The sequence below is a fragment of the Polyangium jinanense genome, from assembly GCF_028435365.1.
The window spans coordinates 57,672-100,320 of the sequence record NZ_JAGTJJ010000041.1 but is presented as its reverse complement, the minus strand read 5'-3'; the positions used below and the strand labels follow the sequence as shown (position 1 = coordinate 100,320).

The following is a 42,649-nucleotide window of genomic DNA, read 5'->3' as shown; positions in this document are numbered from 1 at the left end:
TCGGCGACTCGTACTCCACGTGCGCAGCCGCGATCGTCACCGTCTTGGTCTCGTCGCGAACGGTGCCGCCCTTGGCGATGTCGGCGTACTTGATCTCTTTCGCAAGCTTCTGCTTGGACTGGACCTTAACGATGGCCGCCGTGAGCGTCGTCTTACCGTGATCGATGTGACCGATCGTGCCGACGTTCACGTGGGGCTTGGTTCGACTGAATTTCTCCTTGGCCATCGTTCTGTCTCCTGACGGTTGCCGACCGGAACGGTCGCGCGCGCTGTCCTTTCCTTACGGTTGCTGGAGCCCACCATCGGGATTGAACCGACGACCTCGTCCTTACCAAGGACGTGCTCTACCAACTGAGCTAGGTGGGCATGGAGCCGGTCCGGCGGAGCGGGCGACCGGGTTCGAACCGGCGACGTTCAGCTTGGAAGGCTGACGCTCTACCAACTGAGCTACGCCCGCAGATAAAGGTCGGGAGGTGATCCCCCCGATCTCGTCTACGAACCGACTTTCCGGCTCCGCGGGTCGAGACGCCTCATCGGCGTCTCGGTGGAGGGTGATGGATTCGAACCATCGAAGGCAATTGCCGGCAGATTTACAGTCTGCTCCCTTTGGCCACTCGGGCAACCCTCCAGATTGTCAACGTCTCGCGAGATCCAAGGGCTCGCGGGTCCCCTCTCTACTCTGTTTCGGTCGGTTCGTCTCCTGAGATTTTACTCTCGTTCGTCCGAGCCTTCCGCCCCTGACAGTCCGGTGGAGCTGACGAGGGGACTTGAACCCCTAACCCCCTGCTTACAAGGCAGGTGCTCTACCGGTTGAGCTACGCCAGCGAGTTCCTCCCTCGAAGACAGACGTGTCCCGTCAAAGGGGAGCAGGCTCTTAGCCCCTTGCTTTTGACATGTCAAGCCGGATGGAAGGTTTTGTGTTTGGAGCGGGCCGGACGCCGCGCTCCGAAGGCCGGAATCTCCGGCATCCCCGGCAGGGGCCCCTCCCCCGGCAGGCTGGATCGCGAACCCGCATGTGAGAAGACAGGCCGGGCACGATCCTCGCGAGGAGTCCTTCCGCAACTTCTTGCACCACCCGCGCGCCTCTTGCGATGCTCCGCGCCGCATCATGGAGTGTCCCGCCTGTCACCACGCGAATGTCGATGGAGCTCGCTTCTGCGCCAAGTGCGGAGCGCCGCTGCCGTCGGCGCCTTCCGAAGAAGACCCGTTGATCGGCTCGATCGTGGGCGGTCGTTACCGCATCACGGGCGTGCTCGGCGAAGGCGGCATGGGCCGCGTCTACACCGCCGAGCAGCAGATGGGCACGACGGTCCGAAAGGCCGCAGTCAAGACGCTCCTCGCGCAGTACGCGAAGGATCCGCAAGTGCTCGCGCGCTTCAACCGCGAGTGCGGCACCGTCGCCGAGCTCAAGCACCCGAACACGATCCAGGTCTGGGACTTCGGGCAAACGAATACCGGCGAGCTCTACATCGCGATGGAGCTGCTCGAAGGAAGTCCGCTCGAGGACGAGCTCGTGCAGCGAGGGCCGATGCCGCCCGAGCGCGTCGACAAGATCATCGGGCAGGCCGCAGGCTCGCTCCAGGAGGCGCACAGCAAGGGGATCGTGCATCGCGATCTCAAGCCCGCGAACCTCTTCCTCACGAAGATCGACGGTGACGACTTCGTGAAGGTGCTCGACTTCGGCATCGCCAAACGCGGCGAGCGGCCCGACTCGAAGGAGCAGAAGCTCACGCAGCAAGGCACGGTGCTCGGAACGCCGCCGTACATGAGCCCCGAGCAGTTCCGCGGGCAGGAGCTCGACTCGCGCAGCGACGTCTACTCGCTCGCGATCGTCGCCTACGAGATGCTCACCGGACGCTTGCCGTTCGAGGCAGACACGCCGTGGGCCTGGGCCACGCAGCACCTCACCGCGCAGCCCTCGCCCTTCGAGGTGACGCAGCTCGGCGCGCAGGTGCCGCCGAAGATGAAGGCCGCGATCATGCGCGCGCTCGAGAAGGACAAGAACAAGCGCCAGTCGTCCGTGCGCGAGTTCTACGAGGAGCTCTCGATCGGAGCCGGGCGCGCGTCGATCGTTGGTGGTGCGACGGGTCAGCAACAGATCGCTGGCACCGCGGCGATGCCAGGCCTGCCGAGCGGGCAATACGGGATGCCGAGCGGGCAATACGGGATGCCGAGCGGGCAGATGCAAGGCATGCCGAGCGGGCCGATGCCCGCACGTCCCGGCGGGACGCAGATCGGCGAGCCGCTCTTCACGCAGGGAGCGCCGAGCGCGCCGGGCGGGCGAACGATGGTCGACACGGGGCCGAGCGCGGCCGCGATGACGCCCGGCCCGATGCCCATCGTGCCGATGCCCCCGCAGCACGGCCACGCGCCCGTGCCGATGGGCGGACCGGCCTACCCCGCGCCGCCGCCTCCGCCGATGGGCGGCAGGCAGCAGCAGAAGAGCAGCCCGATGCCGATCATCGCGGGCATCGGCGTGCTCGTCGTGCTCGGGATCGTCATCGCGATCTTCGCGACCCGAGGCGGCAAGAGCGGCGGCGACGGCGAGGTCATCCTCATGCCGTCCGCGGCTCCGACGACCGTCGTGGTCGCCTCCGATCCGACGGCCACGCCGGCCGACAGCGCGGGCACCGCGGGGACGGCCTCGTCGGCAGGCGGCTCGACGCAGTCCGGACAAACCGCGGGCACGAACACCGGATCGGGCTCCGGGTCGGCGGCCACGACGGCCTCGGGCTCGGGCGGCGGCGGTACGAAGGTCGACGCCGCGGGCGACAAGGCCTGCGACGCGGCGATCACGTATGCGTACGGCGGCAACACGACGATGGCGATCAGCCAGTACCGCTCGTGCACCGGGCCGAAGCGCAGCAAGGCGCTCTCGGCGATCGACGCCTCGGCCGCGCGCGAGGTGAAGTCGAAGGGCTGCGCGGGCAAGCCCATCGCCGACGCGGCTGCGGCGATCGGCGCCAGCAGCGGAAAGGCCGCGCTCCCTCCGCGTTGCAAGTAGCGCGGCGCGTCTTGCGCGGCCCCCTCGACATGCACGAGCGACGGCCCTAGATGGGAATTCGCTCGTGTGTCACCGCGTTTTGACGCGCTTGACGCCCGTTCGACGCGGGTGCTAGATGGACCTTGCGAGCGATGACGCTCGGTCGCAGAAGCCTCTGCTCGACGGTACGGCGCAGCGTGTCAAAGGTCACGAGCTGCACTTCGCAGCCCACGTCGGCGCCGATGCCAGAGGTGCAGAGGAGAAGGTCGTTCACGGGCAATGGGCAGTAGACGCCGCGAAGCCATGCGGATGACGTGGCTCGATATGTGCCGCTCCGACGAGTATCGGGGGCGGTGGGTCGCACTGGACAACATCGATTACGAGGACGGCTCGTCCCAACCCCAGCAGGCGGATGTCGTCGACAGCGACGAGGACCTCGGGGAGTTATGCAGCCGGATGCGCGAGTCCGACAGGACGGCATGCGCGATCCTGTACTGCGAGGATGACTCGTTCGCGCCGCCCGTCGCCAGGCGGGCCGCGATGCCGACGCGAGGTGCCGTGCACCGCTAGCAAGCTCGGCGCCGTTCCCGCCTCGATTCCCCCTCTTTCTTCCCCACGAAATCAGCCGCCACGAAGGACGCGACCGAAGCCGCGCCTCGGGCCGATGCTTTGAGCTCCTAGCGAAGGATCGGCTTGAGCGTGGGTTTGCCGTCCTTCATCACCACGTTGTAATCGACCGATTTTTGCGGGTGAGAGGCCTTGAGCTTCTCGGCCTGCTGGCGGAGCTGCTTGGCGAGCGCCTCGTACGTGACGCCCGCGGTCGACTCCTTCGCGGCGCGCTTGGCCTCGACGTACTGCGCGTAAATCTGGCGGATTCGCGCGTCGGAAAGGTCCTCGGACGAACCTTGTGACGGGCGAGGTCGCGCGGGTTGCAGGCGTGGCTCGGGCTGCGGGCGCGGCTCGGGGGAGGCCGCAGCGTCCGTGTCCGGAGGCGACGGCGCCTCGGTCGGAGGATCGGGCGGCGGCGTCGGTGTGACGACCGCGCGCATGTTTCGGCTGCTCTTTCGTCGCGAGGGCGGCGCAGGCACGCTCGGCGCGGGTTCGTCGGACACGTTCGGGACGTGGACGGCCCGCGTGCGTGTGCTCGAAGGCCTGCGTCGCGAGGGCGGCGCTTGCTTCGCGTCGAGGTCGAGGTCGAGGTCCAGCGGGCGCGCCGAGGCCGGGCCGCTCGGGCCGGTTTTGCCTTGTTTCGCCTGGGCTGCGAGCTCGGCGACGCGGCGCTTGCCGAGGTCGGGCGAGGAAGCCTGCGGGCGTTGCGCAGCCGGCGCTTCCTCCCGCGGAAAAACCTCGGCGGGCTTCGTTTCGGCGGGTTTTGGGTCCGCGGGCTTCGCAACCGAGGCCTCGACCGGCCGGCGCATCATCATCATCAGCGGCACGGGTTCCGGCTTCTTGGCGGGCTCCGGCTTGGCAGGCGGCGGCGCGGGCTCGGCCGATTTTGCTGCAGGCGCAGGCTCGGGCGGAAGCGCGGACGAACGATCGATCGGCGTCGAAGGGAGCGGCGGGCGCGGCGGCGGCGGCGGGGCCTTCGCGGCGAGCGGAGGCGGCGGCGCAGCGGGTTTGCCCGCGGGAGGCGGAGGCGGCGCGGCGGGTTTGCCCGCGGGAGGCGGAGGCGGAGGTGCGGCCGGTTTCGTGGCCGCAGGCGGCGGAGGCGGCGCCGTGGGTTTGCCCGCGGGCGGCGGCGGAGGCGCTGGCGGTTTTCCGATCGCCGGCGGCGGCGGAGGCAGCGCGGAGATCCGTCCTGGATTCGAAGGCGCCGGCGGAGGCGGCGCAGCCGGCTTCGTGGCCGCGGGCGGCGGCGGCGGGGCCGCGGGCTTCGGGGGCGGCGGCGGCGGGGGCGCGGCCTTGGCCGGCGGCGGCTCTGCGGTCGTGAATTCGAGCGCGTCGTCGGCGAGCTCCTCGTCGGCGAAATCCTCGACGTCGTCGGCGAGGAGATCCTCGTCGGCGAGCGTCTCTTCGTCGATCGTCAGCGCTTGTTTGCGGATGCGGGCGCGGCGCTCTTCCTGCGCGGCGGCGAGCTTCGCGTACTTCTCTTTTTGCTTCTTGCCGACGATCGTCAGCGCGTCCTTCGCGCCGAAACGCGCGGCCGCGCGGAGCACGTCGCGCTGGTAGGTGCCGTTCTCGATCTCGCGCGCGACCCGGCCCCAGTACTGCTGGAACGTGTTGTAGCGCTGGATCAGCGTCTGAAACTTGAAGCGCAGCGCCGTGTTCCGGATCTGCTCGCGGCGCAGGAGCATGATGCGCCGCTCGAGCTCCTTGCGCGGCACCAGCGGCTCGAGCCTTTCGATGCCGAGGAAGTACTGCTCGTAGAGCGCCCGCAGCCGTTCGATTCGGCTGTCGAGATCCTCCAGGGCGCGTTCGACCTCGGCGTGTTCCATGCGGTCAGAGCGGCGTGACCTTCAGGTTGTCGAAGCAAACCGGGACTTCCCAATCGTTGAAGCCGAAGTGCTCGTGCCCAGGACCCGCGAGTGGATCGGGGTCGGTGAGCGTGAAGTACTCGACCCCGTTGATGGACCAAACGATCGTCTTTCCGTCCGCGCGCTCGATGCGGAATCGATAGGCCTGACCCACGGAGACGGGGCGCTCGCGCTCGTCGTCGCTCTTCGGATCGACGTCGATCTCCAGCCGATCGTCGCCGTGCTCGTCGAGGCGCGCGAGGACGTGCTTGGAGTTGCGCCAGCCGCCGAAGATCGCGATGTAGCTCGTGGCGTTCGTGTAGGACGTGCTCGTGGCGCCGCTCTGCCCGTCGCCCCAGAGCTCGACCTTGAGGTCGCCGATCGCGTTCTCGGCATAAGCGTCGAACTCGATGCGCGCGTTCACGGGGAGCCGGCGGCGCAGCCAGACGCCGCGGTTTCGCGCGTTCTTGCCGCAGAGGCGGCCGTTTTCGATGCGCCAGCCGGGCGAGAGCGCGTTCCAGTCCTCGCCGAGAACGGCGCGGTCGAAGGTGTCCTCGAAGGGCGCGAGGATCGGGGGGCCGGGCGGGACCAGGGGGGCGGTCGGGGCCGTGGTTTGTGGGCGCGGGGCCGCCGGGCGGGCGGGCTGCGCGGGGCCGGCGTCTGCCGTGGGCGGTCCCTCGGGCACACACGAAACGAGCGTGAGCGAGAGGAGGGCGCACGCGCCGATCGTGGTCGCTCGTCTGAGCACGCCCGCATCGTAGCAGCAGGTGCCCCTCGACCAAAAGGGCCGCGATCAGCGGCGACGCTTGCCCGGCCCTTGGGGCAAGCGTAAGGAAGGGCGGCCATGCATCCGATCCTGTTCCGCGTGCCGCTCCCGCGCACGACGCTGCCGCTGCTCTGGGTCCTCTGCGCGCTCGCAGGGATCGCGGCGATCGTCGCGATCTACCAGTTCGTGACGAAGAACAGGTCGTTTGCGATCGGCGCCGCCGTCGCCACAGCGGCCCTCGGCGCCGCGGCGTTCGTGTTCCGCGCGAGCACGGTGCCCGTCGGCCCGCTGCCCATCTACAGCTACGGCGTGATGCTCGGCCTGTCGCTCGTCGTGGGCTGGTATCTGACGCTCGGGCTCGCGGAGCGTGATGGCCTGCCGAAGGAGCTGATGGCGAACAACTACGTGGTCACGGCCGTGGCCGCGGTGGTGGGCTCGCGCATCCTGTACATCGTTACGAACCTGAACGAGTTCGAGTCGTTCGGCGCGATGCTCGACGTGCGCAAGGGCGGGCTCGTGGCGTACGGCGGCTTCCTCGGCGGGTTCGTCGGCTCGCTGGTGTTCCTGCGGCGGCACGGGATCCCGCTCCTTCCGTGGGCGGACGTGGCGGTGCCGAGCCTGGCCTCGGGCCTGATGATCACGCGCGTCGGCTGCTACCTCTTCGGCTGTGATTTCGGCCAGCCGCTCGAGAAGACGGCGCCCGCGTGGCTGCAGAAGCTCGGCACGTTCCCGCGTTGGGATCCCTCGCTGATCGAGACGCCGAGCGGCGCGCCGGGCGGCTCGCCGGCGTGGATCCAGCACGTGAAGAAGCACCTCATCGAGGACGACGCGACGGCGTCGCTCCCGGTGCACCCGACGCAGATCTACGAATCGCTCGTGGGCGTGACGCTGCTCGTGATCCTGCTCGTCTCGCGGCGGTACCAGAAGTTTCGTGGTCAAATCTTTTTGATCTTCACGTTCGCCTACGGCGTCGGCCGCTTCCTGCTGGAGATGCTGCGCGCGGACGACGAGCGCGGCTGGATCCCGCCGTCGCTGCCCGAGCACATTCTCCTGCCGCTCGCGCTCGTGCTCTTCGGGGTCGGTTACGTGGTCGGCATCTCGAAGATGGTCGAGAACCCCACGATGCGGCGCCTGTCGCAAATCCTCGCGTTCGTCCCGGCCGTGGTGCTGTTCCTCGCGCTCCGGCCCGAGTCGTTCGGGACCTCGGCGACGATCCAGCTCTCGACGTCGCAAGCGGTGGCGCTCAGCACGGGCGTCGCGGCGGCGTTCGCGTTCTCCGTGTATCACCACGCCGCGCTCGCTCATCCCGAAGCGGCGATGGCGATCCCGCTGCCGACCCTGGTCGACGACGAAGCGGAGGAGAAGAAGGCCGAGAGCAACGTCGCCGACGAGGACGAGGACGAGGACAGCGAGCCCGCCGCGGCGAAGAAGGATGCAGCGGCGGAGGCGGACGAGGACGAGGACGAAGCGCCGCGCGAGGTGAAGAAGAAGCCCGCGAAGAAGGCGCAGAAGGCCGTCGCAGCGAAGAAGACCAAGAAGCCAGTAGAGGAAAAGCGGACGAGCGAGCCGCCTCCGTCCGAGGAGAGCTGACGCGTGGAGCTCGCCTGGGGCGAGGCGGGGCTCTTGCCCGCGATCGTGCAGGACAGGCTGACGGGTCAGGTGCGCATGCTCGCGTACATGAACCGCGCGTCGCTGGAACGAACGATCGAGACGGGGCGAGCAACGTTCTTCAGCCGATCCCGAGGCGCGCTCTGGGAGAAGGGCGAGACGAGCGGAAACACGCTCGCCGTCGCAGCGATCGTCGCGGATTGCGACGCCGATGCGTTGCTGTTGCTCGTCGATCCGGTCGGGCCGACGTGCCACACGGGCAAACCCGCGTGTTTCTTCCGTCGCGTGGACGAGACCGGGATCGCCGCGGACTCCGGCGTGGATGCGGCCGCGTTCCTCGAGGTGCTCGAGCGCGAGATCGAGGTGCGGCGCACGTCGAGCGCGGAGAAGAGTTACACGCGGTCGCTGCTCGACGGAGGTCCGGCGAAGATCGGCGCGAAGATCCGCGAGGAAGCGGACGAGCTCGTCCGTGCGATCGAAGGCGAAGACGATTCGCGCGTCGCCAGCGAGGCCGCGGATCTCGTGTACCACGTGCTCGTGGGGCTCGCGTCGCGCGGCGTGCCCCTGCGCGAGGTGGTGCGTGTGCTCGCCGCGCGCGCAGGAACGAGCGGGCACGAGGAAAAAGCGAAACGAGGCGGGCCTCGCTGACACACGCGCCGAGCGGATCGGGCGCGTTCCGGAAGAGGCCGATGCTCTGGTAGTGTCGGTCGACGATGACCGGCGTTCGGCGCGCGGGGGCGCCGCAATCCCCCTTCCGCGAACCTCCGAAGCTGGAGCTCGGTCCGCTGTCGGTCGGGCTGCATCAGGCCGCGTCACGCGCGATGAAGCGTCTGCCGAGCGGGGGGCGCCTCGTGCGGCAAGGGCCGACGCGGCGCATCGCGCACACCCAAGGCGCGCTCGGCTGCACGGGGCTCGTGCTCGCCGCGAGCGCGGCGTTCGTCGCCCTGACGACGGGGTGGGTGCCTCGATCCCACGCCGAGGTCGCGATGGTGATGGTCACGGTCGTCGTAGCCGGCGCGTGCCTCGCGGCCGTGCTGCTCGCGTTCGATTACGCGAGGCCTCTGCCCACGTGCGACGCGGAGCCCGTGGGGCACGCGGCGCGGATCGTGGCGCAAAGGCTCTCGCGGCTCGCGACGTGCGCGGCTGAGGACGCGGCGCGCTTCGGCACGAGGCGGATCAATGCGCTGCGGCGCGCGCTCTCGGCGGCCGCGGATCCCGCGCTCGCGACGTGGATTCCGGACGATGTACGCGGTCGCGCCGAGCTCTTGCTGGCGCGGGCGATCGTGGCGCAAGCGCGTCCCGGATGGACGCGTGACGCGGCCGTGCGCGCCGAGGTGCGGCGGCTGCTCGTGCGGGCGGCGGAGCACCTCGACGAGCCCGCCGTGGCCGAGGCGGATCTCGTGCGGCTCGACGCGGCGCCGCTCCCGCCGGCGGAGGAATCGGCCGGCGCGCGTGGCCGGGAGCCGCTCCGGAGGCGGCTCAGGCAACGATTCGCGCGTGATCCGCACGCCGCTGCGGACGAGCACGCGGCCGAAGAAGAGGCCCAGAGCGAAGAGATGCACCCCCGAGCGAGGCGACGGAGGGAACGGCGGGCCGACGTGTTACCCTGAGCCGGCGTTTTCGCGTCGCCTTCCTTCTGCCGGCAAAGGTGCACGATGAAGCAGAACCGCTTGCGCTCGTTCGGCCTCGGGCTCTCGTTCCTCACAGCTGCCGCGGTCCTTCCGCTGGCCTGCTCGCCCGACTCCGGGATCAAGCCCGGCGGATGGAACGTGAGCGGAAGCGGCGGCGGCATGTCGTCCTCCGGCGCTGCGGGCGCAGGCGGCGACGGAGGCTCGCTCTTCATCGACTCCGGCGGGACCTGCGGCGACCCGACGGACAAGGACAAGGACCTCATCGCCGACTTCCTCGAGCTCGGCCCGGACAAGGACACGGACGGCGACGGCACACCCGACGCGCTCGACAACGACAGCGACGGCGACGGCGTACTCGACGCGGACGAAGCCGCGAACCCGTTTCTGTTGAACGATGAACCGGGACAAACGCGCGACGATGCCTGCGATTTGCTCGCGGATTCGGACGGCGACGGAGATCCCGACGTGCGGGATCTCGACAGCGACAACGACGGCGTGTCGGACACGCAGGAGACGACGTACGACGCGAACGGCGCGAAGGGCTGCCGCGTGCGTGTCGACTGCGACGAGGACGGCGTCATCGATCTCGTCGAGCTCGCGGCCGGCTCGAACCCGACCGACAAGGGCTCGGTGCCCGCGGACGCAGGGCTCTACTTCGTCCTGCCGTACCAGGGCGGCGAGCAAACGAAAGATTTTACGTTTTCCACCGGTGTCGCGAAGGCGGACATCTACTTCCTGATCGACACGACCGCGTCGATGCAGCCCGCGATCGACAACCTGAAGGCGTCGATCGACACGGAGATCATCCCGACGATCCTGAACGGCGATCCCGCGGCGAGCCCGCCCATCCCGGCGATCGGCGACGCGTGGATCGGCGTGGGCGAAGTGCGCGACGTGCCCTGGCTGCCGTACGGGCAGGATGGAGACGCACTCTATCGGTATCGCTTCCAGGTTGGTGCTCAAACGATCTCCGGGGATCTCGCGCCGCCGGTGTTCGATGGGCAGAAGTACACGGCGCCCGTCGCGACGAAGCAGATCCTCGGCACGCTCACGGCGGGAGGCGGCGGCGACGCGCCCGAGGGGACGTCGCAGGCGCTCTGGCTCGCCGCGACGAACCCGAACAACTACGCGCTCACGATCGGCGGGATCTGGAACTATCCGCAGCACGCCTGTCCGCTCGCCGGCAGCATCGGCGCGCCGTGCTTCCGGCCCGAGTCGCTGCCGATCTTCGTGCTCATCACGGACGCCGCGTTCCACAACGGGCCGAACGTCACGCACCAGTACGACGGGGCCAAGGTCGGCGGGTCGGTGAAGACGTATGCCGACGCAGTGACGGCGCTGAACAACATCAACGCGAAGGTCGTCGGCGTGCCCGTTGCGACGGGCAGCCCGGGCGCGGCGCGCGCGGATCTCACGGATCTCGCCACGCAGACGGGCAGCCTCTACCACGACCCAGCGTTTGGCGGGAAAGACTACCCGCTCGTCCCGAAGACGGACGTCGGCAGCGGTTCGGTGTCGAAGGAGGTCGTGCGATTGCTCGGCCTGCTCGCGGGATCGGGCCTGCACGACGTGACCACCGCGCACGAGAACTACGCGTGCGACGGCGGCATCGACTGCACGGGCGACGGCGTGCCGGACCTCGCGTACCAGAACCCGCCGGTCGATCAGGGGATGATGCCGTTCGACGCGAGCACGCTCATCACGAAGATCGAGACGCTCGAGAGCCCGGCAACTCCCCTGCCCTACGCGAGCCGCACGGAGACCACGTTCTACGGCCTGCAGGGCGACGCGCCCGTGACCTTCCGCGTGCACGCCGTAAACAACACGATCAAGCCCGCGACGCTGCTCGTGATGCGCGCCTTGATCCGCGTGCGTACACCCGACGGGCAGGTCCTCGGCGGCAAGAACGGGATCAAGCTCGTGTACTTCGTCCTCCCGCAATACATCCCCAAGGTGAAGTGAGCGCACGCCGAGCGATGTCGCGGGGCAGCGGACGAAACACGTGATCGGCGCGCGCTCGCTCGTCTGGCTCTCCGCCCTCGCCGCCCTGGCGATGCCGGCCGTCGCTTCGGCCGCCGATCCGCCGTCGGCGAGCACGACCGCGCCGCCGGAGGCACCGCAGCGGGCCCGCATTCGCTACACGCTCGAAGGAATCGAGCTGCGCGGCAACGTCCGCACCGCGGGGCGCGTGGTGCTCCGTTACGTGAAGTTTCGCGCGGGGGATCTGCTCGACGTCGACGACCCGGAGCTCGAGCTCACGCGCTACCGGCTCCTCGGAACGGGATTTTTCGCGCAGGTGGATCTCAGCCTGCGTAAGGGTTCGCGGCGCGGCGCGGCCGTGCTCATCATCGAGGTCGTCGAGCGCAACACGCTCGTCGTGCAGAACCTCTGGGCCGGCGTCGCCGCGGACGAAGACACGGCCGGGAACGCTCGTCCGCTCTCGGCCTTCCTCGGCGTGCAGGTGGCCGAGACGAACCTCGCGGGCACGGGCATCACGCTCGGCGCGGGCATCGCGCTCGCCGCGGATCAGTACGCGCTGCGCACGAGCTTCGTCGATCCCTCGTTCGTCGGGACGGGCTGGTCGGCCGCGCTGACCGTGCTCTACAACGACGCGCGCGACTTCTTCGGCAACCGCGACGTCCTCTTCGAGGCGCCGCTCATCGCGCAGCGCGAGGTGACGGACTACGCGGTCGTCGCCTATCGCCGCTTCGGCGCCACGATTGGAACAGGCCACGATCTCGGCGTCTCGTCGTCCTTCGCGCTCGACTACCACCTCGAACAGATCGACGCGACCGTGCCCGTCGCGGCCTCGCACATGCGCGGGCTCTCGCGCGAGCCGATCGATTTCTCGATCCGGCCGGGCCGCAGCGTGCTCTCGACCGTGCGCGGCGCGCTCACGTACGACACGCGCGATGCGCCGTTCCTGACCGCGCGCGGCACGCTCGCGCAGGCGTCCGTGACGATCGGGATCCCGGGCAGCGATTACAGCTTCCAGAAGTTCGAGGCGACGCTCAGGCGCTGGTGGCGCCTGCCCTGGCGGCACGTCGTGCGGTTCGATGCGTACGCAGGCGCGATCGCGGGCGACGCGCCCTTCTTCGAGCAGTTCTACGTCGGAGATTTCACCGACCTCTTGCCCGATCGTCTGCTCGCGCTCGCGCCGGATCGGAGGCAGCCACCGAACCTGCTCGGCACCGACATCATCGAGGTTCGATACGGCGATTTCGCCGCGAAGATCGAGGGCGAGTACCGCATCCCGCTCTACACGGGGCGCGAGTCGGTTTACGGCGTGGATCTCTTCGCGTCGGCGGGCTTCTACTCGGTGGCGACGCGCCGCGAGTTCACGGATCCGCCGACGGGATACGGGGGTTGGTCGCGTCTTCCGGTCGACGTCACCGGCAACATCGGCTTGCGCCTCGACACGAAGCTCGGCGGCGTGACGCTCGCGTTCTCGAACATGTTCGGGCTCGTCGCCGCGCGCAACGGTGAACGCAAATGACCCCGCGGGCGGCGCTCTTCGCGCTGGCCCTCGCCGCCCTGTCCGCCCCGGCAATGACCGCGCGCGCGGAGCCGCCGAAAACCCCGGCGGCGCTGCCGACGAGGAACGCAGCCGTCGCGCTGGACGGCAAGCAGGCCGTGATCAGCGTGCCGTTTCGCGACGTGGTCGACGCCGAGATCGAGAAGAAGCTCTCGAGCGGTTTGCCCACGGTGATCGTGCTCCGCGCGTGGGTGTTCCGCGAAGGCGGCACCGAGCCCGTCGCGCTCACGGCGAAGACGTGCCGCGTCGTCTACGATCTCTGGGACGAGGTGTTCCGGCTCCAGATCACGCAGCCGGGCGGGCTCGTCGACACGGTCGCCGTCAACATCGAGGGCGTGCTGCGCCAGTGCGCCGAGGCCCGAAAACTCCGCTTGATCGAGCGATCGCAGCTCGACGACAACGTGCGGTACTTCGTCGCCGCGCTCGTCGAGGTGAACCCGATCAGCCAGGAGACGCAGGATCGCATCAAGCGCTGGGTGACGCGTCCGAGCGGCTCGGCCGCGATCGGACCGGGCGACTCGCTCTTCGGATCGTTCGTGGGTCTGTTCGTCGCGCGGATCGGGGATGCGGATCGGAAGCTCGCGTTCCGGACGCAGGTGTTTGCCCCGCCGAACCCGCCGCCGCCCGAGAAGAAGCCTTGAAGGGCGCTCAGGCGCAGAGCGCTTCGATCTCGGGCTCGGGTTGCATGGTAGGAGGCGGGACCTCGGCGACCTCGCCGCCTTCACGCACCACGGCCTCGAACGCGCTGCGGAGCTTCGACTTCGTGCGCGCTTCGAGCTGTCGCACGCGCTCGCGCGAGACGCCGAGGCGGCGGCCGAGATCCGCGAGGCTCACCTCGTCATCCCTGGAGAGCAGCCGCTCCTCCACGATGAGCCGCTCGCGCGGATCGAGCGCCTTCCACACGCGGCCCACCACGCCGCGAACGAATGCGTCGCGCTCCGCGCTCGCTGTGAGGTGCTCCGGATCCGACGACGGATCACGCAGCGTCTCGAGCAGCGTTGGCCCGTCTTCGTGGTACGCCCGCACGTCGAGGGACGTGTCGCGCGACGCGACCCGCAGCGACATCGAGCGGATCGCGTCCTCGGTCGTCTGGAACCGGGTCGCAAGCAGCGTGTCGATCGAGGCGTCGCCCTCGCCGAGCTGCATCTCGAGCTTCGCCCGCTCGCGCCGAAGCCGGAAGAACGTACGCGACACGAGGGGCCCCGTCCCGCCGCCGACGATGCTCCACTCGCGGAGCAGGTGGTCCACGATATACGCGCGGATCCAGTAGATCGCGTACGTCTTGAAGCGGAGGTTGCGTGACGGCTCGAAGCGGCGAACCGCTTCGAGCAGGCCCAGGTTCCCCTCCTCCACGAGGTCGGCGAGCTGCATGCCGTAGCCTCGGTACTGCGAGGCCACCTTCACCACGAATTGCAGGTGGCTCTCGACGAGGGCGTTCGCGGCCGCGTGATCCCCCTCGCGCCGGTAACGCCAGGCGAGCTCGAGCTCGGTCGCGCGATCGAGCGCCTGGTAGCGCTGGATCGCCGCGCGGTAGGCCCCGAACGGCGACTGCGAAAGGCTCGCGCCGAGGCTCTCCGGGCGCGGCTTGCGCGGCGCCGCTTCAGGGCTCGACGCTTTTGGGGCGAGGCGGCTCCGCGGGCTCGTCTCGGCATCGGCAGGTGGATCCACGGAGGGTGGAGGCTCGGTCGAGCGATCGCGCGGCGCGCCGAAGACGTGTTCCGTGGGCACGCGCGTGGGCGCGGCGCCGTCGAGGTGGAGCAGGGCGCGGTAGATGAAGCCTCGCGTCTTTTTCTTGTGACCACCAAGGATCGGCTGGATCGTGTTCGGGCTCGTCGCGTAGCCGAGCGCCTCGACCTCTCGCGAGAGCTGGATCGCGAGCTTGCGCATCGTCATGCCGGGGTTGTCGGCCACGTGCTTGCGGGCGAGCTCGGCGATAGGCGCGGCCTTCACCCAGGCGAGATCGAGCTCGGCGCCGGAGGGCTGTCCGTCCTTCACGACGGGCGCTTCGATCGCGGCGCTTGAGGCGTCTCCGCGCAGGATCGACTCGATCGCCTTCGCCATCGCGTGTCGCACGCGGCGCGCGCGCCCGTCGACGAGCTTCTGCACGTGCGGCAGCCCGATCGCGATGCCTCGCTCGGCGAGCCGCTGCTTGAGCAGGATCGCGAGCCTGCGTGACGAAGGCTCCTTGTGCTCGATCTTCCAGGCCTTCGCGAGCTCGTGGATCGTCCGCGCGCTCTCGAAGGCCCGGCCCTCCTGCGCGCCGCGGATCTCGCGGGACATCGCCTCGATGCGCGCCTCGGCGTCGGCCGCCGAGGTCACGCCGGCGTGGCGGAGGAGCGCGAAGAGCGCGTCCTGGATCTCGCGCCGCACGAGCCGCTGCTTGCCGGCGAGGATGCTCTGGAGCGAGTCGACGTTGAGGCGGATGCCGACCCGCTCGAGCTCCTCGCGCAGGCGGAAAGCCAGCGCGCGCTTCGATCGCTCGGGGTGCAGGTAAAGCCAGAGCTGTGCGAGCGGCAGCATGCGCTCGCAGGCGATGTACGTGGGCGTCGTGGCCGCGGACTCGCCCGAAAGGCCCGCTTCGACGAGCGCCTGCTCGATCGCCGCGATCGCGTCCGCGCCTCCCGCGTCGGCGATCACGTCGCGCAGCGCGTGTTCGACCTCGGGCGGCACCGTCGCGACCGCGCCCGAGAGCTGCCGCTTCAGCGTGCGCAGGTGATAGCCGATGCCGCGCCGCGCAAGCCGCTCGCGCAGCTCCCGCGCCAGTGACTCGCGCGAGAGGTGCGGATTTCTTTGAAGGTGAAGGGTTGCCGCAGCTCGGAACGCGGCGCCCGGGATCCGTTCGGGCGTCTCTGCCATCGCCGCCGCCGGCATCGTCACGCTCATTTCCACGACCGACCTCCCTGCTCTCGCCGCGCCAACGCAACGATCGTTGCCGCGCATAACACTAGACAAACATCATCATGTTACGACAACGTTGTACAAAGGCTGATGAATTTTGGGGGTGGATGTCAAGGCAGAATTTGTAGAACATTACCAAACGTTGTACAAACAATTGACATCAGAAGACCTGTGGTACACGGAATTCGTGCGGTACTTGCCGATCGAGCTGGATGTGCAGGGTCGCGAGGCCCTCGTGGTCGGGGCGAGCGCGGAGGTCGTGGCCAAGGTGGAACGGCTGCTCGCGGCGGGGGCGCGGGTCGTGGTCGTCGCGCCGGGGGAGGTCGATCCGGTGATCGAGGCGATGGCTGCCGACGGGCGGCTTGCCCTCGCGCGGAGGGAGCCATTGGCGGGCGACGTCGACGGCAAGGCGATCGTCTTCGTGGCGACCACGGAAGAAGGCCGCGCCGCGGCGTTTCACGCCCGCGGGCTCGCGGAAGGGCGGCTCGTGTGCACGCTCGATAGGCCCGAGCTGTCGACCTTCGTGAACCCGGCTGTCGCGCGGGCCGCGGGCCTTTCGATGACGTTCGCGACCGGCGGCACGAGCCCGGGGGCGGTGCGGCGGATCCGCGAGGACCTCGAGGCGCTGTTCGGCGATCCGCGGTTCGCGCGGTTCCTGGAGGGGCTCGCCGGCCTCCGGGCCCGGCTGCCGCGGGGAGAACGCGCGGTCCGGATGGCCGAGGCCGTGAAGGGGTTTGCCGTGGAGGCGAGGCTTCGTTTCCCCGCGTGGGTCGAGCGGGGCGAGGAGCCCTGACGTCCGCGGGTGGGGGAGCACGCGGAAGCGCGCTGCTCAAACCTCTTGTGTCGCGCGCGCCGCGCGAGTTAATTCAGCGAAACTCAGAGAGTCGAGCAGAGACGAGTGAGGAGGGCTTAGATATGCGATCGAGTTCGGGCCGGCTGACGTCGTTGCACACGGCAGCAGTGCTCACGAGTCTGTTGGCGCTCACGGCGTCTCCGGCGGCGTACGCGCAGGCGAAGGCCCCTGCCGCCGCGCCCGCCGCCCCCGCCGCGGACAAGAAGCCTGCGGCGGCGCCGGCCAAGAAGGACGAGAAGGCCGCAGCGCCCGCAGCGCCCGCGGCGCCCGCGAAGAAGGACGAGAAGGCCGCCGCTGCACCTGCGAAGAAGGACGAGAAGGCCGCCGCTGCACCTGCGAAGAAGGACGAGAAGGTCGCCGCGAAGGACGACAAGAAGCCGGCGAAGCCTCTCACCGACAAGCAGAAGAAGGATCTCGCGACGAAGTCCATGAAGGACGGCGACACCGCCTTCGAGAAGGGCGAGTACCAGGTCGCCCTCGACGCATACAAGCTCGCCGACGAGACGCTCCCGGGCCTCAACGCGAAGTTCAAGGTCGCGGTCACGTACGAGAAGCTCAACAAGGCGCAGGAGGCCGTCGCGGCCTACCAGGGCTTCCTCGCGGCGATCGACGAGCAGGCCGCCGACAAGAAGAAGAAGTTCGATCCCAAGAAGTGGGAGGATCGCGTCAACGAGGCGAAGGCCAAGATCGAGGCGCTGAAGAAGACGCCCGCGACGGTCAAGATCGCCTCGACGCCGGAGACGGCCCCGGGCCTCCTCGTCGCGGTCGACGGCAAGGAGCCCGCGCCCGCCGGCGAGCTGAAGCTCGAGCCCGGCAAGCACACGCTCGTGTATTCGGCGAAGGGCTTCATCACCTCGCAGCCGCAAGAGGTCGAGGTTGCCTTCGGCGAGACGAAGGAGCTGTCGGCGCCGAAGCTCGAAGCCGAGCCGCCGCCTCCGCCGCCTCCGCCGCCCCCGCCGCCCCCGCCGCCTCCGCCGCCTCCGCCGGCTCCGGCAGAGCCGCCGCCCGCGCCGAAGTCGTACGTCCCCGCGTACGTGACGCTCGGCCTCGCAGGCGTGGGCGCCGTCGTCGGCACGATCTTCGGTGTCTCGGCCCTCAGCGCGAAGAGCGACTTCGAGGCGAACCCGACGGTCGACAACGCCGACCGCACCGATCGCAACGCGCTCATCGCGGACATGTCGTTCGCCGTGGCGCTCACGTTCGGCGTGACGGGCGCGGTGCTGCTCTTCGGCGGTGACGACAAGCCCGCGCAGCAGCAGGCGGCGAAGACGAAGCTCTACAAGCCGGTTGTCGCGCCCTTCGTGGGCCCGACGGGCGGCGGCGGCGTCGTGTCGTTCAAGTTCTGATCGGAAGAGCGATGAAGGCACGGAGCACTCGAAGCTGGGCAGCGCTCGTGATCTGCACGGGCGTTGCCCTCTCCGTCGGCGCGGGCTGCGAGCTCGTCGCGTCGGTCGATCGGGATGCGATCCCGATCGGCAACGGCGGATCGGGCGGTACCGGCGGCCAAGGCGGCCAAGGTGGCGCTGGCGGCCAAGGCGGTCAGGGCGGCCAAGGTGGCCAAGGTGGCCAAGGTGGCGCGGGTGGAGTCGGTGGCGCGGGCGGCCAAGGTGGCCAAGGCGGCGCGGGTGGAGTCGGTGGCAGCGCCGGCAACTGCGTCGATCCTGCGACCGACTGCCCTGCGGCGTCGGGCCCGTGCGTCAACGCGATCTGCGACGCGAACAAGAACTGCGGCGAAGAGCCGAAGGCGCAAGGCACGCCGTCCTCGAACGAGGTGGCGGGCGATTGCAAGCAGCACACGTGCGACGCCGCAGGCGCCGAGCAGGTGACGGACGACGTCGCGGGAACGGCGTGCGGAGACGCGACGGCGAGCTGCACGAACGGCGTCGCGAACCAGCCCGACACCTGCGACGGCGCCGGCACGTGCCAGGCGAACGACAACGTCGCGTGCGCGCCGTACATCTGCGGCGCGACGGCCTGCGCCACGACGTGCGCGCAGGACGCGGACTGCGCCGCGGGCAACTACTGCAACGGCACCACGTGCGTGCCGAAGGTCGCGAACGGCGCGGTGTGCGCGTCGTCGAACGCGTGCCAGAGCGGCTTCTGCACGGACGGCGTCTGCTGCAACAGCGCGTGCAACGGGACCTGCCTCGCCTGCAACAACGCAGGCTCGGTGGGCACGTGCACGCCGGTCGTGGCGGGCACGGCCGATCCCGCGTGCGGCGCGGGTGAGGCATGCAGCGACGCGGCGACTTGCCTCAAGGTCGCCGGCACGCCCTGCGGTCTGCCGGACGAGTGCATCTCCAACGTGTGCACGAACGGCGAATGCGCGCCGTGATCTGACGAACGCGCGGGGCCCGCTCCGATGAAGCGGATCCCCGCGCGTTTTTCCTTTCAAACCCGAAGCGTCGTCCGCCGATACCGCTTGCCCGCCGTGAGCTCGGCGAGCGTCGTGAGCTCCGGCTCGGCCGACGCGTCCGCGGCGTCGCCTTCGCTCGCCTGCTCCGACGCTTCGTCCTCGTCCACGTCGTAGGCCGGCACCGTCCTCGCCTGCTCCCAGCGATCCTTCAGCCGATCGGCGATCGTCGCGAGAAGCGCGCGTGTCGTCTCGCGGTTCGTCGCGGACACGAGCACGGCGTTCTTGTTGCCGAAGAGCAGCCTTCGCGCTTCGGCCTTGTCGACGAGGTCGACCTTGTTGAAGACCAGGATCCGCGGGATCGACGAGAGCCCGAGCTCGCCGAGCAGCTCCTCGGTCGTCGCGATGTGCTGGTCGTGGGCCGGGTCGCTCGCGTCGACCACGTGCAGGATGAGGTCCGCGTCCGCGGCCTCCTCGAACGTGGCGCGGAACGCGGCGAACAGATCCTTCGGCAGCTCGCGGATGAAGCCGACGGTGTCCGTGATGATCACCTCGCGCTCCTCGGGAAAACGGATCCGACGCGAGCGCGTGTCGAGCGTGGCGAACAGCTTGTTCTCCGCGATCGTGTCCGAGCCCGTGAGCGTGTTGAGGAGCGTGCTCTTCCCTGCGTTCGTGTAGCCGACGATGCTCACGATCGGCACGTCCTTGCGCGCGCGCTTGCGGCGCCGCTGCTCACGTTGACGCGAGAGCTTCTTGAGCTGCGCTTCGAGGAACGAGACGCGCTCCTTGGCGCGGCGGCGTCCGATCTCGAGCTTCGTTTCGCCGGGGCCACGTCCGCCGATGCCGCCGGTGAGGCGCGAGAGCGAGTCGTCCTTCATCGCGAGGCGCGGCAGGGCGTACTTGAGCTGCGCGAGCTCGACCTGGAGCTTGCCGTCCGCGGACTCGGCGCGTTGCGCGAAGATGTCGAGGATGAGCTGGGTCCGATCGATCACCTTGAGATCTGCGTGCTTGGAGATCGCCGACGCCTGCGAGGGCGTGAGGTTGCGATCGAAGACCAGCGTCGCTGCGTCGAGCTCGGCCGCTCGCAGCACGATGTCGTCGAGTTTGCCCTTCCCGACGATGAGGCGCGGGTCGATCTTGTCGCGGAGCTGAATGACGGTGTCGACGACCTCGACGCCCGCGGTGCGCGAGAGCTCGGCGAGCTCGCGCAGGCTGTCCTCGGCCTCCGCGTACGCGCCTTGCTTCGACTTCTCCGCGACGTGCACGAGGATGGCCCGGCCATCCTTCGCGTGCGTGAAGATACGCGACCGACGGGCGAACTCGTCTTCGAGCGCGGTGATGAGCTCGCCGAAATGGATGTCGATGCGGCCGACGGGTAGCGGTCCCACGCGCCGATAGGGCAAACCATTTCGCGGGTCCTCCCCTTCCGCGACGGGCGACGGCGGCGTGTTGTACGCGAGATCCATCGACTTCGCCTCGCCTTCGGGCGAGAGCTGGATCGCGGCCACGAGGTCGAGGCGCAGGCGTACGAGGTCGACGATGTCGTCGCGCGTGAGCTGCTCGTTGTAGAGGTGCGTGTGGACGAGGCGGAGCGCGCGGAAGCGGCCCTCGGCGGCGCGCAGGCGGCCGATGTCGGGGAGCATGAGCTTCGTCGCGTCACCGACGATCACGTAGTCGATCTCGCCCGATCGATGCACGAGCGCGCCGACCTGGCGGCCCGTCACGTGCGAGGCCTCGGCGAGAGATTTGACGAGCTCCGGCGTGGCCACGTGATCGAGGGGCACCTTGCGCCGGTAGATACGCTCCAGAAGTCGAACCGCGTGCGGGCTGAGGCCCGTGGTGTTTCCGTAGATCTGTTGCATTCGGACGGTGGTTTGAGGGCCAAGCTCCGCTCGCCGGAGCGCCTCCCCCAAGCATGGATTCGTGCCTCCCTTTCATAACGCACGGATCCCCGGGGCGCGAGAGGCGGCGCCTTGGTACCGTGCAGCCGGACATGGGCATCTTCACGGCACTCTCGATCGACGAAGCTCGGGCGCTCGGCGCGCGCTTCGGCCTCGTGATCACGGGCGCGCACGGTCTCGACGCGGGCAGCGTGAACACGAGCTACGAGCTCACGATCGAAGGCGGAAGCCGGGTCTTTTTGCGGATTTACGAGGGCGCGGATGCGGCCTCGGCCGAGCGGGAGGCGCGCCTGCTCGCGCACCTCGCCGCGCGCGGCGTACCTACCCCGAAGCCGCTTCCACTCGCCTCGGGAGGCGGCTCGTTCGTGGCCGAGCACGCGGGCAAACCCGCGGTCGTGTTCCCGTGGATCGAAGGCGAGGTCGTCTGTCAGCGCGGCGTGACCGAGGCGCACGCGCGCGCCGTGGGGGAAGGGCTCGCGCGGGTGCACCTCGCGGGCGCGTCATTCGGCGAGCCGCTCGTGACGCGGTTCGGCCCTGAGGATCTCGCGGCGCGGCTCGCGCATCTTCGCGAGCGGACGAACGTCCCGGAGCACATTCGAAACCTCCTGCCCGAGCTCGAACGGCAGCTCGACCGTCTCTCGCGGGTGAGCCTCGGCCCGACGCTCCCGGTGATCCATGCGGATCTCTTTCGGGACAACGTCCTGTTCAGGGACGGCGCGCTCACCGCGCTCCTCGATTTCGAGAGCTCGTCGAGCGGCTCGGCCGCGTTCGATCTCATGGTCACGGTGCTCGCGTGGTGCTTCGGAGACGGCCTCGATCGAGGCCTCGCGCGGGCCCTCGCGGGCGGATATTCCGCGGTCCGCGCCCTCGCGGACGACGAGCGAGCGGCACTCCACGACGCGGCGCTCTTCGCGACGCTCCGCTTCACGATCACGCGCGTCACGGACTATGAATTGCGTCCACGCGGCGTGGTCGCCTTCAAGGATTACCGGCGCTTCGTGGCGCGCACGGCGGCGCTCGAAGCGCTCTCCGCGCGTGGTCTCGTCGAAATGCTCGGCGTGTGAAGGCCGCGTGAAGGAGTTTTGATTTTCGTGGTGGATCCTGGGCCGACGGTTGCGCCGTGGGGGGCACACCGTTACCTTCGAGGACCATGGCACAAGTCGGGACGCTCGATTTCAAAGGCTTCATCGAGAACCGCAAAGAACAGCGCGCAGGCGGCGTGGACGGGGGTGGACACGCGTATGCGTACGTCTCCGATCGGACGACGCGCGCCGCGTTCGACAAGATGAAGCCGGTCGAGCTGGCCGTCGCCGCCTCCGTCCGGTTCTTCAAGGCCGTCGGCAAAAGTGACCTGCTCGGCCACGCGGTGAAGGTCGGGACGAACCAGTTCCCGCGCGTGCACGGCATCGCCGCTGAGTGCGCGCAGACGCTCGGCATCGCCACGCCCACCGTCTACATCCTCAACAACCCGCAGATGAACGCGGCGACGTACGGGACGAACGACGATTCGTTCATCATGGTCCACTCCGCGCTCGTCGATCACTTCTCCGACGAGGAGCTGCGCAACGTCATCGGCCACGAGTGCGGCCACATCCACAACAGCCACGTCGTCTACCTGACGGCGATGCACTACCTCAAGGTCATGGCGTCTCGGTGGCTCGGCCCGCTGGTCGAGCCGGCGATGATCGCGCTCTCGAGCTGGTCGCGCCGCGCCGAGGTGACGTGTGATCGCGCGGGCCTGCTCTGCTGCAAGAGCCTCGACGTCTCGCAGCGGACGTTCGCCAAGCTCGCGCTCGGATCGGCCAAGCTCTACGCCGAGCTCAACATGGAGGCGTTCCTCGCGCAGTACGAGGAGGGCCGGGAAGGCGTGGGCCGCTACCGCGAGCTGCTCGCGAGCCACCCCTACCTGCCGAAGCGCGTGATGGCCCTGCGCACGTTCGCCGAGAGCGAGCTCTACAAGAAGCACATCGGCCACGATGGCCCCGGCCTCTCGATGGAAGAGGTCGACGAGAAGGTGCACGACATCATCAAGGTGGTCGGCTAGGAGCGCACGCACGATGCTCGAGACATTCCGCACGAGACAGGTCGAAGTCACCACGGCGCTACGCGAGCTGCTCTCGATCGCCGGCCGCGTCGGCGCGAAATCGCTGACGCGCCGCATCGGCAGCGACGTCGTCGACAAACTCGCGGCCGACCGCTTCCATCTCGTCGTCGTCGGCGAGTTCAACCACGGCAAGACGACGTTCGTGAACGCGCTGCTCGGCGCCGAGGTCCTGCCCGTCGGCGTGACCCCGACGACGGCCGTCATTCATCACCTCGAATACGCGCCCGAGCCCCGCGCGGAGCTCGTGCGCGCCTCGGGCGAGCGCACGACGATGCCGTTCGAGGAGGTGCGCAAGTTCGCCGTCGGCCAGGAAAAAGGCTCCGAGAGCGCGACGAGCGAGGTGAAGCACCTCGAGGTCTTCTACCCGGCGGAGCTGCTCCGCGAGCGCATCGTGCTCGTCGACACGCCAGGCGTGAACGACCTCTCGCTCCAGCGCGCGGACATCACCTACAGCTACATCCCGCGCTCCGACGCCGTGCTCTTCCTCATCGACGCGGGCCAGCCGCTCAAGGAGAGCGAGCGCGTCTTCCTCAACGAGAAGCTGCTCGGCCAGTCGCGCGACAAGATCATCTTCGTCGTCACCAAGAAGGACATCTGGAGCGACGACGAAGAGGAAGAGGCGCTCGCGTACATCCGCACCGAGCTCGCGAAGCTCATCCGCACGCCCGTGGTCTTCCCCGTGAGCGCGAAGCGCGCGGCCGAAGGTCACCCCGAGGAGAGCGGCATGCCCGAGCTGCTTTCGCACATGACGAAGTTCCTCGCCGAGGAGCGAGGCCGCATCCTGCTCGACAACGCGCTCGGCGAGGGCCTCGAAGCCGCGCGCATGCTCGTGAAGGGCATCGACGCGCGCAGGCGCGCCGCGCAGATGTCGAGCGAGGAGCTCACGCGTCGCATCGACCTCCTGGAGAAGGATCTCGCGGGCCAGTCGCGCACGATCGAGGAGCGTCGCGCGGGCATTCGCGAGGAGGTCGCCGCGATCCGCGCCTGGGTGCAGCGAGATCTCGCTCACTTCGTCGACGACGTGACCCGGCAGATCCCGGACCTCGTCGACAACCACTCGGCCGACGACATCAAGGTGTGGCTCGGCCCCTTCCTCGAGAAGACGTTCGCCGACTGGGCGCAAGCCGAGACGAAGGAGATCGCGAACGCGCTCGAAGCGCTGGCCGAGAAGACGATCGCGCTCGTCCGCGAGGACGCGCACGACGTGGCCAAGCGCGTCGGGCAAGCGCTCGGTTCGGACGTCCGCTCGCCCAGCGTGGAGGTCGACACGCTCGGCTACGACGTGGGCGTCTTCGCGCTCTTCACGCTCGGGCTCGGCGTGATGTTCACGAACGTCCTGCTCGGCGGCCTGCTTCTGCTCGCCTCCCCGGTCCTCGCCGTCTACGTGAAGGACAAGGTCGAGGCCGAGACGAAGAAGCGCGCCAAGGAGCTCGCGCCGAACGCGCTGCGTGAGGCCGGCGCGCGCGTGGGGCCCAAGCTCGACGAGATGATCCAGGAGTTCGCGCAGCGGCTCGACCAGTGGGTCGTGACCGCAGGCGAGGAACTTCACCGCGAGGTCATCGAGGTGCTGGAAGCCGCGCGCTCCGAGCGAGCGGGCAAGGCGCCGGGCGTGGAGGCCGCGACGCAGGCTTGCGACGCGGAAGCGAAGGAGCTCACGGGCGTGGTGGAGCGTCTCGAATCCATGCGCCGCTCGCTCTGGACCACGGACGCGGCCGCGAAGTGACGATCCCGGGGGACGTGCGCCCTCGGCCCATGCGATAGTGCAAGCGTGCAGCTCGATTTCGCATCACGCGAGATCTCGATCAAGCTCGTCTATTACGGTCCTGCGCTGAGCGGAAAGACCACGAACCTGGTCGCTCTGCACGGCCGCGCCGGCGCCGACGCGCGCGGGCGGCTCATGACGCTCGAGACGCAAGACGACCGCACGCTCTTCTTCGATCTCCTGCCGCTCACGTTCCGCTCGAAAGACGGCGACGTCTCGCTCCGCATCAAGCTCTTCACCGTCCCCGGCCAGCCGATCCACGCCGCGACGCGCAGGCTCGTCTTGCAAGGCGCCGACGGCGTCGCGCTCATCGCCGACTCGCGCGTCTCCGAGACACAACGCAACGCCGACGCGTTCCTCGATCTGCGCCAGAACCTGCGCGACAACGGGATCGAGATCTCGAAGATGCCGCTCGTGATCCAGTTCAACAAACGGGATCTGCCGGACATCCGCAGCGACGAGGAGCTCGCGCGGCTCGCGGCGCGCGGCAAGGAGCCGGTGTTCCGCGCGGTCGCGACGCGCGGGATCGGTGTCGTCGAGACGTTCGTCTGCCTGCTCTGGCTCACGTGGCGGTCGCTCGATCAGAGCCATCAGCTCGCGCGCAAGCTCTCGATCGACGGCGACGACCTCGTCTCGACCGCGGCGCAGCAGCTCGGCGTGACCACGCCGTTCCGCGAGCTCATCGCCGCGCGGATGGGCGGCCGGGCGGCCGGCGCTGCGCCCGGAGGCGCTCCTTGAGCGACGAGCGCTCGACCGACGTCGACGCGCTCGGCCTCGGACTCGGACCTCTCAGGCTCGAGGACCTCGTCGACCGCGAGGCGATGCGCGGCATGGTCGGCTCGATCGAGCAGGTCTTCGGCATGCCCGTGCGTATCGTCTCGAACTCGGGCGTGAGCCTGGCGAGCTCGTCACGCGAGGCCCCGCTCTGCGCGATGATCAACGAGGAGCCCGCGGGCCGCCGCGCCTGCGGCGCCATCGTCTCCGAGGTCAAACGCCTCCGCGTCACGTCGAGCGAAGGCGCCACGCACGGCTGCTTCACCGGCGCGCGTTACCGCGTCGTCCCGATCGAATACGAGGGCGGCACCATCGGCCGCGCGATCCTCGGCCCCTACCTCCCGCCTTCGGTCGAGAGCGTGCCCGACACGCTGCTCGCGATCGAAGGCATCGATCCGGCGCGCGCGGCGGAGCTTTTGCCGCACATGGCGCGCGCGACCGAGGCGACGGCCGAGATCGTCTCGAAGCATCTCGTCGCCGTGCTCGACGTGATCCTCTGGAGCGGGCACAAGGCCCTGCTCACGTCGAAGATGCACATCGCGTCGATCCGCGAGAGCTACCGCGAGCTCTCCGAAAAGAACGCGGCGCTCGAGCAGGCTTACGAGCGGCAGCAGGAGCTCGACAAGCTGAAGTCGAACTTCCTCGCGACGATCTCGCACGAGCTCCGGACGCCGCTCACCTCGATCCTCGGCTACAGCGAGATGCTCGTGGGCGGCATCGCCGGCGAGCTGACGGGGCCGCAGCTCGACTTCGTGCAGATCATCCAGGCGAAGAGTGATCAGCTCCTGAAGCTCATCATGAGCCTGCTCGACCTGTCGAAGCTCGAGAGCGGCACCGTGATGATGCGCCGGAGCGACGTGGCGATCGGCGTGGTGCTCGCAGAAGCAGCCTCGACAGTCGCGCCCGTGGCCACGAAAAAGGGCGTCACGCTCACCGTGGACGCGCCGGGAGATCTGCCGCTCGTGCTCGGTGATCCGGAGCGCCTCAGGCAGGTGTTCGTGAACCTCGGCGAGAACGCCATCAAGTTCACACCGCCGGGCGGCACGGTGCAGATGGTCGCGCGGCAGATGGCGACCGAGGCGGACGTTAGCGACGAGCCCGGCATGGTGCTGCTCGCGCCGCTTCGGCAGATGGTCGAGGTGCGCGTGGCCGACACGGGCATCGGCATCCCGGAGGCCGAGCGCGACAAGGTCTTTGATCCGTTTTACCAGGTGGATCAGTCGTCGACGCGCGAGCACGGCGGCACGGGGCTCGGCCTCTCGATCGTGAAGCGGCTCGTCGAAGCGCACCACGGCACCGTGCACATCGAGGGCCACGAGCCGACAGGCGCCGTCTTCGTCGTGCGTTTGCCCGCGTCGCGTCCGTCGGCGCCGCCTTCGAAGGCGGCGATCTCGGTGCGGTTCGCGTAAAGTCGGGGCATGACAGCTCGGAGCTCGGAGCGCGCGCGGATCGACATGCTCGCGCGCGTGTTCGGCGCGGATGGCTCGGGCCGGACGATCGTGGGCATCGGCGACGACGCAGCCGTGATCGGGCCGGGCAAGGAGCCCCTCGTCTGGACCATCGACGCGCAGGTCGAAGGCATCCACTTCCGGCGCGACCTCGTCTCGATGGCGGATCTCGGCTACCGCGCGACGATGGCCGCGACGAGCGACCTCGCAGCGATGGGCGCGACGCCGCTCGGCATCCTCGCAGGCCTCGTGCTGCCGGAGGACGTGACCGACGAAGACCTGCGCGCCATCGCGGAAGGACAACACGAGGCGGCAAAGGAAGTTGGTACTCAAATCATCGGCGGGAACCTCGCGCGCGGGCGGGAAATCTCGATCACGACGACCGCGCTCGGCGAGACGCCGCGCCCGCTCGGTCGGTCAGGCGCAAAGCCCGGGGAGGTCGTGGCGATCGCCGGGCCCCTCGGGCTCTCGGCAGCAGGGCTCGTGCTGATCGAGCGAGGGCGCGCGGAGGAAGCCGACGCAGCGCCGGCCGTGCGCGCCTACCGGAGGCCCGTGGCGCGCATCGCGGCAGGGCTCGCGGCGCGGGACGTGGCCAGCGCGGCGATCGACGTGTCGGACGGGCTCGCCCGGGACGTGGGGCACGTGGCGCGGGCGAGCCGCGTGCTCGTGGTGCTCGACCCGGCAGCACTCGTGACGGCCGAGCTCACGCGAGCGGCAGCGCTCCTCGGGGCAGATCCGCTCGCACTCGCACTCCACGGCGGCGAGGACTACGCCGTCGTGGTGACCGTGCCGGAGGACGCGTTGCCTCCAGGTTTCACGCGAATCGGGAAGGTGTTCCCGGCCGAGGGCCGCTCGAGCGGCGTCGCACTCGAACAGGAAGGCGGCACGCGCGTCCCCGTGGAAGAGCGCGGCTACGACCACTTCGGCTGATCGTTCGACCCCGAACTAATTGCAGGCAGAAGGCGCGCTCCCGGCCATGGTGGCGCGAATCTGCGTGAGCGCAGTCGAGCGCGGAGCCTTGCCCTCCTTGACGAGCTTCGACGTGCTGGCGCACATCGCAGCCGCGGAGGCAGCCTTCGATTTGACGGTCGCGTTCGCCTTCGGGTCCTTCGCCAGGGCCTGAAGCGCCGAGCAGCACCCATCAATCGAAGGCGCAGCCACGGCCTTCGGCTGTTCCGTGGGCGTAGGCGCAGCCGACGGCGTAGGCGCAGCCTCGGTGGGCGCAGCGCTGCCGGCCGCCGACCCTTGCGCCGCCTGCGGCGCATCTTCCGTGGCCTTGACCGGCGCAGGAGCCGCCGAGGGAATCGGAACGGCCTGGGGTGCCTCTTCTTCCTTCTTGCAGCCGGTGAAGAGCAGCGCGCCGAGGGCAAACGTGAGCAGGGCGGAACACGCGCGAGCAGAAGTGAGCATGAATGCCGTTTACCTGTGTTTCAGGGCGGCGGCTACTTCCGAGGCGGTGGCGGGGAGCCGGGGTTTCACCCCGGGCCCGACCAGGGGTTGTCCACCCCTGGACCCGGACCAGGCACGGCCTGGACCGAGGGTGCATCGACCGCGATGCGGTCGATGCATCGGGAATTTAGCTGCAGCCCATGCTGTTGCCGCAGTTCAGGCACTTGTAGCAAGCGCCGTTGCGGACCGTGATGTGGCCGCAACCGTCGCAAACCGGGGCGTCGCCCATCATGTCCTCGAGCTGCGCATCGAGGGCACTCGTGACGCGCTCCTGCGCCTCGACGCGGGCCGGCGCGGCAGGCAGCGCCGGCGAGGCCGACGAGCTCTCCTGCGCCCGCGTCTCGGTCGGATCCTGGATCGTCGCCGCCGGCTGCGGCTGCACGTGCGCAAGGTCGTACCGGTGCAGGTACTCGATGCCGAGCACACGGAAGATGTAGTCGACGATCGACGTCGACAGCTTCACGTAGTCATGCCCCTCGACCACACCCTGCGGCTCGAAGCGCGTGAACGTGAACTGATCGACGAAGGTCTCGAGCGGCACGCCGTACTGCAGGCCGACCGACACGCTCATGGCAAAGCAGTTCATGAGCGAGCGGAAGGCCGCGCCCTCCTTGTGCATGTCGATGAAGATCTCGCCAAGCGTGCCGTCGACGTACTCGCCGGTGCGGACGAAGATCTTATGCCCACCAACGGTCGCCTCCTGCGTGAAGCCCGTGCGCTTCTTCGGCAGGCGCACCCGCGCACCGGTCGGCCGGAGCGCAGGCACCGCGGGCGCCTGCGTCGCCGCCACGACCTCGGCCCTCGCCTCGGTCTTCTCGGCCTTCTCCGCCTTCTCCTCCTTCGAATCACCCGACGCGGAGAGCGGCTGCGACGCCTTGCAGCCGTCGCGGTAGAGCGCGACCGCCTTCAGGCCGAGGCGCCAACCCTCCTCGTAGATCTTCTGCACCTCCTCGACGGTCGCCTCATTCGGCAGGTTCACCGTCTTCGAGATGGCGCCCGAGAGGAACGGCTGCGCCGCCGCCATCATGCGCACGTGCGACATCGGCGCGAGGAACCGCTTGCCAATCTTCCCGCACCGGTTCGCGCAGTCGAACACCGCGTAGTGCTCTTCGCGCAGGTGCGGAGCGCCCTCGACCGTCATGCGACCGACGATCACCTCGTTCGCCTCGGCAATCTCCGACGACGAGAACCCGAGCGCGCGCAGGAGCGAGAAGCCCGGCGTCTGGCGCTGCTCGGGTGTAATGCCGAGCCGCACGTACGTCTCTTCGCCGAGCACCCACGGGCTGAAGGCGAGGCCGAGGTCGAAGACGCCCGGGATGGCCGCCTCGATCTTCGCGAGGTCGTCGTTCGTGAAGCCACGCTGCTTGAGCGACGCCCGGTTCACGTTCGGCGCCGCGAGCAGCGTGTTCGTGCCCGAGACGTAAGCGACGATTTCCTGCACCTCGTGCTCGCTGTAGCCGAGCCGGCGCAGCGCCTCCGGCACCGACTGGTTCACGATCTTGAAGTACCCGCCGCCCGCGAGCTTCTTGAACTTCACGAGGGCGAAGTCGGGCTCGATGCCCGTCGTGTCGCAGTCCATGAGCAGGCCGATCGTCCCCGTCGGCGCGAGCACCGTCGCCTGCGCGTTGCGGTAGCCGTTCTGCTGGCCGATGCGCACCGCCTCGTCCCAGTCCGCGCACGCCGCGCGCCAGAGCGGCTCCGGGCACTTCTCCCGATCGATCGCGTACGCCGCGTCGCGGTGCAGGCCCATCACCCGCAGCATCGGCTCGCGGTTCTTCGCGTAGCCCGGGAACGGCCCGCGTGAACCGGCCATCTCGGCCGAAACCTTGTACGCATGGCCGCACATGATCGCCGTGATGGCGCCGGCCACCGCGCGACCCTGGTCCGAGTCGTACGGGATGCCGAGGAGCATGAGCAGCGTGCCGAGGTTGGCGTACCCGAGCCCGAGCGGACGGTAGTCGTGCGAGTTCCGCGCGATGGGCTTCGTCGGGTAGGACGAGAAGTCCACGAGGATCTCCTGCGCCACGAAGAAGACGCGCGTCGCGTGGCGGAAGCCCTCGATGTCGAAGGAGCCGTCGGCGCGGAGGAACTTCGTGAGGTTCAGGCTCGCGAGGTTACAAGCCGTGTCATCGAGGAACATGTACTCGGAGCACGGGTTCGAGGCGTTGATCCGGCCCGAGTTCGGGCAGGTGTGCCAGCGGTTGATCGTCGAGTCGTACTGCACGCCGGGGTCGGCGCAGGCCCACGCCGCGTCGGCGACCAAACGCCAGAGGTCCTTCGCATTCAGGGTCTCGACGACCTCGCCGGTGGTCCGAGCCCGCGTCTCCCAGGTCCCGCCGGTGGACACGGCCCGCATAAAATCGTCGGTGACGCGGACCGAGTTGTTCGAGTTCTGGCCGCTGACCGTGTGGTAGGCCTCGCCGTTGAAGTCCGAGGACATGCCGGCGCCGATGAGCATCTGCGCCTTGCGCTCCTCGCGGACCTTCCACTGGATGAAGTCGACGATCTCCGGGTGGTCCATGTCGAGGCAGACCATCTTCGCGGCGCGGCGCGTCGTGCCGCCGCTCTTCGTCGCGCCGGCCGCGCGGTCGAAGACCTCGAGGAAGCTCATGAGCCCCGAGCTCGTCCCGCCGCCCGAGAGCTTCTCCTGCTTGCCCCGGATCGTGCTGAAGTTCGTGCCCGTGCCCGACCCGTACTTGAAGAGCCGCGCCTCGCTCTTCACGAGGTCGTAGATGCTCATCAGGTCGTCGTTGATCGACTGGATGAAGCAAGCCGAGCACTGCGGACGCTCGTACGCGTTCGAGAGCTCGACGATCGACCCGTCCCCCTCCTCGCGGTCGAAGGGCTGCTTCTGCTCGGTCCAGGCGTAGTTGCCGCCGGCCCCGACGATGCCGTAGCGGTGGTAGAGGCCGCAGTTGAACCAGACGGGCGAGTTGAAGGCGCCGTACTGGTTCACGAGGAGGAAGGTGAGCTCCGCCTCGAAGACCTCCGCTTCCTTGGTGCTGGCGAAGTAGCCGCCGAAGTTCTCGCCCGCCTCGCGGATCGTCTTGGCCAGGCGCTCGACCACCTGGCGCACGCTGGTCTCGCCGAGCTCCTTCTTCCCGTGGAGACCGGCCTTGCGGAAGTACTTGGAGACGACGATGTCCGTCGCGAGCTGCGACCAGCCCGCCGGCACCTCGGCCCCCTCCATCTTGAAGACCACGGAGCCGTCGGGGTTGTTGATGACGCTCGAACGGCGCTCCCAGGTGACCTCGTCGAGCGGGTTCGCCCCCCGGTGCGTGAAGACCCGGTCGAAGGTGAGGCCACGCGGACGCGCCGCCTTCTTCGCCTCCTTCGCGGAGACCGCGGCCCCGGCCGCCGCGGCTGCCGCGGTCTTGCCCGGCTTGTCCGAGGTGCGGGCCGCGCGCTTCGTGGCCTCCCCTGACGCCTTCGCCACCTTCCCGCCTTCCTCACCGATCGTCGGCTGCGCCATCTACATGTCTCCCAAGATGGAAAACGTCGCCTGTCCGTACGAACCGCTCCGAGAATCGTACAGTGGCGACGCTGCATTGGCAGGCCCGCGGCACTGCCTCTGCTTTTGTTCAGGAGTTATTCGAATTCGTTTGCCGCGCCGGGCTCGACTCACCCCGGCGGGCGACCCACCGCCGACGGGCGAACCCCACCGGCAGTGTCCAGGTCGCCGTCGTACCCCAACCCCTAGCGTACAGGCAAGCCCTCAAGAGCAAGATGAGGGTTCAGCACACCAAACCACATGAACCACTGCACCCCTGTGGATTTGTCCCGCCCTACCCTGGTTTTTCTGAACAAAGACCGAGATATGGAGCGCCTCGGGCAAACTCCGGTAACCTCGCTTGGCAGGAAAATTCCGTTTATCATCCCACACCATTTTCAATTCGGTCGAATTGTGTGGACTCGCCAAATGTAAGGAAACAACGCATTGACAACACGAGGCGTGACGGATCAGGCGTCGCCGCCGTCGCGCGGGTGCGTAGCGTCGTTCCCACCACGCGCCACAAAAAAGGACGGAGAGCGCGGATCCTGCGGGATCTGTTGGGAAAACGTTACCTGAGGTCCAGCCAGGTTCGTCCACCCGAACCCCACGGCTCGTAGACGAGCACGCGCTCGCTCGGCCCGAGGTTCAGCCCGAGCAAGACGCGCTCGGCCCACGGCGAGAGGCCAAGCGCCCCGAGCGCCGAGAGCGCCGCCCGGGCCACGCGCGCCGCAGCCGGCGGCGGCCCCTCCCCCCGCGGCGGCGCAACGAGCCGAGGCTCAAGCGGCCCAAGCCCCGCAAGCGTCGACGCCCGAGCGACCGCGTCCGCAAGGCCGCCGAGCTCGTCGACGAGCCCCCGCGCCTGCGCCTCGGTCCCGCTGTAGATGCGGCCCTGCGCGAGCTTGTCGATGTCCTCGAAGGGTCGGCCCCGCCCGCGCGCGACCACGCCCACGAAGGTCCGGTAGAAGGCGTCGGCCTCGGACTCGAGCACCGCGCGCTCGGACGCCTCGAGCGGCCGGACGGGTGAGAACAGATCGGCGCGCGCCCCCCGCTTGACCACGTCCGTCGAGACGCCGAGCTTCTCGAGGAGCCCACGCAAGACGAAGTGCGCCGACACGACGCCGATGGAGCCGGTGATGACCTGGGGCTCGGCGATGATGACGCGCGCCGCCGCCGCCACGTAGTAGCCGCCGCTCGCCGCGACGTTCGAGAGGTACGCGACGACCGGCTTCTCCTTCGCGAGGAGCTCGACCTCATGGTGGATGCGGTCCGAGGCGACGGCGCTGCCGCCAGGCGAGTCGATGTGCAGCACGACGGCCGCGATGCGTCGGCTGCTACGCGCCGCGCGGAGCGCCCGGACGACGCGCTCCTCGACGGCGAGCTTGCCGAGCGAGAAGCGGCTGCGCGAGACGATGGGCCCGTGCACCTCGACCAGGCCCACGACCGGCCGCGGGAGGAGTGGCCGGAAGCCACGATTTCGACGCGCCGCGAAGTAGTGGCCCGCCGGCACCCAGCGCGCCGTCGGGGCCGGCTCCTTGCCGAGCAGCGTCGTGACCTCGTCCTCGTAGGCGACGGCGTCGACGAGCCCGAGCTCGGCGGCGCGGCTCGCTCGGTACGGCGCCTCGTCGATCCAGCGTGACGCGACGCCCAGGTCTCCGCCGCACCGCTCCGCGAGCGCCCGGACGAGCGCGTCGTGCCGCGCGCCGAGCACCTCGCCGAGCTGCTCGCGTTGCGCCTCGCTCATCGCGTCGCGCACGAGCGGCTCGGCGGCGGACTTGTACGTGCCGCGCGCAAAAACTTCGGGCTCGACCCCGATCTCGGCGAGCGCCCGGCGCAGATACTGTCCCGTCGCCGCGTAGCCGATCGGCGCGACGAGCGTCTCCGGCCCGACCACGACGCGGCGCCCCGCCGACGCGAGGTACATCGTGTCGTTGTCCCCGCCCATGGGCAGGTAGAAGACGACCTCCTTGCCCGCGTCCCTCAGGCTCGCGAACACCTTGCGCAGCGAGGCGAGCACGCTCGGACCGGCCGCGAATCCGTCGAGCCGAACGAAGAGGCCCGCCGCCCGGTCGTCGCCGGCGATGAGCTCGCAGAGCTCCCGCACCCGCGTCACCGAGAGCGGCGGGCGCACGCGGCGCAGGATTCGGACGAGCCCGCGGGGCCTCGAAGGCAGGTTGTCGACGACGGGGCCGTCGAGGTCGAGCACGACGTAGCCGCCCTTCGGGATGGCGAACGAGCGGCGCAGCCACCGGAGGGGCATCACGAGGAGGAGGAGGAGATTCGTGAGGACGGAGCGGAGCAAGGGAGCCTTTGGATGCTGGAGAGCAGCGGGCGCAACGTAGACCCTCGGAGGCGAGGGCGGTAGATCGGGCCGTTCCCTCCTCGTGAAGGGCGCCATACCGCCCAGGCCGCGTTATGCTCCGGAGAACGAGCGGGCCGATGACGGCGCTCGAACGCGACAAGGAGCGCTGTTGTCCTCGTTGAACGACTCGCAGAGCGGCATGTCCCCCCTTCCCCCGCGCGGCCCTTCGAACGGGCGCTCCCCCTTGCGGATCGTCCCCCTCGGCGGGCTCGGCGAGATCGGGATGAACTGCATGGCGCTCGAACAAGGCGACGACGTCGTGCTCGTCGACTGTGGCGTCACGTTCCCGACGACCGACCTCGGCATCGACACGTACCACCCGCGCTTCGACTACGTCGTCGGGCACAAGGACCGCGTGCGCGCCGTCGTGCTGACCCACGGACACGAGGACCACATCGGGGGGCTGCCCTATCTGCTCGCGCACCTCGATGAGGACGTCCCGGTCTACGGGCCGGCCCACGCGCTCGAGCTCGTCAAGCACAGGCTCGCCGAGCACGGCTACGGCGACGACGAGGTCGAGCTCATCCCGGTCGCGCCGCGCAAGACGTACGAGGCCGGATCGTTCTCGTTCGAACCCATCCGCGTCACGCACTCGATCGTCGACGCGGTGGCCCTCGCGTTCCGGACGTCCGCGGGCATCGTGGTGCACACGGGTGACTTCAAGCTCGACCCCACGCCGCCCGACGGCGAGCTGACCGACGAGGCGCGCCTCGCCGAGCTCGGCGACGAGGGCGTCTCGCTCTTGCTCTCCGACAGCACGAACGTGGACTCACCCGGCCGCTCGACGAGTGAGCTTTCCGTGGGCCAGACGCTGGAGGAGATCGTCACGCGCGCGAAGACCCGCGTCATCATCGGGATGTTCGCCTCGAACGTGCAACGGCTCGCCATGCTGGCGAAGGTCGCCATGGCCACGCGGCGGCGGCTCTGCTTGCTCGGTCGCAGCGTGCAGGCCCACGTCCGCGCCGCCGAGATCTGCGGCCGGCTCAAGTTCCCGAGTGATCTGCTCGTGCCGCCCGAGCACCTCGGCTCGATGCCGCGCGACCGCGTCCTCATCATCGCGAGCGGCACGCAGGCCGAACGCATGAGCGCGCTCGTGCGCCTCGCCGCCGGCACGCACCCGCTCCTAAGGCTCGACCCGGGCGACGTCGTCGTGCTGTCGAGCCGCATCATCCCGGGCAACGACCGGCCGGTCTTCGAGATGATGGGCGATTTGCTGCGCATGGGGATCGACCTGAAGACGTGGCTCACGGACCGGGGCGTGCACGCGAGCGGCCACGCGCACCGCGAGGAGCAGACGCGCATGATCGAGCTCTGCCGGCCGCGCTCGTTCGTGCCCGTGCACGGGACCTTGCACCACCTCATGCGGCACGCCGCGCTCGCTCGCGAGGTCGGCGTCTCGGACGTGCTCGTCGCCGAGAACGGCGAGGTGGTCGAGCTCCCGCGCGGGCAGGGCGACAAGCTCGCGAAGGCCGCGCGCGTGACCGTCGGCAAGGTCGCGACGTACGGCGGCGACGAGCTGCCCGACGAGGTCATCCGCGAGCGCGCGCAGCTCGGACGGTCGGGCGTGGTGATGGTGTCGCTCGTGCTCGACCGGCGTGGCGCGGTCGCCGCCCCGCCGCGCATCGTGCAGCGCGGCGTCGTCGATCAAGAGGAGGGCGCCTCCGAGGTGATGCGCGCCGCGGCGATCGCTGTGTCGCGCGCGGTCGCGGACACGGACGGGCGGACGCGGACCAGTGACGAGGGCGTGACCGAGGTGGTGCGCCTCGCCGCGCGACGCGTCATCGAGGCGAAGACGGGACGCAGGCCGATCGTCATGGTGGCGCTGTCGCGGATATGAACACGCATAACTTCGCTCACGAGCTCGTCGCCGCGGCGCTCCACGCGCTCATGACGGACGCGCGCGCCGCGCGGGAGCGGGTCCTCGTGGTCTCGTCGTCCGCGCTCGTCGACACGCCGGGCGGCCCCACCGACGAGGAGGCGCTCCACGATTTCCGCGTGGCGCTCCGGCGGATGCGGACGATCCTCCGCGTCGCGCGCGAGCTCTGGCGGCGCAAGCGGCTCGCGCGGATCGAGGGCGAGATCCGCTACCACGCCCAGGCCACGGGCGATCTCCGCGACGAGGAGGTGCTGCGCGAGACGCTCGCCGCGCTCGACCTACCCGAAGAGGCGCACGACGAGCTCGGCGGCTGGCTCGTCCGCCGCGACCTCGCCGTCCGGAAAGAGCACGCCGAGGTGACACGCCTCCTCCGGGACGGCCCTCCCCATCGCGCTCCGACCTTGCCGGGCGGCAAGCGCATCAGGCCTCTCGAGCGCTCCTTCCAGGCGCTCGCCGCGCGCCTCTACGGCGACACGCCGCGACGCATGTCCGCCGTCGATCTCGGTCACCAGGTCCTCGATCACGCCGCGCGTGACGTCGTGACGTGGGCCATGCGGGACGTCGGCGACGTCGAGGCGATGCACGAGCTCCGCATTCGTTACAAGCGCCTGCGGTACACCGCCGACCTCTTCGCCGCGCCGCTCGGCGCCAAGGCGATGCACTTCGCCAAGCACGCGACGCGCATGCAGCGGCACCTCGGGGAGCTGCACGACATCGACCAGGCGATCCTCACGCTCTCTCGCGCGCGGGGCCTCGGCGCGACCACGAAAGACGCGGTCCTCGCGGCGCTTCGTGCTTCCCGCGTGACCCGTGCATCGAAGGTCGAGCCGCACCTCGTGGAGGCGCGCCACCTCATGGATCGTGGGCCGGACGACGAGCCACCCACGGTCGTGTGAGCGCTCGCCGGTCTCCTGCGATCGCCCTCGACGTGATACCTTCGGGCATCCTTTCCAGTCGGGCCCGCGCGCCCGAGCGAGGTGATGCCGTGAAGCGCTCCGCCATCTTGACCGCAACTCTTCTGTCGGCCCTGGGCCTCACGTACGTGGGCTGTACCCAAGACTTCAACCAGTTCGAGCCCACGGGCGGCACCGGCGGCCTCGGGGGTGGGGCGAGCTCGTCGAACACCGGCGGCGCGGGCGGAATCGGCGGCGCGGGCGGCATGGGCGGCGTCGGCGGGATCGGCGGCGCCGGGGGCATGGGCGGCGTCGGCGGAGGCGGCTCGGGCGGCATGGGCGGCACGCCTTGCGAGAACCCCACGGACTGCCCGGCGGACACGGCTTGCCGCGCGTGGGACTGCGTTCAGGGGATGTGCGAGGCGACCGACGCGCCCGACGGTATGGGCCTGCCCGACCCGACGAACGGCGACTGCAAGGACCTCGAGTGCGACGGCATGGGTGGCGAGAGGGAGACCGTCGACGAGTCCGACACGCCGCCCGGCGACGGCAACCCCTGCACGGACTCGGCCTGCGTGAACGGCGCGCCCATGCACGTGCCGACCCCCGGTGACGCCTGCCAGGGCGGCGTGTGCAACGACGCCGGCATGTGCGTCGAGTGCATGGACGACGGCGACTGCAACGATCCGACGCCGAAATGCGACATGAACACGTGCGTGGCCTGTGTCGCCGACGCCGACTGCACGGGCGCGAACGCGACGTGCCTGCCCGACCACACGTGCGTCGCCTGCGACGACGGCGTGATGAACGGCACGGAGACCGGCGTCGATTGCGGCGGAACTTGCCCCGACAAGTGCATCGCGGCGGCGTGCGCGACCAACGACGAGTGCGCGAGCGGCTTCTGCGCGGACGGCGTCTGTTGCGACACCGATTGCACCGGGACGTGCAAGGCGTGCAACGTCACGGGCCAGGAGGGCACGTGCTCGAACGTGCCGGTCAACCAGGACGACACGAACGCCACGACGACCTGCATGGGCAACAAGGCCTGCGACGGGGCCGGCGTCTGCAAGGGCGAGGTCGGCGCCCCGTGCGCCGTGAACGCCGATTGTTTGACCAACAAGTGCATGGGCGCGGGCGCGAACAAGACCTGCGCGCCCTGATCGAAGCTGCGCGCCGGGTCTCCGTGGAGGCCCGGCGCCGCTTCGCCCGCTCCGGCTACTGCCGGTAGATCTCCACCCGCTCGAGCACCACGTCCACATTCGGCCGATCCCGCGAGGTCTGGACGTTCGCGATCTTGTTGACCACGTCCTGACCGGTCACGACCTTGCCGAAGACCGAATGCTTGTTGTTGAGGTGCGGCGTCGGCCCCTCCGTGATGAACCACTGCGACCCGTTCGACCCCGGGCCGCTGTTCGCCATCGAGAGCACGCCCGGCCCGTCGTGCCGGAGCTCCGGGTGGAACTCGTCGGCGAACTTGTAGCCCGGCCCGCCCGTGCCCCAGCGCGACGCCGTGTCCGTGTAACGCGTGAGCGGATCGCCGCACTGGATCATGAACCTCGGGATCACGCGGTGGAAGCGGACGCCGTTGTACAGCGGGTTGTTCTTCTGGGCCTCCCCGGTCTTCGGGTCCCGCCACTCGATCGCGCCGGTCGCGAGGCCGACGAAGTTCTTCACGGTGTTCGGCGCGCGCTCCTCCTCGAGCCGGACGATGATGTCGCCGAGTGTCGTGACGAGCCGTGCGTAAAGCTGCCCTTGGCCGGGCACGTTGATGGCCGGAAATTGCATGTCTCTTCCTTCCTTTTACCTGGGGCCGTTTGGCCCCGACCCCCTCAGACTTTTTCGAACAGAGCCGCGATCCCTTGCCCCACGCCGATGCAAAGCGACGCGAGGCCGAGCTTCTTTTCACGCGCCTTCATCGCGTGCACGAGCGTGCAGGCGATACGCGCGCCCGACGAGCCGATCGGGTGGCCGAGCGCGATGGCGCCGCCGTTCACGTTGACCCGCGACGGATCGATCTCGAGCGTACGCACACACGCGAGCGCCTGCGCCGCGAACGCCTCGTTCAGCTCGACGAGGTCCACGTCCGACGCCGAGAGGCCCGCGCGGGTGAGCAACTTTCGGACGGCGGGGATCGGCCCCTCGCCCATGAAGCTCGGATCCACGCCGGCCGTCTGGCTGCCGAGCACACGCGCGAGCGGCGTCACGCCCGTCGCCGCGACGACCTCCGCCGACGCGAGCAGCAGCCCCGAGGCGCCGTCGTTGATCGGTGACGAGTTGCCTGCCGTCACGCTGCCGCCCTTCTTGAACACCGCCGGCAGCTTCGCGAGCGCGTCGAGCGTCGTGCCTTCGCGCACGGACTCGTCGCGGTCGAACAGCACGGGATCGCCTTTCTTCTGCGGGATCGGCACGGGCACGACCTCGGCTGCGAAGGCCCCGCTCTTCCACGCCTCGGCGGCCCGGCGCTGCGACTCGACCGCGAAGCGATCCTGATCTTCTCGGGAAACGCCGTACTTCTCGGCCACGTTCTCGGCCGTCTCGCCCATCGAGATCAGCGGGAAACGCGCCTTCATCCGTGTGTTCTCGTACCGCCAGCCGAGCGTCGTGTCGTAGACCGGCGGCGGCGTGCGATCGAAGGCGCTGGCCTGCTTCGGCATGGAGAACGGCGCGCGCGTCATGCTCTCGACCCCGCCCGCGATCACGCACGACGCCTCACCCACGGCGATCATCCGCGCCGCGTCCGCGACCGCCTCGAGGCCCGAGCCGCAGAGCCGGTTCACCGTCACCGCCGGCACCTCGTACGGCAGGCCCGCGATGAGGAGCGCCATGCGCGCGACGTTGCGGTTGTCCTCGCCCGCCTGGTTCGTCGCGCCGAACACCACGTGATCGAGCCGCGGGGCGAGCGCCTCGTTGCGTTTCGCCAGCGCCGACACGACGTGCGCCGCGAGGTCGTCGGGCCGCACACTCGCGAGCCCTCCGGCGTAACGTCCGATCGGCGTGCGAACGGCGTCGACGACGTAGACCTCGCGAGGCAAAAGAGACTGTCGCGTGCTCATGCGAAGGGACTCTAGTCCCAGCCCCCGAGCCTTCGCAAAGCTTCGTTTTTTTCACCCTCCGCGGCGCGCGACGTGAGCCTTCATGCGCATCGGATCACCTGCGTTCGATGCGGCCGCGCACGCGCGCAAATCCTGCGCGCGTGATGCGTTCGGAGGAACGTCGCAGACGGACCAGGACGCCGCACGTTTTCTCCGGCGAGGCCTTTTTGTCGCGTATCACGACGAAAATGAAGGTACGCTTCGGAGACGTCATCGCGTGGGGGGGAGCGCCGCGCACCGACGGGACGCCATGAAAAGCACCGAGCACCGAGCGCGCGAGCCCGGTCCTACCGAGGAGCAACTCGCCTTCCTGGCGCGAGCCGGCGAGCGCCTGGCAAGTTCTCTCGATCTGCGCACGACCCTCGCGAATCTGGCCCGACTGAGCGTGCCGACGCTCTGCGACTACTGCGTCATCGACCTGCTCGAAGAAGACGGACGCCTGCACCGCGTCGAGGCCGCGCACGTCGACCCCGCCAAGGAGCACCTGCTCACGCCCCAAGCGTCGCCGCGCGAGAGCGGCATGTGGCTCGCCGAGATCGGCCCGCGCCTGCTCGCGCGTGGCGAGCCCCTGCTCACGCCGAGCAACGACGCCGTCCCTACCCCGCGGAGCCACCCGTTCTGGCCCGCAGCCGTGCTCGGCACGATCTCGTCCATCAGCGCGCCCCTCGTCGCCTCGGGCCGCACGATCGGCGTGCTCACGCTGGCCACGGCCGACTCGGGCCGAAGGTACGGTCACGCCGATCTCACGATCGCCCAGGACCTCGCCCGGCGCGCCGCGCTCGCGATCGACAACGCGCGCCTGCACGCCGCCGAGCAGCGCGCCCGCGAGGCCGCCGAACGCGCCGCCGCCCGCACCTCGCGGCTGCAAGCCCTCACGTCGAGCCTGGCCGCGGCCCTCACGCCCGCGCAGGTCGCCGACGCCGTGCTGCAACAAGGCCTCGTCGCCGTCGAGGCACGCGCCGCCGCGCTCGCGCGGTGCACGCAGGACGGGAGCCTCGAGATCATCGGCGCCCTCGGGTTCGTGCTCGGCCAGCTCTCGCGCGGCGCCCGCATCGCCGAAGATGCTCCGGGTCCGCTCGCCGAGGCCGTGCGCCGCAAGCAGCCGCTCTGGCTCGAATCCGAGACCGCCGTCGCCGAAGCGCGGGCCCTCGCCGAGCTCGATCCGGAGGGCCAGGCCCCGCCGAAGTCGCTCGCCTGCTTGCCCCTCATGCTCGACGACCGGGCCACGGGCGTGATCCTCTTCTCCTTCCGCGAGCCCCGCGTCCTCTCGCACGAGGACCGCTCGTTTTTGCTCACGCTCGCGCGCCAATCGTCGCAGGCCATCGAGCGCGCGCGCCTCTACGAGGCCACCGAGCGCGCCCGCGCCGCCGCCGAGCTCGCGACGATGCGCCTCGTCGCCCTGCAGCGCATGACGGCCGCGCTCTCCGACACGATGAGCCGCATCAAGGTCGCCGAGACGATCGTCGACCACGTGCGCGACATGCTGCCGAGCTGCAAGGCCATCGTCGCCACCGTCTCCGCCGACGGCGAGCACCTCGACCTCGTCCGCGCCATCGGCCACACGCGCGAGACGCTCGACCGCTACGACTCCACGAAGCTCACCTTCGCCTCGCCGCTCACGGACGCCGTCCGCAACCAGACGCCTCTCTTCTTCGACGACGAGGAGGCCTTCCGCGCGCGTTACCCGCACCTCGCGCACGGCAGCTCCGACGTGCCGTACTGCGTCGCCGCCGTGCCGTTCCTCGTCGAGGATCGCGCCATCGGCGGGCTCGTGCTGCGCTACCACCGCTCGAGCCAGCGCGCGAGCGAGGACAATGCGTTCATCCTGCACCTCGCCCGCACCTGCACGCAGTCGCTCGAGCGCGCCTACCTCTACGAGGCCGAGCGCAAGGCCCGCGCCGAGGCCGACATCGAGCGAAGGCGCCTCGCCCTGCTCGCCGAGGCGAGCGCCCTGCTCAACGCCTCGCTCGATTCGACGGCCATCTCCGAGGCGCTCTCGCGCGTCGCCGTGCCGAGCTTCGCGGGCTACTGCATCGTCTGCAGCCTCGACGACGACGGCACCCCGCAATTCATGAGCGCCCTGCACGAGGATCCCGAAAAGGAAGCGATCCTGCGCGACATGCGCTCGCGTTACCCCTTCGGCAAGAACCACCCGATCAGCGAGGCCGCGCGCTCGGGCAAGGCGAAGCTGCTCCGCGCCGTCGACGACGGCTCCTTGCGCGCCCTCGCCGCCGACGACGAGCACCTCGAGATCATGCGCTGCATCGGCACCACGTCGGCGATCGTCGTGCCGCTCATCGCGCGAGGCCACACCCTCGGTGTGCTCTCGTTCGGCACCACGCGCGCGCGCTACACCCAGGCCGACCTCGCGCTCGCCGAGGAGCTCGGCCAGCGCGCCGCGCTCGCGCTCGACAACGC

The 42,649-nt window shown here is 69.5% G+C and carries 31 protein-coding genes and 4 tRNA genes (1 of these 35 running past the window's edge); 21 read left to right on the top strand and 14 right to left on the bottom strand.

Features of this window, described 5'->3' with window-relative positions:
* The 5 genes from KEG57_RS39645 to KEG57_RS39625 form a co-directional block, all read right to left on the bottom strand.
* Positions 1-226 (bottom strand): GTP-binding protein (locus KEG57_RS39645; protein WP_272459473.1); only part of this gene is annotated, 226 nt, incomplete at its 3' end.
* Positions 227-290: 64 nt separating this feature from the next.
* Positions 291-366 (bottom strand) — tRNA-Thr (locus KEG57_RS39640).
* Between the two features lie 18 nt (positions 367-384).
* Positions 385-457 (bottom strand) — tRNA-Gly (locus tag KEG57_RS39635).
* Positions 458-545: 88 nt separating this feature from the next.
* Positions 546-628, bottom strand: a tRNA-Tyr gene (locus KEG57_RS39630).
* 121 nt (positions 629-749) lie between these two features.
* Positions 750-825 (bottom strand) — tRNA-Thr (locus KEG57_RS39625).
* 283 nt (positions 826-1,108) lie between these two features.
* On the opposite strand from KEG57_RS39625, the gene KEG57_RS39620 reads away from it, so the two are divergent.
* Complete coding sequence (locus KEG57_RS39620) at positions 1,109-3,004, top strand: serine/threonine-protein kinase (RefSeq protein WP_272425833.1); 1,896 nt, start codon at positions 1,109-1,111, stop codon at positions 3,002-3,004.
* 282 nt (positions 3,005-3,286) lie between these two features.
* Positions 3,287-3,553 carry a hypothetical protein gene (locus KEG57_RS39615; RefSeq protein ID WP_272425832.1) on the top strand — a complete coding sequence of 89 codons (267 nt, stop codon included), beginning with the start codon at positions 3,287-3,289 and terminating at the stop codon, positions 3,551-3,553.
* A gap of 107 nt (positions 3,554-3,660) precedes the next feature.
* Here KEG57_RS39615 and KEG57_RS39610 read toward each other — a convergent pair whose 3' ends face one another.
* Positions 3,661-5,418, bottom strand: coding sequence for an MXAN_5187 C-terminal domain-containing protein (locus KEG57_RS39610; protein WP_272425831.1), 1,758 nt, complete (start codon positions 5,416-5,418; stop codon positions 3,661-3,663).
* Positions 5,419-5,422: 4 nt separating this feature from the next.
* Positions 5,423-6,184 carry a hypothetical protein gene (locus tag KEG57_RS39605; protein ID WP_272425830.1) on the bottom strand — a complete coding sequence of 254 codons (762 nt, stop codon included), beginning with the start codon at positions 6,182-6,184 and terminating at the stop codon, positions 5,423-5,425.
* A gap of 96 nt (positions 6,185-6,280) precedes the next feature.
* Between KEG57_RS39605 and KEG57_RS39600 the strand changes: the two genes are divergently transcribed.
* The 6 genes from KEG57_RS39600 (at position 6,281) to KEG57_RS39575 (ending at position 13,617) form a co-directional block, all read left to right on the top strand.
* Positions 6,281-7,792, top strand: a complete 1,512-nt coding sequence (locus tag KEG57_RS39600; RefSeq protein WP_272425829.1) for a prolipoprotein diacylglyceryl transferase — start codon at positions 6,281-6,283, stop codon at positions 7,790-7,792.
* Between the two features lie 3 nt (positions 7,793-7,795).
* The gene (gene hisIE / locus KEG57_RS39595) at positions 7,796-8,458 is read left to right on the top strand and encodes a bifunctional phosphoribosyl-AMP cyclohydrolase/phosphoribosyl-ATP diphosphatase HisIE (RefSeq protein WP_272425828.1); all 663 of its coding nucleotides are present in this window, start codon (positions 7,796-7,798) and stop codon (positions 8,456-8,458) included.
* A 65-nt stretch (positions 8,459-8,523) separates the two neighbouring features.
* The gene (locus KEG57_RS39590) at positions 8,524-9,420 is read left to right on the top strand and encodes a hypothetical protein (protein ID WP_272425827.1); all 897 of its coding nucleotides are present in this window, start codon (positions 8,524-8,526) and stop codon (positions 9,418-9,420) included.
* A gap of 45 nt (positions 9,421-9,465) precedes the next feature.
* On the top strand, positions 9,466-11,403 hold the full coding sequence (locus tag KEG57_RS39585; protein WP_272425826.1) for a hypothetical protein: 1,938 nt from the start codon (positions 9,466-9,468) through the stop codon (positions 11,401-11,403).
* Between the two features lie 40 nt (positions 11,404-11,443).
* Positions 11,444-12,937 carry a BamA/TamA family outer membrane protein gene (locus KEG57_RS39580; protein ID WP_272425825.1) on the top strand — a complete coding sequence of 498 codons (1,494 nt, stop codon included), beginning with the start codon at positions 11,444-11,446 and terminating at the stop codon, positions 12,935-12,937.
* Complete coding sequence (locus KEG57_RS39575; RefSeq protein WP_272425824.1) at positions 12,934-13,617, top strand: hypothetical protein; 684 nt, start codon at positions 12,934-12,936, stop codon at positions 13,615-13,617. The genes KEG57_RS39580 and KEG57_RS39575 overlap by 4 nt, the downstream gene beginning before the upstream one ends.
* A 7-nt stretch (positions 13,618-13,624) precedes the next feature.
* Here KEG57_RS39575 and KEG57_RS39570 read toward each other — a convergent pair whose 3' ends face one another.
* Positions 13,625-15,859 (bottom strand): sigma-70 family RNA polymerase sigma factor, encoded by a 2,235-nt coding sequence (locus KEG57_RS39570; RefSeq protein WP_272425834.1) that lies wholly within the window; start codon positions 15,857-15,859, stop codon positions 13,625-13,627.
* A 202-nt stretch (positions 15,860-16,061) separates the two neighbouring features.
* Between KEG57_RS39570 and KEG57_RS39565 the strand changes: the two genes are divergently transcribed.
* The 3 genes from KEG57_RS39565 to KEG57_RS39555 all read left to right on the top strand — a co-directional run bounded on the left by KEG57_RS39565 (position 16,062) and on the right by KEG57_RS39555 (position 19,062).
* Positions 16,062-16,667 carry a precorrin-2 dehydrogenase/sirohydrochlorin ferrochelatase family protein gene (locus tag KEG57_RS39565; RefSeq protein ID WP_272425823.1) on the top strand — a complete coding sequence of 202 codons (606 nt, stop codon included), beginning with the start codon at positions 16,062-16,064 and terminating at the stop codon, positions 16,665-16,667.
* A gap of 122 nt (positions 16,668-16,789) precedes the next feature.
* Positions 16,790-18,073 (top strand): PEGA domain-containing protein, encoded by a 1,284-nt coding sequence (locus KEG57_RS39560; protein WP_272425822.1) that lies wholly within the window; start codon positions 16,790-16,792, stop codon positions 18,071-18,073.
* 11 nt (positions 18,074-18,084) lie between these two features.
* A complete protein-coding gene (locus KEG57_RS39555; RefSeq protein WP_272425821.1) occupies positions 18,085-19,062 on the top strand; it encodes a hypothetical protein in 978 nt (325 codons plus the stop codon).
* 56 nt (positions 19,063-19,118) lie between these two features.
* Here the strand turns inward: KEG57_RS39555 and hflX are convergent, their stop codons facing one another.
* On the bottom strand, positions 19,119-20,942 hold the full coding sequence (gene hflX, locus KEG57_RS39550) for a GTPase HflX (protein ID WP_272425820.1): 1,824 nt from the start codon (positions 20,940-20,942) through the stop codon (positions 19,119-19,121).
* Between the two features lie 131 nt (positions 20,943-21,073).
* Between hflX and KEG57_RS39545 the strand changes: the two genes are divergently transcribed.
* The 6 genes from KEG57_RS39545 to thiL all read left to right on the top strand — a co-directional run bounded on the left by KEG57_RS39545 (position 21,074) and on the right by thiL (position 27,999).
* Positions 21,074-22,045 carry a homoserine kinase gene (locus KEG57_RS39545; protein ID WP_272459472.1) on the top strand — a complete coding sequence of 324 codons (972 nt, stop codon included), beginning with the start codon at positions 21,074-21,076 and terminating at the stop codon, positions 22,043-22,045.
* Between the two features lie 86 nt (positions 22,046-22,131).
* Positions 22,132-23,025: a M48 family metallopeptidase gene (locus KEG57_RS39540; RefSeq protein ID WP_272425818.1), complete on the top strand. Its 894-nt coding sequence runs from the start codon at positions 22,132-22,134 to the stop codon at positions 23,023-23,025.
* 13 nt (positions 23,026-23,038) lie between these two features.
* Positions 23,039-24,808: a dynamin family protein gene (locus KEG57_RS39535; protein ID WP_272425817.1), complete on the top strand. Its 1,770-nt coding sequence runs from the start codon at positions 23,039-23,041 to the stop codon at positions 24,806-24,808.
* Positions 24,809-24,853: 45 nt separating this feature from the next.
* On the top strand, positions 24,854-25,585 hold the full coding sequence (locus KEG57_RS39530) for a GTP-binding protein (RefSeq protein ID WP_272425816.1): 732 nt from the start codon (positions 24,854-24,856) through the stop codon (positions 25,583-25,585).
* A complete protein-coding gene (locus tag KEG57_RS39525) occupies positions 25,582-27,030 on the top strand; it encodes an ATP-binding protein (protein WP_272425815.1) in 1,449 nt (482 codons plus the stop codon). Before KEG57_RS39530 ends, KEG57_RS39525 begins: the two co-directional genes overlap by 4 nt.
* Positions 27,031-27,039: 9 nt before the next feature.
* A complete protein-coding gene (gene thiL / locus KEG57_RS39520; protein ID WP_272425814.1) occupies positions 27,040-27,999 on the top strand; it encodes a thiamine-phosphate kinase in 960 nt (319 codons plus the stop codon).
* A 15-nt stretch (positions 28,000-28,014) separates the two neighbouring features.
* Here thiL and KEG57_RS39515 read toward each other — a convergent pair whose 3' ends face one another.
* From KEG57_RS39515 to sppA, 3 genes are all read right to left on the bottom strand, one after another.
* Entirely contained in the window at positions 28,015-28,479 is a 465-nt protein-coding gene (locus tag KEG57_RS39515; protein ID WP_272425813.1) for a hypothetical protein, read from the bottom strand.
* Between the two features lie 166 nt (positions 28,480-28,645).
* A complete protein-coding gene (locus tag KEG57_RS39510; protein ID WP_272425812.1) occupies positions 28,646-31,990 on the bottom strand; it encodes a vitamin B12-dependent ribonucleotide reductase in 3,345 nt (1,114 codons plus the stop codon).
* Positions 31,991-32,579: 589 nt separating this feature from the next.
* Entirely contained in the window at positions 32,580-34,310 is a 1,731-nt protein-coding gene (gene sppA / locus KEG57_RS39505; protein WP_272425811.1) for a signal peptide peptidase SppA, read from the bottom strand.
* Between the two features lie 199 nt (positions 34,311-34,509).
* Here sppA and KEG57_RS39500 point away from each other — a divergent pair, with 199 nt between their 5' ends.
* The 3 genes from KEG57_RS39500 to KEG57_RS39490 all read left to right on the top strand — a co-directional run bounded on the left by KEG57_RS39500 (position 34,510) and on the right by KEG57_RS39490 (position 38,299).
* Positions 34,510-36,207, top strand: coding sequence for a ribonuclease J (locus KEG57_RS39500; RefSeq protein ID WP_272425810.1), 1,698 nt, complete (start codon positions 34,510-34,512; stop codon positions 36,205-36,207).
* Entirely contained in the window at positions 36,204-37,142 is a 939-nt protein-coding gene (locus tag KEG57_RS39495; RefSeq protein ID WP_272425809.1) for a CHAD domain-containing protein, read from the top strand. The genes KEG57_RS39500 and KEG57_RS39495 overlap by 4 nt, the downstream gene beginning before the upstream one ends.
* Before the next feature lie 89 nt (positions 37,143-37,231).
* Complete coding sequence (locus KEG57_RS39490; protein ID WP_272425808.1) at positions 37,232-38,299, top strand: hypothetical protein; 1,068 nt, start codon at positions 37,232-37,234, stop codon at positions 38,297-38,299.
* Positions 38,300-38,354: 55 nt separating this feature from the next.
* Here the strand turns inward: KEG57_RS39490 and KEG57_RS39485 are convergent, their stop codons facing one another.
* Positions 38,355-38,924 (bottom strand): peptidylprolyl isomerase, encoded by a 570-nt coding sequence (locus KEG57_RS39485; RefSeq protein WP_272425807.1) that lies wholly within the window; start codon positions 38,922-38,924, stop codon positions 38,355-38,357.
* Positions 38,925-38,968: 44 nt separating this feature from the next.
* Positions 38,969-40,192: a thiolase family protein gene (locus tag KEG57_RS39480; RefSeq protein ID WP_272425806.1), complete on the bottom strand. Its 1,224-nt coding sequence runs from the start codon at positions 40,190-40,192 to the stop codon at positions 38,969-38,971.
* A 289-nt stretch (positions 40,193-40,481) separates the two neighbouring features.
* Here KEG57_RS39480 and KEG57_RS39475 point away from each other — a divergent pair, with 289 nt between their 5' ends.
* Positions 40,482-42,649: the 5' portion of a GAF domain-containing protein gene (locus KEG57_RS39475; protein WP_272425805.1), read on the top strand. The gene runs 1,156 nt beyond the window's last position; 2,168 of the gene's 3,324 nt are visible here — the first part of the coding sequence; the start codon lies at positions 40,482-40,484; its stop codon lies beyond the right edge, outside the window.

Excerpts from the sequence above, each read along its gene's own strand:
- KEG57_RS39620 (WP_272425833.1), top strand. The coding sequence starts at position 1,109 with ATGGAGTGTCCCGCCTGTCACCACGCGAATGTCGATGGAGCTCGCTTC.
- KEG57_RS39615 (WP_272425832.1), top strand. The coding sequence starts at position 3,287 with ATGCGGATGACGTGGCTCGATATGTGCCGCTCCGACGAGTATCGGGGG.
- KEG57_RS39610 (WP_272425831.1), bottom strand. The coding sequence starts at position 5,418 with ATGGAACACGCCGAGGTCGAACGCGCCCTGGAGGATCTCGACAGCCGA.
- KEG57_RS39600 (WP_272425829.1), top strand. The coding sequence starts at position 6,281 with ATGCATCCGATCCTGTTCCGCGTGCCGCTCCCGCGCACGACGCTGCCG.
- KEG57_RS39590 (WP_272425827.1), top strand. The coding sequence starts at position 8,524 with ATGACCGGCGTTCGGCGCGCGGGGGCGCCGCAATCCCCCTTCCGCGAA.
- KEG57_RS39585 (WP_272425826.1), top strand. The coding sequence starts at position 9,466 with ATGAAGCAGAACCGCTTGCGCTCGTTCGGCCTCGGGCTCTCGTTCCTC.
- KEG57_RS39575 (WP_272425824.1), top strand. The coding sequence starts at position 12,934 with ATGACCCCGCGGGCGGCGCTCTTCGCGCTGGCCCTCGCCGCCCTGTCC.
- KEG57_RS39570 (WP_272425834.1), bottom strand. The coding sequence starts at position 15,859 with ATGAGCGTGACGATGCCGGCGGCGGCGATGGCAGAGACGCCCGAACGG.
- KEG57_RS39560 (WP_272425822.1), top strand. The coding sequence starts at position 16,790 with ATGCGATCGAGTTCGGGCCGGCTGACGTCGTTGCACACGGCAGCAGTG.
- KEG57_RS39555 (WP_272425821.1), top strand. The coding sequence starts at position 18,085 with ATGAAGGCACGGAGCACTCGAAGCTGGGCAGCGCTCGTGATCTGCACG.
- hflX (WP_272425820.1), bottom strand. The coding sequence starts at position 20,942 with ATGCAACAGATCTACGGAAACACCACGGGCCTCAGCCCGCACGCGGTT.
- KEG57_RS39545 (WP_272459472.1), top strand. The coding sequence starts at position 21,074 with ATGGGCATCTTCACGGCACTCTCGATCGACGAAGCTCGGGCGCTCGGC.
- KEG57_RS39540 (WP_272425818.1), top strand. The coding sequence starts at position 22,132 with ATGGCACAAGTCGGGACGCTCGATTTCAAAGGCTTCATCGAGAACCGC.
- KEG57_RS39535 (WP_272425817.1), top strand. The coding sequence starts at position 23,039 with ATGCTCGAGACATTCCGCACGAGACAGGTCGAAGTCACCACGGCGCTA.
- thiL (WP_272425814.1), top strand. The coding sequence starts at position 27,040 with ATGACAGCTCGGAGCTCGGAGCGCGCGCGGATCGACATGCTCGCGCGC.
- KEG57_RS39515 (WP_272425813.1), bottom strand. The coding sequence starts at position 28,479 with ATGCTCACTTCTGCTCGCGCGTGTTCCGCCCTGCTCACGTTTGCCCTC.
- KEG57_RS39510 (WP_272425812.1), bottom strand. The coding sequence starts at position 31,990 with ATGGCGCAGCCGACGATCGGTGAGGAAGGCGGGAAGGTGGCGAAGGCG.
- KEG57_RS39500 (WP_272425810.1), top strand. The coding sequence starts at position 34,510 with ATGTCCCCCCTTCCCCCGCGCGGCCCTTCGAACGGGCGCTCCCCCTTG.
- KEG57_RS39495 (WP_272425809.1), top strand. The coding sequence starts at position 36,204 with ATGAACACGCATAACTTCGCTCACGAGCTCGTCGCCGCGGCGCTCCAC.
- KEG57_RS39485 (WP_272425807.1), bottom strand. The coding sequence starts at position 38,924 with ATGCAATTTCCGGCCATCAACGTGCCCGGCCAAGGGCAGCTTTACGCA.
- KEG57_RS39480 (WP_272425806.1), bottom strand. The coding sequence starts at position 40,192 with ATGAGCACGCGACAGTCTCTTTTGCCTCGCGAGGTCTACGTCGTCGAC.